Origin of the sequence: Streptomyces olivaceoviridis, from assembly GCF_014650115.1 — a bacterium.
GTDB classification, from domain to species: domain Bacteria; phylum Actinomycetota; class Actinomycetes; order Streptomycetales; family Streptomycetaceae; genus Streptomyces; species Streptomyces olivaceoviridis.
This window is the reverse complement of record NZ_BMUI01000014.1, coordinates 173015-230320: the sequence shown is the minus strand read 5'-3', so window position 1 is coordinate 230320 and position 57306 is coordinate 173015. Positions and strand designations below refer to the sequence as shown.

General features: G+C 70.3%; 52 protein-coding genes, 1 tRNA gene and 2 pseudogenes (1 of these 55 running past the window's edge). 25 read left to right on the top strand and 30 right to left on the bottom strand.

All coding sequences use genetic code 11. The annotated features are described in order from the left end of the window. Positions 1-650: 650 nt before the first annotated feature. Entirely contained in the window at positions 651-956 is a 306-nt protein-coding gene (locus IE273_RS25745; protein ID WP_189817534.1) for a hypothetical protein, read from the bottom strand. 621 nt (positions 957-1577) lie between these two features. On the opposite strand from IE273_RS25745, the gene IE273_RS25740 reads away from it, so the two are divergent. Then, complete coding sequence (locus tag IE273_RS25740) at positions 1578-1904, top strand: hypothetical protein (protein WP_189817533.1); 327 nt, start codon at positions 1578-1580, stop codon at positions 1902-1904. Positions 1905-2695: 791 nt separating this feature from the next. Here the strand turns inward: IE273_RS25740 and IE273_RS25735 are convergent. From IE273_RS25735 to IE273_RS25725, 3 genes are all read right to left on the bottom strand, one after another. Continuing rightward, a complete protein-coding gene (locus IE273_RS25735) occupies positions 2696-3118 on the bottom strand; it encodes a hypothetical protein (protein ID WP_189817532.1) in 423 nt (140 codons plus the stop codon). Between the two features lie 436 nt (positions 3119-3554). Next, positions 3555-3986, bottom strand: a complete 432-nt coding sequence (locus IE273_RS25730; protein ID WP_189817552.1) for a hypothetical protein — start codon at positions 3984-3986, stop codon at positions 3555-3557. Next, positions 3983-4162, bottom strand: coding sequence for a hypothetical protein (locus IE273_RS25725; protein WP_229887516.1), 180 nt, complete (start codon positions 4160-4162; stop codon positions 3983-3985). Before IE273_RS25725 ends, IE273_RS25730 begins: the two co-directional genes overlap by 4 nt. A 258-nt stretch (positions 4163-4420) precedes the next feature. Between IE273_RS25725 and IE273_RS25720 the strand changes: the two genes are divergently transcribed. Continuing rightward, complete coding sequence (locus tag IE273_RS25720; protein WP_189817531.1) at positions 4421-4912, top strand: DUF3761 domain-containing protein; 492 nt, start codon at positions 4421-4423, stop codon at positions 4910-4912. A 186-nt stretch (positions 4913-5098) separates the two neighbouring features. Here IE273_RS25720 and IE273_RS43800 read toward each other — a convergent pair whose 3' ends face one another. Further along, positions 5099-5329 (bottom strand): hypothetical protein, encoded by a 231-nt coding sequence (locus tag IE273_RS43800; protein WP_229887526.1) that lies wholly within the window; start codon positions 5327-5329, stop codon positions 5099-5101. Here IE273_RS43800 and IE273_RS43795 point away from each other — a divergent pair. Next, positions 5231-5722 carry an FG-GAP repeat protein gene (locus IE273_RS43795; RefSeq protein WP_229887525.1) on the top strand — a complete coding sequence of 164 codons (492 nt, stop codon included), beginning with the start codon at positions 5231-5233 and terminating at the stop codon, positions 5720-5722. The genes IE273_RS43800 and IE273_RS43795 overlap by 99 nt on opposite strands. Here the strand turns inward: IE273_RS43795 and IE273_RS25705 are convergent. Further along, the gene (locus IE273_RS25705; protein ID WP_189817530.1) at positions 5607-6161 is read right to left on the bottom strand and encodes a hypothetical protein; all 555 of its coding nucleotides are present in this window, start codon (positions 6159-6161) and stop codon (positions 5607-5609) included. The two genes, IE273_RS43795 and IE273_RS25705, sit on opposite strands and share 116 nt — an antisense overlap. A 386-nt stretch (positions 6162-6547) precedes the next feature. Further along, positions 6548-7660: an MFS transporter gene (locus tag IE273_RS25700; RefSeq protein WP_189817529.1), complete on the bottom strand. Its 1113-nt coding sequence runs from the start codon at positions 7658-7660 to the stop codon at positions 6548-6550. Positions 7661-7832: 172 nt separating this feature from the next. Here IE273_RS25700 and IE273_RS25695 point away from each other — a divergent pair, with 172 nt between their 5' ends. Further along, positions 7833-8720, top strand: coding sequence for a LysR family transcriptional regulator (locus IE273_RS25695; protein WP_229887515.1), 888 nt, complete (start codon positions 7833-7835; stop codon positions 8718-8720). Positions 8721-9812: 1092 nt separating this feature from the next. Here the strand turns inward: IE273_RS25695 and IE273_RS25690 are convergent. Continuing rightward, positions 9813-10451 carry a response regulator gene (locus tag IE273_RS25690; RefSeq protein WP_189817527.1) on the bottom strand — a complete coding sequence of 213 codons (639 nt, stop codon included), beginning with the start codon at positions 10449-10451 and terminating at the stop codon, positions 9813-9815. Beyond that, entirely contained in the window at positions 10448-11674 is a 1227-nt protein-coding gene (locus tag IE273_RS25685) for a sensor histidine kinase (RefSeq protein WP_189817526.1), read from the bottom strand. Before IE273_RS25685 ends, IE273_RS25690 begins: the two co-directional genes overlap by 4 nt. Positions 11675-11847: 173 nt before the next feature. On the opposite strand from IE273_RS25685, the gene IE273_RS25680 reads away from it, so the two are divergent. Both IE273_RS25680 and IE273_RS25675 read left to right on the top strand, forming a co-directional pair. Continuing rightward, positions 11848-12936 (top strand): ABC transporter permease, encoded by a 1089-nt coding sequence (locus IE273_RS25680; protein WP_189817525.1) that lies wholly within the window; start codon positions 11848-11850, stop codon positions 12934-12936. Next, on the top strand, positions 12933-13616 hold the full coding sequence (locus IE273_RS25675) for an ABC transporter ATP-binding protein (protein WP_189817524.1): 684 nt from the start codon (positions 12933-12935) through the stop codon (positions 13614-13616). The genes IE273_RS25680 and IE273_RS25675 overlap by 4 nt, the downstream gene beginning before the upstream one ends. Positions 13617-13864: 248 nt before the next feature. Here the strand turns inward: IE273_RS25675 and IE273_RS25670 are convergent. Further along, a pseudogene (locus IE273_RS25670) lies at positions 13865-14011 on the bottom strand (IS701 family transposase); the annotation flags it as partial. A gap of 1441 nt (positions 14012-15452) precedes the next feature. Here IE273_RS25670 and IE273_RS44740 point away from each other — a divergent pair. The 5 genes and pseudogenes from IE273_RS44740 to IE273_RS25650 form a co-directional block, all read left to right on the top strand. Further along, a pseudogene (locus IE273_RS44740) lies at positions 15453-15602 on the top strand (DUF6233 domain-containing protein); the annotation flags it as partial. Positions 15603-16113: 511 nt separating this feature from the next. Next, entirely contained in the window at positions 16114-16689 is a 576-nt protein-coding gene (locus IE273_RS25665) for a TerD family protein (protein WP_014668916.1), read from the top strand. Between the two features lie 14 nt (positions 16690-16703). Then, positions 16704-16991: a twin-arginine translocase TatA/TatE family subunit gene (locus IE273_RS25660; RefSeq protein ID WP_189817523.1), complete on the top strand. Its 288-nt coding sequence runs from the start codon at positions 16704-16706 to the stop codon at positions 16989-16991. A 518-nt stretch (positions 16992-17509) separates the two neighbouring features. Next, positions 17510-18865 carry a phosphatase PAP2 family protein gene (locus tag IE273_RS25655; RefSeq protein WP_189817522.1) on the top strand — a complete coding sequence of 452 codons (1356 nt, stop codon included), beginning with the start codon at positions 17510-17512 and terminating at the stop codon, positions 18863-18865. Between the two features lie 75 nt (positions 18866-18940). Beyond that, positions 18941-19330: a cupin domain-containing protein gene (locus tag IE273_RS25650; protein ID WP_189817521.1), complete on the top strand. Its 390-nt coding sequence runs from the start codon at positions 18941-18943 to the stop codon at positions 19328-19330. A gap of 14 nt (positions 19331-19344) precedes the next feature. Here the strand turns inward: IE273_RS25650 and IE273_RS25645 are convergent, their stop codons facing one another. Then, positions 19345-21132 (bottom strand): right-handed parallel beta-helix repeat-containing protein, encoded by a 1788-nt coding sequence (locus IE273_RS25645; protein ID WP_189817520.1) that lies wholly within the window; start codon positions 21130-21132, stop codon positions 19345-19347. A gap of 214 nt (positions 21133-21346) precedes the next feature. Here IE273_RS25645 and IE273_RS25640 point away from each other — a divergent pair, with 214 nt between their 5' ends. The 8 genes from IE273_RS25640 (at position 21347) to IE273_RS25605 (ending at position 29386) form a co-directional block, all read left to right on the top strand. Next, positions 21347-22135 (top strand): glycosyl hydrolase family 95 catalytic domain-containing protein, encoded by a 789-nt coding sequence (locus tag IE273_RS25640; protein ID WP_189817519.1) that lies wholly within the window; start codon positions 21347-21349, stop codon positions 22133-22135. Positions 22136-22244: 109 nt separating this feature from the next. Next, the gene (locus tag IE273_RS25635; protein ID WP_189817518.1) at positions 22245-23240 is read left to right on the top strand and encodes a LacI family DNA-binding transcriptional regulator; all 996 of its coding nucleotides are present in this window, start codon (positions 22245-22247) and stop codon (positions 23238-23240) included. A 404-nt stretch (positions 23241-23644) separates the two neighbouring features. After that, positions 23645-24940, top strand: coding sequence for a hypothetical protein (locus IE273_RS25630; protein ID WP_189817517.1), 1296 nt, complete (start codon positions 23645-23647; stop codon positions 24938-24940). A gap of 50 nt (positions 24941-24990) precedes the next feature. After that, positions 24991-26250 carry an extracellular solute-binding protein gene (locus IE273_RS25625; protein ID WP_189817516.1) on the top strand — a complete coding sequence of 420 codons (1260 nt, stop codon included), beginning with the start codon at positions 24991-24993 and terminating at the stop codon, positions 26248-26250. 49 nt (positions 26251-26299) lie between these two features. After that, positions 26300-27361: a carbohydrate ABC transporter permease gene (locus IE273_RS25620; protein WP_229887513.1), complete on the top strand. Its 1062-nt coding sequence runs from the start codon at positions 26300-26302 to the stop codon at positions 27359-27361. A 4-nt stretch (positions 27362-27365) separates the two neighbouring features. Then, the gene (locus IE273_RS25615) at positions 27366-28238 is read left to right on the top strand and encodes a carbohydrate ABC transporter permease (RefSeq protein ID WP_189817515.1); all 873 of its coding nucleotides are present in this window, start codon (positions 27366-27368) and stop codon (positions 28236-28238) included. Positions 28239-28473: 235 nt separating this feature from the next. Further along, on the top strand, positions 28474-29112 hold the full coding sequence (locus IE273_RS25610; protein WP_189817514.1) for an alpha-amylase family protein: 639 nt from the start codon (positions 28474-28476) through the stop codon (positions 29110-29112). Then, on the top strand, positions 29096-29386 hold the full coding sequence (locus IE273_RS25605) for a hypothetical protein (protein ID WP_189817513.1): 291 nt from the start codon (positions 29096-29098) through the stop codon (positions 29384-29386). The genes IE273_RS25610 and IE273_RS25605 overlap by 17 nt, the downstream gene beginning before the upstream one ends. 188 nt (positions 29387-29574) lie before the next feature. Here IE273_RS25605 and IE273_RS25600 read toward each other — a convergent pair whose 3' ends face one another. The 5 genes from IE273_RS25600 to IE273_RS25575 all read right to left on the bottom strand — a co-directional run bounded on the left by IE273_RS25600 (position 29575) and on the right by IE273_RS25575 (position 36230). After that, positions 29575-31863, bottom strand: a complete 2289-nt coding sequence (locus tag IE273_RS25600; RefSeq protein WP_189817512.1) for a lanthionine synthetase LanC family protein — start codon at positions 31861-31863, stop codon at positions 29575-29577. Positions 31864-31876: 13 nt separating this feature from the next. Then, entirely contained in the window at positions 31877-32962 is a 1086-nt protein-coding gene (locus IE273_RS25595) for a phosphotransferase family protein (RefSeq protein WP_189817511.1), read from the bottom strand. 9 nt (positions 32963-32971) lie between these two features. Then, positions 32972-33490: a hypothetical protein gene (locus IE273_RS25590; RefSeq protein WP_189817510.1), complete on the bottom strand. Its 519-nt coding sequence runs from the start codon at positions 33488-33490 to the stop codon at positions 32972-32974. A 326-nt stretch (positions 33491-33816) separates the two neighbouring features. After that, complete coding sequence (locus tag IE273_RS25580) at positions 33817-34782, bottom strand: alpha/beta hydrolase (protein ID WP_189817549.1); 966 nt, start codon at positions 34780-34782, stop codon at positions 33817-33819. 230 nt (positions 34783-35012) lie between these two features. After that, entirely contained in the window at positions 35013-36230 is a 1218-nt protein-coding gene (locus tag IE273_RS25575; RefSeq protein ID WP_189817509.1) for a cytochrome P450, read from the bottom strand. 1054 nt (positions 36231-37284) lie between these two features. On the opposite strand from IE273_RS25575, the gene IE273_RS25570 reads away from it, so the two are divergent. The 3 genes from IE273_RS25570 to IE273_RS25560 are packed head-to-tail and all read left to right on the top strand — an operon-like array spanning position 37285 to position 39964. Continuing rightward, positions 37285-38496, top strand: a complete 1212-nt coding sequence (locus IE273_RS25570) for a cytochrome P450 (protein WP_189817508.1) — start codon at positions 37285-37287, stop codon at positions 38494-38496. A 53-nt stretch (positions 38497-38549) separates the two neighbouring features. After that, positions 38550-38744 (top strand): ferredoxin, encoded by a 195-nt coding sequence (locus IE273_RS25565; RefSeq protein ID WP_189817507.1) that lies wholly within the window; start codon positions 38550-38552, stop codon positions 38742-38744. Further along, entirely contained in the window at positions 38741-39964 is a 1224-nt protein-coding gene (locus IE273_RS25560; protein WP_189817506.1) for an NAD(P)/FAD-dependent oxidoreductase, read from the top strand. Before IE273_RS25565 ends, IE273_RS25560 begins: the two co-directional genes overlap by 4 nt. 295 nt (positions 39965-40259) lie before the next feature. Here the strand turns inward: IE273_RS25560 and IE273_RS25555 are convergent, their stop codons facing one another. Further along, a complete protein-coding gene (locus IE273_RS25555) occupies positions 40260-41153 on the bottom strand; it encodes a trypsin-like serine peptidase (RefSeq protein WP_229887512.1) in 894 nt (297 codons plus the stop codon). Continuing rightward, positions 41150-42643: an alpha/beta fold hydrolase gene (locus IE273_RS25550; protein WP_189817505.1), complete on the bottom strand. Its 1494-nt coding sequence runs from the start codon at positions 42641-42643 to the stop codon at positions 41150-41152. Before IE273_RS25550 ends, IE273_RS25555 begins: the two co-directional genes overlap by 4 nt. Before the next feature lie 1516 nt (positions 42644-44159). Between IE273_RS25550 and IE273_RS25545 the strand changes: the two genes are divergently transcribed. Next, a complete protein-coding gene (locus IE273_RS25545; protein WP_229887511.1) occupies positions 44160-45635 on the top strand; it encodes an APC family permease in 1476 nt (491 codons plus the stop codon). Between the two features lie 252 nt (positions 45636-45887). After that, a tRNA-Asp gene (locus IE273_RS25540) sits at positions 45888-45975 on the top strand. 132 nt (positions 45976-46107) lie between these two features. On the opposite strand, the gene IE273_RS25535 is transcribed toward IE273_RS25540, so the two are convergent. Both IE273_RS25535 and IE273_RS25530 read right to left on the bottom strand, forming a co-directional pair. Further along, positions 46108-46458 (bottom strand): Rossmann-fold NAD(P)-binding domain-containing protein, encoded by a 351-nt coding sequence (locus IE273_RS25535; protein WP_189817504.1) that lies wholly within the window; start codon positions 46456-46458, stop codon positions 46108-46110. 69 nt (positions 46459-46527) lie between these two features. Then, positions 46528-47403 (bottom strand): SDR family oxidoreductase, encoded by an 876-nt coding sequence (locus IE273_RS25530; protein WP_189817503.1) that lies wholly within the window; start codon positions 47401-47403, stop codon positions 46528-46530. A gap of 546 nt (positions 47404-47949) precedes the next feature. Here IE273_RS25530 and IE273_RS25525 point away from each other — a divergent pair. Further along, complete coding sequence (locus tag IE273_RS25525) at positions 47950-49074, top strand: aminomethyl transferase family protein (RefSeq protein WP_189817502.1); 1125 nt, start codon at positions 47950-47952, stop codon at positions 49072-49074. 255 nt (positions 49075-49329) lie between these two features. Here IE273_RS25525 and IE273_RS25520 read toward each other — a convergent pair whose 3' ends face one another. The 10 genes from IE273_RS25520 to IE273_RS25475 form a co-directional block, all read right to left on the bottom strand. Continuing rightward, positions 49330-50571, bottom strand: coding sequence for a beta-ketoacyl-[acyl-carrier-protein] synthase family protein (locus IE273_RS25520; protein WP_189817501.1), 1242 nt, complete (start codon positions 50569-50571; stop codon positions 49330-49332). Then, positions 50568-50813 carry an acyl carrier protein gene (locus IE273_RS25515; RefSeq protein ID WP_189817500.1) on the bottom strand — a complete coding sequence of 82 codons (246 nt, stop codon included), beginning with the start codon at positions 50811-50813 and terminating at the stop codon, positions 50568-50570. The genes IE273_RS25520 and IE273_RS25515 overlap by 4 nt, the downstream gene beginning before the upstream one ends. A 55-nt stretch (positions 50814-50868) precedes the next feature. Next, positions 50869-51879, bottom strand: a complete 1011-nt coding sequence (locus IE273_RS25510; protein WP_189817499.1) for a beta-ketoacyl-ACP synthase III — start codon at positions 51877-51879, stop codon at positions 50869-50871. Beyond that, positions 51876-52832, bottom strand: a complete 957-nt coding sequence (locus IE273_RS25505) for a VlmB-like protein (protein ID WP_189817498.1) — start codon at positions 52830-52832, stop codon at positions 51876-51878. Before IE273_RS25505 ends, IE273_RS25510 begins: the two co-directional genes overlap by 4 nt. Continuing rightward, a complete protein-coding gene (locus tag IE273_RS25500) occupies positions 52832-53371 on the bottom strand; it encodes a flavin reductase family protein (RefSeq protein WP_189817497.1) in 540 nt (179 codons plus the stop codon). Before IE273_RS25500 ends, IE273_RS25505 begins: the two co-directional genes overlap by 1 nt. Then, a complete protein-coding gene (locus IE273_RS25495; protein ID WP_189817546.1) occupies positions 53368-53850 on the bottom strand; it encodes a hypothetical protein in 483 nt (160 codons plus the stop codon). Before IE273_RS25495 ends, IE273_RS25500 begins: the two co-directional genes overlap by 4 nt. Then, on the bottom strand, positions 53850-54356 hold the full coding sequence (locus tag IE273_RS25490; RefSeq protein ID WP_189817496.1) for a type II toxin-antitoxin system RatA family toxin: 507 nt from the start codon (positions 54354-54356) through the stop codon (positions 53850-53852). The genes IE273_RS25495 and IE273_RS25490 overlap by 1 nt, the downstream gene beginning before the upstream one ends. Before the next feature lie 36 nt (positions 54357-54392). After that, on the bottom strand, positions 54393-55643 hold the full coding sequence (locus tag IE273_RS25485; protein ID WP_189817495.1) for an aspartate aminotransferase family protein: 1251 nt from the start codon (positions 55641-55643) through the stop codon (positions 54393-54395). Between the two features lie 20 nt (positions 55644-55663). Continuing rightward, complete coding sequence (locus tag IE273_RS25480; protein ID WP_189817494.1) at positions 55664-56803, bottom strand: acyl-CoA dehydrogenase family protein; 1140 nt, start codon at positions 56801-56803, stop codon at positions 55664-55666. Between the two features lie 68 nt (positions 56804-56871). Beyond that, on the bottom strand, positions 56872-57306 hold the end of the coding sequence (locus IE273_RS25475; protein WP_189817493.1) for an aldehyde dehydrogenase family protein. The gene runs 1107 nt beyond the window's last position; only the last 435 of its 1542 coding nucleotides appear in the window; its start codon lies off the right edge, out of view; the stop codon is at positions 56872-56874.

Here is a 57306-nt window from a genome sequence, read left to right as displayed (position 1 = left end):
CATCACCTCCGCAAAGAGCACCCGCCGCAACAACACCGCCCACCCGCGCTGCCCCCGCGAAACCCTCCTGACGAACCCCCCACCGCCACACCAACCCGGGACAACCACCCCGGACATCAGGGAGCACTCTGGTGGGTGCCGGCCTCGGCGGCGCCGGCATCACCATCAACGTCCGCCGATAACCGCAACGGGCTGACGGCCCGGTACCAAGGTAAGCGGTACCGGGCCGCAGGCCGGCCGACTCCGGGACGGCTGCCAGCTTCAGCCCCTGGCGTGAGCGGCATGTCCACGACGGCTCGTGCTCCACGGCCGGGCGGAACCACCGCCGTGGGGCCGCTGGACGCCGTCCGGGCGGAGGGCTTACAGAAGTCCGAAGTGGGACTCGATACCCACCACCGGAGAGGTACCTGCTCGGTCCACAAGGTGATGGTCTCGCCGACGTCCGGCACACGAACGGGGCCCTCCACGAGCGCCAGGCCGAACGCGGGACCGTTGGGGCGGCGGTACGCGAACCAGATGCTCTGGTCGAAGGGCCCGAGGCGGGTGCCGGGCTCGTCGGCGTCCATTCCGGCGGCGTGGACGGCCGCGATGGGTTCGGGCAGGTCAATGGTCATGGCCGGCGTCGTCTCCCGAGAACCACCCAGAGCGGATCAGAACAGCGCCACGGTGTCGATACCATCCGGGTCCAGCTCGCCCGGCTCATCGGGCAGCTCCAACAGCCGGGCGGGAAGCGGCACGTCCGCGATGGCCAGCGAGCCGGGACAGGACACCAGGGCACTGCCCGGCTCACGGACCCTGCCGGGCGGGTCGTGCCGCCACACGCGGCCCTTGGTGAGGCGCCCGGCGACCGGGCCGGCGGCTATCGGCCGGCCGCAGTCCCGGCACTCGGTGCGTGGCATTTTCACGCCCATCAGCGTGCCGGGCCAGGTACGGTGCGGGAGGCCGTCGGTGGTCATACGCCGACAGCACCAACGGGACGCATACGCCGAACTCGCCCGAGCCGCCTTGTCCTTCCTGTCGAGCACCGGGAACGTGCTGCACCTGGTGTGGTACGTGTACGGGGCCGGCCCCCCATGACGTTCCGGTAGGCCTCAGCATGGCCATGGGGAGGCTGGAGCAAATGTCGCCGACCTGGCGACAGGACATCGAGGGAGCCATCCAGGGTGACGATGTCAGGCGCGCCATGTCCGTGGTCACGCTTGAAGGTCCTGACCATCTCGCAGAGCTGGCCGAACAACTCGGGGACCTAGCCAACTCCGTAGGAGTCTGCTGGGCCAGGGCTGCGGCGTTGGTCCCTCTCTACCCGGAGCCGCACCCGACGAGGACGGAGTGGGAGGTGATGGAGGTGCACAGTCGCCTACGTAACGCCCTCGAAGAGTTCACCCGGGCCGCGCGCGCCCACCTCAACGCCCACTACCAATAGAGCGGCATCACGGAAGTCATCGCCGCCAAAAATGGAGCGGGCGTCGGTGCCCGGTCCCCAGCCGCCGGCGTGGACGACGTGGGGCAGGCGGCCGTCTGCGTTGCGGGTGTCGGTGGGGTCTTGGCCGTTGCTCATGAGGTAGGTGCCGTGGGATATGGAACTGAGTGAGGCCGGGCCCGGAGTCGAGCAGCGGGCGGCGGTGGTGGCCGACGCGGCGTGCGAGCTGGTCGACACGGTCACGCCGAGGACCTGGAGCGCGGGCGCGGTCGAGGACGTGGCCGACGCCCTCGACGTCCTCGCCGAGGCTCTGGCGGCGATCGACCCGGAGGCCGCGCGATTCCTTGCGGTGGTCCCGACCGCCACCGCCGCACTGCGCCGGCGCCTCGCCCCGGCCACCGCCGAGGTGCCCGCGCCGCGCTCCGGACAGCCGCGCCGGCGCGGACTCGGACCCGGCTGGAAGGGCGTACGGGCCACCGGCTGATCCCGCCGGGCGGTCCACCGGGGCCTGTGCGGCGCGGATGCCCTGAGGGGGAGCCTTGGGGCCGGTGGAGAGAGTTCTGCAGGAGGGAAACGCGGGGGGAGTTGGGGTGCCGTTAACGAGCGGCGAACCAGGCGACAAATAGCACGTCAGTAGCTTTCGGATCGAAAGGGAGTATGAACAGCGCGCCCACCACCGACTCCACCAACCGAACGGCCCGCCGAAAGAATCGACGGACCGTCACAAAAGATCGAGGCTAGACGTTGTGGGCATAGTCGTCATCTATACGTGTCTGCCCGCTCGGACAAGCGGCATACACTCCCGTCCGGTCCCCATACCATTTCGAGTACGTGGCGGTGTACCAGCCCCTGGTGCAGTACACCTTGGTGGCGTACCTCTGCGGCCCCGTGCCATCACACCAGCCAGTGAAAGATGTGGTGGTACGGCTGAGGGCGTAGCAATGCCCGTTCCAACCCTGCGCGGATACCGTCCCCGCCGAAGCCGTTCCTGCGGCCCCTCCGAAAGCAAGTGCAAGAGCCGACGCGCCCATCGCGACTTTCTCGCGCCAACCGATCATGTGTCACCCCCTCGATTTCGGGATCACGTCCAGGCAACGCCTGAACGCAAGAATCCTGGCAGCCAGGAGCCACCCTTGTCTTGGTGGGTTTCGGACACATGCGGCAGGCCGTGGAGTTCGGGGCAGGGAAATCGTCACGGGCGAAAGCCAGAGTCATTCCAATGCGTGAGCTGTGCGACATCGAGCGGAGCACCGCCATGGGTCCTGACCTGCGTGGTCAAGGGGCCTCCGGAACGCTCCGCCGACGCCGACAACTTCTCCACGAAGGGGTCTCGCGGAAGTCGGACCCGGTGCCGTCGTCCACCGTGGCTGTGGTGCCGTCCTCCTCCTGGTACTGCGCGAGCGTCTTCTGGAGACGGGCAGCGAGGTCCTGGAGGTGGGGCGTGAGTGCCCGTTCCATGGGCGTCTCCTGCCGGGCGCGCCGGCGGGCGTCGTCTTCGTCCAGCAGCTCCTCCAGCGACTTGGGGTCGGGGTCCAGGCGCACGAGCAGCCACGCCGACGCGCGCCAGTCGCCCGGCCGCCGGCGGATGCGTCGCTCGCTCCGGGTCTCCCCGGTGATCGGGTCGGTCCACGTCCGGAACGTCTCGGAAACGACGGTTCCGCACGGTGCGCAGCAGTGCGGCCCGCTGCCGCATGCCACCGCTCAGCTGGGTGGGGTGGGCCCGCTGGAACCCGTCCAGGCCGAACTCCGCGAACGACTCGTCCGCACGGGCCCGCGCCCGCAGAGCCCCTCACTCAAGCCCCGCCCCGGTCGAGGTCGTGTACGTCGGCCAGGAACCGCCCGAGTCCTGGGACGCGGCCGTGTACCTGTGCGGGCCCACACCCACCGACCCCGCGGAGCCGTCCTGGCGCCCGGCCGCGGTCGCCGCTCTGCGCGCCGCCTGGGAGGACCGGGGGCGGCTGACGGTCTTCCTGCCGGAGCCCACCGCCTGCGGGTCTTACCCCCGTACGGCGACCAGATCGCCTGAGAGGAGGAGGCGATGCGGCGCTCGGACGTGGTGCCGTTCTGGATCCCCCGGGAGATGCACGGGCTCCCCGGGCTGGTGTCCAACGTCAAGTGGGGGGCGTGGTACGACTCAGGTCGGGCGGTATCGGGTGCACCGCCGGAGGCCGAGCGCATGGCGTATCTCCTGCACTTCGCCGAGGAGTTCGGGGTGCCGGTAGAGCGCGCGCTGCCCGGCGCGGCCGAAGCGGCCCTGCGGGCCGTGGGCCGCGGCTCCCACCGCACCGGCGGCGGGCGGGCCGTCCCCCTTGGCGGTGTGACGGTCCGAGCCCTTCCAGCGGTGGTACGCGGCCCGCCCTGCGGGCTGCCGGCTGCTGGACGCGCGCGTGGAGTGGTACGAGCGGGCCGCGGCACCGGGGAACGCGTCGGCCTGGCTGCTGACCGTGACGTGCGAGCCGGGCGACGGGGCCGCCCCGGCCGTGTGCCGCCTGCTGTCGGCTCGTGACGAACCCGGCCAGATCGCCGGCGGCCCCCTGGGCGACGAAGGTGCGGGCGTTCCCGTCATCGCCCCCGTCGCCGTCCGCCTCCTCTGGGCATCTCCCGTAGCGCGAACCCGTCGGCGTCGGCAGTCACCCGGAAGACGGTGCGGGTGGTGAAGGAGCCGTCCAGGGCCTCGATGGCGTCCTTGTCCTCGGGGACGGCGCTGCGGTACCGGTAAGCCGTGTGGTCAACAGTGGTCACACCACGACGCTAAGACCACTGAGGCCACACCAGGACACCTTTCGGCCGACCACGCCGCGAACCCGGAACAGAGCACCTCGGATCGGGAACCGTCGCTGATGATCTGCGGCGCAGCAACGGCCGAGGACGACGCGGTGAAGGACCTGGCACCGTGGCTGGGGGACGTCACGAAGAGATGACGCACGCACACAACCAGCACACCAGGACTCACAACCGACGCTAGCGTCTGTGCCCTTGAGATGTCCTGGGGGGGGACACATGACCAACCCGTACACCACGCCGCAGCCGCCGACCGTCAGAACCGCCCCGAAGTGGGCACGCAAGTGGTACGTGCTGCCCGCGATCGGCCTCGCCTTCTTCCTCGGCATCGGCGCCGGCGCCGGCGCCGGCGACCAGAACACCGGCAGCGATGCGAAGCCGGCAGCCGACAAGGTGCGGCCGACGGCCACGGTCACCGCAACGGCCACCGTCACGGAAACGGCGACGCCGGGACCCGCGCCGACAGTGACCAAGACCAAGACGGTCAAAGTGAAGGTGACCGTCACCGCCCACGCCGCCGCAGCGGGCTCCGGGAACAGCGGCAGTTCGTCAGGCGGTTCATCCGGAGGCGGCAGCTCAAGCTCCTCAGGTGGCTCCATCGGAGCTGGAAACGGTGCCACCGCCCGCTGCAACGACGGCACGTACTCCTACGCCGCACATCACCAGGGCGCCTGCTCGCACCATGGAGGCGTGGACGTCTTCTACAGGTAGTGCGGGTTGTGCTCTCCGACCAGCCAGTGGCAGTGGCTGGGCCGACTGTCCCGCGGGTGGGCAGCGGCCCGGTGGGAGGTGGGGAAGCCAGGCCGCCGGCCCGCCAGACACGGGGTTGCCGGCCATCATCCTGGTTCGCGGCCGCCGTCGGCGTCCGCGGTGAAATGGGAGGTCTTCGTGCGTCACTCAGTCCGTCTCGCCGTGGCAGCGGCCCTGGCGGCTTGTCTGACCGGCGGTCTGGTGGCCGTCTCGGCCGGCCAGGCCGTCGCCGCCGGGTCCAAACTGGCCGACGACTTCAACGGCGACGGATACCGCGACCTGGCCATCGGCATGCCGGGCAAGACGGTCAGCGGGAAACAGAATGCCGGTGCCATTCTCGTCACCTTCGGCTCCGCCCACGGCCTGACCGGCAAGCACGTCTACATCACGCAGAACTCCGCCAACGTCCCTGGCACGCCCGGGTACCAGGACTACTTCGGCAGCAGCCTCGCCAGCGGCGACATGAACCGCGACGGGTACGCCGACCTGCTGGTCGGCAGCGAAGGAGATGGGTCGGGCAATGGCTCGGTGACAGGATCCGCCCAGACCTCGCTGTACAGGGGGTCCTCCACCAGTTCGGTCAGGGCCGGGGTGAAGGCGCGGGCCATCTCGCGCGGCGACAACGGCGTGGAAGGTGTCTCGGGCTGCGTGGTCATCACGAGTTCCGAGCGAGGGCGTGGCGTGCGATGCTCGCGGCGAACAGCGGGGTCTCCCGCCGGTTGTGGTCACCGGAGGCGGCTTGCCGTGCGGCTGCGGCCTGCTCGAAGGTGATGCCGTTCTCCTCGTTGAACTCCATGAACTCCTGGGTGGGGTGACTGGTGACCTGGTTGGTGTAGGTGACGGTGCCGTCGCCGTTGTCCTTGACCGACAGGTCCCAGATCACCTGGACCGACGTCCAGCCGTGCGGGGTGAGCACGTCGGAGGTGGACACCATGTGGCAGTGGTGCTTCTCGGCGATCTCGGCGACGTAGTGCTGGATCACCAGTCCGGTGCCGATCATCTCCACGTTGATGGACATCGGCCGGCCGTCGTCGGTCGTGGTGTAGCCCGCCGCCTTGTGGTCGGGCGGGGCGCAGCGCTGGTACTCCTTGTCCGGCAGGTTCAGCAGCCAGTCGGCGATGTCGATCGCGTCCCAGGGCGCGTCGAGCGGCGCGTGCTCCGTCGAGGTGGACAGGACCAGATCGGTCAGGACCTTCTTCGGATCACTCATTGTTCGCTCCTTCGGTGAGGGCCACGGTTGGAACCGGGCCGGCTTGTGCAGGGGAAGGCCGACCGGACACTGCCGGTTCGACCGCCCTCGGTCATCCGTCGACCGCTTCGCGGCCCAGGACGGGGGCAGGGTGAGGAGGTGGTGCGGGCCGGGCCGTCGCCGCGGGTTCCAGCACCGGGATCACCGGCGCCACGGCGTCGGTTCGGCTTCTTCGGATGCGGCGACCCTAGAACCGGTGGACCGGTGGCGCTTGCCTGTCGGCGCACCGCCGATGTCGCCGCGACGCACTGCGTACGGTGCCTCCCGAGATGAGGTGATGAGCCTGCTGGACAGGGCGGATGTGCCGACGGTCGCACCCGACCTCGAGAGGACTGTCGAACGCTTCGCTACGCTCTGGCTGCGAGCGTGGCACCGAGCGCGGCCAGGGCCGCGGCGACCAGGGTGGTCAGGGTCCAGCCGATATGGGCGAACAGCAGCGCTCCCGCCGCGGAACCGACGGACCCGGCTGCGAAGTAGGTCGTCATGTAGAGGGTGTTGAGACGAGCGCGCGCTTCGGGACGCTGCCTGAGGGCGTGCGTTTGATTGGCGACGTTGCTCACACGTGCGCCGGAGTCCAGCAGCAGTGCCCCGAGGATGAGCGCGCCGGCCGACAGCCCCCACAGACCGGCGACGAGGAGACCAAGGGCCATCACACCAGCGGCTGCCACGGCGAGGCCCCGCTGCGCCCCGCGGTCGAGGAACCGGCCGGTGGCCAGCACCGTGGCGGTGCCCACGACGCCCACCAGTCCCAGCAGGCCCGCACCGGTCGTCGACCAGCCGTGCGTCGGGCCGGTCACGTACAGCGTGACCGCCGTCCAGAAGAGGTTGAACGCGGCGAAGCCGGCAGCGGCGGTGAGCGCCGCCCGCCGCAGACCACGCTCGCTGCGCAGGAGCGGAAGAAGCGACCTCAGAAGGGCCCGGTAGCCCAGCGCGTGACGCAAGGGCGGCTCCGGCAACCGGCGCAGAGCAAGGTGCACGACCAGCGTCGCGAGCGCCGACAGCGCGTACACCGGACGCCAGCCGAGGAGGCCGTCGAGTGCCCCGGCGATGACGCGGGCGCCCACGATGCCACCGAAGAGGCCGGCCGTGATGCGCGCCGTGGTGCGCCCCACCGCCTCTCGCGGCACCAGCGACACGGCCGCCGGCATCAGGATCTGTGCCAGCACACTCGTTGCTCCCAGCAGCACCGATGCCGCTGCGAACACCGGGTAGCCCGTCGCGGACGCGGCCAGAGCCAGGGCGATCAGCCTGCCCGCGTTCAGCCAGCGCATCAGCCGGTGCAGCCCGGCCCTTTCCAGCACGGGCACGACCAGGAGCAGCCCCGCGGCGTAACCCACCATGGTGATCATCGGCAGCAGTCCGGCGAGTGCGTCGGAGACCGCGAACGAGGCGGCCAGCGGTCGCAGCAGCGGCTGCAGGTAGTAGATGTTGGCGACGCTCACGCCGGCCGCGATCGACATCCATGCCACATGTCTGCTGCTGAGTCCGGCCCGGTCAGAGGTGTCCGCGGCCTTCGGACCAACCCTGTCGAGGCGCTTCGACGCCTGTCTCACATCCGCCATGCCTCCAGAGTGAAGATACGTAGCATCGAGGTCAAAGACCAGTTTTCGATGCTAGTAATAAATGAGGTGAATGATCGTGGAATTGAGAACCCTGCGGTTCTTCGTCGCCGTGGCCGAGGAGCAGAGCTTCACCCGCGCCGCCGACCGGCTGTCCGTCGCACAGCCCGCCGTAAGTCACCAGATCCGCTCCCTGGAGAAGGAGCTCGGGGAAGCGCTCTTCGAACGCAATCCACGCAGCGTCCGCCTGACCGAGGCCGGCCGGGTGCTGCTCCCCCTGGCCAGCCAGACCCTCGCCGATGCCGACAGGGTGACCGCGGAGTTCGCCTCCCGCACCGCGCTGGTCACCGGCACGCTCCTCCTGGGCACCGTGGACGGGGTCCAGCACACCCGTCTGCCCGCGCTCCTGGGAGCCTTCCACCGCCGGTACCCGGGCGTCGCCGTGCAGCTCGTCGAGGGGCGCAGCGCCGGGCTCATCTCGCGCGTCGAGAACGGCGAGCTGGATGCCGCCGTGGTGGCCCTGCCGGAGCATCCCCTGCCCCAGGGCATGCGCAGTGTGGTCATGCTCGAAGACGAGATCATGGCCGTCGTCCCGGCGGACTCCCCTCTGGCAGGTCGTACGAGCATTCCCATCGAGCTGCTGTCAGGGAAGACCCTGATCAGTTACGGCCAGGACAGCGGACTGCGGCCATGGCTGCAATCCGCGTTCGATGCCGCCGGCATCGACTTCGCCACCCGGTACGCGACCAACGACGCGGCCCTCCACGTCGCCCTGGTGGAGGCCGGCATCGGCGTCTCCCTGACGGTGGGCACCGACCGGGCTCTCGCCGGCAACCCCCGCGTCAGTGCCGTCCCCATCAGGCCCTCCCTCACTTACCGCAAGGCACTGATCTGGCGGGGCGCACCGCGGCCCACCCGGCCGTTGCGGGCCCTCCTGGCCCTTGGTCCCGCAGCTCCATGACTCCGTACCCCCTCGACACAGTCGGTGCCGACCCGGCAGGGCACACAGGTGAAGCGCCGCCTACGGCCGGCCCGAAGCCGCCGTACGGAAGTCGCCAACTCGACCGGGCCGCACACACGTCGGCCCTCGTTACCGGGCACGGTGCCCGTCGCGCACCGACCAGGTATTCGTCCGACGTCAAGACCGGCCCAGCCGCCGATACACCGGAAGCAGCACGAGCTGTTGGCCCTCGGCATCCATCCGCTCAGCCGTCCACTCCGCCTCCTCCCCGGCCGGCGAGGAACAGACGCAGCTCATCCGAGATGTTCAACCACCTGAACCGCGGGCACGCGGTCCGCTCGATCGGGATCACGACCCACCCCGGCCAAAGATCGCGGGCAGTTCTTGATCTTCATAGCGGCTCCCGCGGGAGACACTCCCGACGATCGGCAGCGGCTCCGGTCGATCGGGGGGAGATGCGATCGTCGGAGCGCACAAAGGGCCGCTCAGGATCCGACCGCGGTGGCGCGCGAGCAGACCAGGCGCAGCGGCTGGTGGCTGGCCGGCCCGAGGACCCCGAGTCGGTCGCGGAGCATTCCTGGCGCACTGCCCTCATCGCGTCGATCATCGCCCGGCTCGACGAGGGCGCCGAGGCGGGCGCCGGGCATGGTCCCGGTACTCACCGAGCCGGCGACGCAACTTGTCCCGCGCCCCCTCCTCGCGGTGCCACCGGCCGTGCTGCACCGGTCAGCCGCCGGTGTCGAGCGACAGGTGGAAGCGGCCGGAGCCGCGCATACGCGCCCGGGTCGGTCATGAGGCCCGGCGCAAGGGCACGACAGCGGCCGGCCCGATGGACGCGGGTCCGAACCTGTCGCGGGTCCGGTCCATGGCCTGCTCGGCGACCAGGCGGGACTCGCGGGCGTCGTCGAGGCTGATCTGCTCGGCGACCTGGTCGGCGTCGATGCCGGTCCTCGCCTTTCAGCGCGATCCCGTTCAGGCGGGCGCGTTGCGAGGTGCGCCGGAGGATGAGCGTGCGAGCGGCTGTCCGCAATGGCTGAGACCCGATGGTGCCACATGCGTCACGGGCGGCTCAGGGTGCCGTATGCACCCGGCTCAACGCCGGATGAGGCCGAGGTCGGTGGCTGCGGCGACGGCGGCGGTGCGGGAGTCGACGTCGAGTTTGGCGTAGATGCGGGCCAGGTGGGACTTGACCGTTCCCTCGGTCAGGTGGAGACGTGCGCCGATGGCCTGGTTGGACAAGCCGTCGGCGACCAGGGTGAGAACTTCGGTCTCGCGCCGGGTCAGGGCGGTGCCGGGGGCGCGCAGCCGGTTCATCAGCCGGTCGGCGACGGTGGGCGCCAGTGTGGTGCGTCCGGCGGCCGCGGTGCGTACGGCGGCGGCCAGGTCCTCGGGCGGGGCGTCTTTGAGGAGGTAGCCGGTGGCACCGGCTTCGATGGCGGGCAGAGTGTCGGCATCGGAGTCGTAGGTGGTGACGATCAGCACACGGGGGGCTCCGGGCCGGGCAGTGATCCGGGCGGTGGCCTCGGCGCCGCCCATGCCCTTGCCGAACCGCAGGTCCATCAGGACGACGTCGATGTCGCCTTCGGCGGCGCGGGTGACGGCGTTCTCGGCGGTGGCGGCTTCGGCCACGACGACGAGGCCGGGCTCGGTTTCCAGCACGGCGCGCAGTCCGGCCCGCACGACCGGGTGGTCGTCGGCCAGGAGTAGGCGGATGAGTGCGTCGTCGGTCACGGGCGGGCCTCGGGCTCGGTGTCGGATTGCGGGGTGAGGGGCAGTTGGACGGCCAGGGCGGTGCCGTGGCCGGGGACGGGGACGGGTTCGATGGCGAGAGTGCCGCCGAGGGCCCGGGTGCGGGCGCGCATGGCGGCCAGCCCGAAGCCGCCGGCCTCGGGGTCGGGGGCGGGCAGGACGGCGGGGTCGAAGCCGCGGCCGTCGTCGACGACGTCGAGGGCCACGCGGTCACCGAGGTAGCTGAGAGTGACGTCGGCGGTGGTGGCCTCGGCGTGCTGGACGGTGTTGGCCAGGGCGGACTGGGCGATACGCAGCAGGGCGACCTCGTACGCGGTGGCGAGCGGGGTGGGGTCGCCCGTGAGGTGGAAGCGTGCGGTGATCCGGTGCCGGGCGGAGGTGGTGGTGCACAGGCGTTCCAGGGCTGCGGCCAGGGTGGTGCCTTCCAGGGTGGGCGGGGTGAGAGCGGCGACGAAGCGGCGGGCCTCGGCGAGGTTGTCGACGGCGGCCTGCCGGGCCTGGTCGACGTAGCGGGCCGCGTTCTCCGGGGTGTGGGGCAGCGCTCGTTCGGCGGCGCGCAGCAGGAGCTGGACGCTGGTCAGGCCCTGGGCGAGGGTGTCGTGGATCTCGCGGGCCAGGCGGTCGCGTTCGGCCAGTACGCCGGCGGTGTGCTGGGCCGCGGCCAGGTCGGCGCGGGTGACGGTGAGTTCCTCGATCAGTCGACGCCGGTGTTCGCTCTCCCGGTACAGGGCCTGGTACCCCCACACCACGGCGACGGCCACGGCGGCGCCGAGGGCGGGGCCGATGGCCATGGCGGGGCTGAAGGAGTGCTGGTGGGCGGCGAAGCCCGCGATGGCGACGGCGGCGGTGGCGGCCACGGTTGCCAGTGCGGCGCGGCCGGGCAGCAGGTGGAGTTGGAGGAAGTAGAGCGGGAAGGCCACCCACACGGCATCGGGGGACAAGGCGAGCAGCACCAGCCAGCAGGCGCCCACCGCGGCCAGCCACAAGGCGGCGGCCCGCCGCGAGCGGCGTACGCGCGGCAGCGTGGGCCCCGCCGCGTACACCAGGCCGCATGTCGCCGCCGTGGCAATGACCCATCCGGCGTGGGGCCGGTCGTCGGCCACGGCCCGGCCGGCGGCCAGGGCGAGCAGGCCGATGACCAGCAGGTGCAGGCACCGGGCCAGGGTCCGGGTGGTCGGCGTCAGGGCAGGGGCGGCAGAGTTCACAGTGCGTCCCAGGTTACGAAAGCTGACGCCGGAGGAGCCTCCATCAAAAGTTGGAACCCGTGTGCCGTCTTTCAGCCCGCCAAGTGCCCTCCTGCGCCGGACGCGCGCACAGGGGGCCTGCGGAGAGGGTGGGGTCATACCGCTTCCGCCGCTGGAAAGGACAGGCCAGGGCCGTGTTCGTCGCCTGGAGAGACCTGAAGTTCGCCAAGGGGCGCTTCGCCCTGATGGGGGCTGTCATCGTGCTGATCACCCTGTTGGTCGGGCTGCTGTCCGGGCTGACGGCCGGACTGGGCCGGCAGAACGTCTCCGCGATCACGTCCCTGCCTGCCGACAAGATCGCCTTTCAGGCTCCCAGCGGCAGGCAGGAGCTGTCGTACTCCAACTCCACCGTCACCGAGCAGCAGTGGAGGAAGTGGTCCGAGGCGCCCGGTGTCGAAAGCGCCGAACCTCTGGGTATCACCACGACCAAGGCCACCGCGGGAGACAAGAGCACCGGGGTCTCGGCCTTCGGCGTCGAGCCCGGCTCCCGCCTCGCCCCGGACAGCGACAGGATCACCGGCAGCGCGGTGGTGCTGTCCACCACGGCCGCCGACGATCTCGGCGTCAAGGCGGGTGACTCCTTCACCCTGGCGGGCCGGCAGCTGAAGGTGGCCGCCGTCCGGGGCGACGCCCACTTCAGCCACACCCCGGTGATCTGGACCCGTCTGGACACCTGGCAGAAGACCGCGCCGCCCACCAGCACTGACGACGGCCCGACCGCGACCGTCATCGCTCTGAGCACCACCTCCCAGGCCGATGTGGCCGCCACCGACCACCAGGCCGGCACCAAGACGGTCTCCACCGACGACTCACTGTCCGCGATCGGCTCCTACACCTCCGAGAACGGCTCCCTGCAGCTGATGCGCGGCTTCCTGTTCGCCATCTCCGCCCTCGTCATCGGAGCCTTCTTCACCGTCTGGACCATCCAGCGCAGCGGTGACGTCGCCGTCCTGAAGGCCCTGGGCGCTTCCACCGCCAATCTGCTCAAGGACGCCCTCGGCCAGGCCGTCGTCCTGCTCGTCGGCGGCACCCTGATCGGCACCGGCATCGCCGCCTCCGTCGGCGCGCTCGTATCCGGCTCCGCCGTGCCGTTCCTCCTCACCCCCGCCACCGTCCTGATCCCGGCCGTCGTGATCATCCTCCTCGGCGCGCTCGGCGCCGCCCTGTCCATCCGCCGCATCACCTCCGTCGACCCGCTGACCGCCCTGGGGAGCGTCCGATGAGCCTGAACCTGACCGACATCACCCTCACCTACCCCGACGGCGACACCCGCCTGACCGCTCTCGACCAGGTCAGCCTGGAGGTTCCCCAGGGCAGCCTGACCGCCGTGGTGGGCCCCTCCGGCTCCGGCAAGTCCAGCCTCCTCGCGGTCGCCGCCACCCTGATCACCCCCGACACCGGCACCGTCACCATCGACGGCCAGCGCACCACCGGTCTCACCCGCGGCGAACTGACGGAACTGCGCCGCCACAAGATCGGCATCGTCTTCCAGCAGCCCAACCTGCTGCCCTCCCTCACCGCCGCCGAACAACTCCAGGTCATGGCCCAGCTCGACGGCCGCAAACCCGGCACCGCCCGCACCCGCGCGATGGAACTTCTCGACGCCGTCGGCCTCGCCGACCAGGCCGGCCGCCGCCCCCACCAGCTCTCCGGCGGCCAGCGCCAGCGCGTCAACATCGCCCGTGCCCTGATGAACGACCCCACCGTCCTCCTGGTCGACGAACCCACCAGCGCCCTCGACCACGAACGCGGCGCCGCCGTCCTCGGCCTCATCACCCGCCTCACCCACCAGCAGGCCACCGCCACCGTCCTGGTCACCCACGACCGCACCCACCTCACCGCCGTCGACCAGATCGCCGAAGTCCAGGACGGACGCCTGCGCCTCCCGGCCATGAACCGGTAAGGGATCGGCTTGGACGAGCCACGTGACCAAGCGAGCTCCGCGTGCGACGAGCACCGAATCAACAGACACGCCCGAGTGCTGCAACGGTGTTTGTGGTGACTGGTGGCCAGGTCAGGGGCTGTGTCCGCGTCGTTCGTAGTGGCTGGTGGTGCGGGCTTGGTGTCGTCGCCGTCTGCGCCAGGTGGACCAGTGCGGGATGTGCTCGGCGGGTGTGGGGCGGCGGTCGGTGAGGCGGGTGACCAGCCGCCTGATCTCGGCGAGGGTGAGGTGGATGAGCCGGGAGGATCCGTTGCTGCTCTGCCCGCATCCGGCTCTCGGGCTCGCAGGACGATCAGGCAGACGTGGGCGGCCATGGCGAGGGTCATGTGGCGGTGCCATCCGGGATAGCGGCGCAGGGTGTCCTGTGTTCCCACGGGCGCGGGACCGGGTGACGCCGCAGCGGCCCCGGCCGCCTCGTCCTGGGCGCCCCGTCGGGGGCCGCGCGGCTGGGTCAGCCAGGCGACGGCCGCACCGGCGAGAGCCACGGGCCGTTCGACCACCCCGGTGACGCCGAGCACCCCGGCGCCGGTGTAGACCGCCATCCGGCGGTCGCGTGGAGAGACCAGTCCGATCCAGTCCAGCATGCTGTCGGCAACCCTGATCACCCGCTCGGCTCCGGGCAGGCGGCGCAGCCCCGAACCGAGGGCCCGCAAACAGCTGAGGGGTTTCCCCGTGCAGCAGGGCATATGCCGGGGAACGGGACTCGGGACCGCCCCGGTGCCGGCGCCGCCCGCAACCTGACGGCGGTGGGACCGGTGCTGCGCGGTCCGTACCGGATCCGCGCAGGCGCGCCACACTGGCTGCCCCTTCCAAGGCGTCGCTGGGTTGCCGGCCTCTCGACTCCGTACGAGCGTGACCAGGCCGTGGCCAAGGTGATGGCGGCCAGGTAGCGGCTGGGCCTCTTCTCGTGGCGGAGACGATGCCGCGCGCACCCGGTGGAGTCCTCTCGGCGGAGTCCTCCCGGCCCCGGTCCGGTCCGGGCTCCTGCGGGTGGTGCGCCTGCTGGTCGTCCGGGTGCACCGCGTCGGCATCGTCCTGTGCGGCGTAACAGTCCGTGCGGGCGCGGGAGGCGTCGGCCGCCTTGGTGACGCGTCTTGGAGGTGGCACGGCCGCTCTGCCGTGAGATCGAGGGCTTCCACGTCCGTACGGGACTCCTTCAAGGCCCGCAACGCCGTCAGGTCGATCGCCTCCCGGCGTCCGGCCTCCGGGTCCCGTCGTCGTGCTCGGGGTCGGCGGCCAGTGGTGCGAGCAGGTTCTCGGCCATCGCCGCCTGCTGGTGCGCGACGACGTCTTACGCTCTGCCCCGCACGGTCTTACGCTCTGCCCCGCACGACGGCAGCGAGCATCCATGCCGTGATCCAGGTTCCCGATGAGTCGATCAAGCCGGAGCGGTCCGCTGAGGGAGCGGTCCGCTGAGGAGGAGTACGCGAAGCCCGCCGGTCTGACCGGTGGGGGGTACGACGCCCAGAGGCGCCGCTGGCGCGAGGGGTCCGAGACAGTGCAGGCCGCACTCACGGGACACGCCGAAGCAACCGAGAGCAACCGAGAGCAACCGATATGAGCTGGAGCAGGCCGTGAAGAAGGCCGTGCGGCGCGCTCAAGCATGCCGCCGTACGGGCCGATCAAGCGGCGGAACTTGTCCCCGCCACCTCCTCGCGGTGCCACCAGCCGTGCTGCACCGGCCGGCCGCCGGATTCGAGCGACAGGTGGAAGCGGCCGGCGTCGGTCACGCGCGGCGGATCCCTCACGACTGCCCCGGCTCGCGGACGATCGCGCCATTCGCCCCGGCTCGCCCGGCTGGTAGCGCACGGAGCCCGGCTGCTGTGCCGACGGCCGCGCCGATCTGCTGCACCGTCGGCGCTCGGCCGTGGCCGGCCCGCCAAGCGCGAGCAGGCCCTCGACGCGCTGCGAAGCCAGGCGCCGCCGTGCGCGCACTGCCGAACGGACATGGCCCTCGGCATCGGGGACCGACGCGCAGAGCCCCGGCCGGCGTGCCGGCCGGGGCTGAACCCGCAAAGGGGTGTGATCGTGAAGGGCGGTCGCCTACGCGGCGAAAGGCAATGCGAGGCTTCAGCCGAACGATCGTCCTCGCATGCGATGGATGAGGCCCGGGGACACTGTTCCCTTCACCATCACGCCCCTCTCAACCACACCCGTCCGGCGAACATTCCCGCGTTCGTGCCGCCCGCCCTGCCGACCGCGGTCCAGCGTTCTTCCCAGGTGCGTGTGGCGGAGCCGGGCCCGGCCGTCGTCGACGTCGCGGCCTGTGACGATCAGCGTGTTCGCCGTCCAGAGGCTGCTCCCCGGGCGGTAGCCGACCCCGGACCTCACACCTGTCCGGCTTCCGCTGCCGTGGACGTCGGGGCCGTACATCGCAGGGACTCCCGACCGCCCCCACTCCTTCTACAGTCCTGTAGATTCATTCTGGAACGTCATCGTCTCACCGAGGAGGAGAGCAGTGGGAGTTTCCCTGTCCAAGGGTGGCAATGTCTCGCTCAGCAAGGAGGCGCCGGGCCTGACCGCCGTCCTGGTCGGACTGGGCTGGGACGTGCGGACCACCACCGGTGCCGACTACGACCTGGACGCCTCGGCGCTGCTGCTCGACGCATCCGGCAAGGTGCTCTCGGACCGGCACTTCGTCTTCTACAACAACCTCACCAGCCCGGACGGGTCGGTCGAGCACACCGGCGACAACCTCACGGGTGAGGGCGAGGGCGACGACGAGACCGTCAAGGTGAACCTCGCCGCCGTACCCGCCGAGGTCGACAAGATCGTCTTCCCCGTTTCCATCCACGACGCCGAGAGCCGCGGCCAGAGCTTCGGCCAGGTCCGCAACGCCTTCATCCGCATCGTCAACCAGGCCGGTGGCGCGGAGATCGCCCGCTATGACCTCTCCGAGGACGCCTCCACCGAGACGGCGATGGTCTTCGGCGAGCTGTACCGGCACGGTGCCGAGTGGAAGTTCCGTGCCGTCGGGCAGGGATACGCCTCCGGGCTCGCCGGCATCGCCGCCGATTTCGGCGTCAACGTCTGACGGGCGGCCCCTCCATGTTCGGACTGAGCGAACTCGCGGTCATCCTGATCGTCGTCATTGCCGTCCTGGCCGTCAAGAAGCTGCCCGAACTGGCCCGTTCCGCGGGCAAGTCGGCACGCATCCTCAAGGCCGAGGCCAAGGCGATGAACGACGGACAGCCGACGGCGCAACCGCGCGTGATCCCAGGGGAGACCGTCACCCCCCAAGCCAAGACCGCCACCTTCCAAGCCACCTCCGCAGTCCCCGACGCGGACCACCAGTCGGCCGCACCGCCCGACGACGGGACGCAGCAGCGGCGTTGATGCGACGGGCAGGCGGTCGGCACCTGACGGGTGACCGCCTGCCCGTCCTCGCGCACCCGCGCGGGGAGATGCCGACGGCGGTCCGGCGCGTCCGTGAATACCTTGACCGGCGCGCGTCCGTGAAGAACTGCCCGCCGCGACCACACGAAGGATGGCGTCCCAGGCGAGCGGGCCGACGGCCGGCGCCGGCGAGCGCGCCCGTCGCAGGGACCACCCGGACGCCGACCCCGGGACCGAGGCCGCTGCCGCTGCCGCTGCCGCTGCCGTCACGATAGTCCACGCCCCAAATGGGCATGCTTCAATGCAAGTTACTCCCCACGGATCCGTTTCACGCCATTACTGCGCGCAACAGGGCCGAGGCGCGCCATAAACATTTCCCCGCTGCTCCGATAGCATGTTCGAACTCGCGCCGACCGACCCTCCGCCCGACACCAGAATGCATGCCACTCAGCGCGAAAATTGACCCTGCTTAACTACCCAACACATCGGCCAGACAGTTGACATCTAGAACATCGCGGGTGTTTTCGCGAATAAAGGGGAGAACGACACCGGCCGCGTGGCGCGAACCACGCGCGATACTTTGGGCCACGGCTGGTGTGGCGACACTCGGTTTCCTGATCATCCTGGAGATCGTCGCGCGTCGCTGCGCCGGCATACCGGGGCCGTTGACCGAACAGGCGAAAGAGACGGTGTTCGCCCCCAAGCCGGGGCCGCTGTACGCCGGTCTGGCCCTGATGATGGTGGTGCTCACCTGGCGGCAACGGTTCGTCGCGGCGGGTGCCGCGATCGGCATCGACGTCGTCTTCGTACTGGTGCGATGGGCGGTCGACGCCAAGGCGGCCGACGGCCATTCCTTCGGCAACGGCGCGTTGTGGGTGATGCTGGGCTACGCGGTCATCGCCGTCACGCGCCGCAGCGGCCGGGAACGTTTCCTGCTGCTCAAGGGCGTCGGGCTGGGCCTGCTGCTGGCGGCCGGCCGAAAGACGGGTGACATCTGGCTGATCATCACTGCGAAGACCCGCCCGACCGTGCTCGACCAGTACGTGGCGACCGCCGATCAAGCGCTGGGCAATCCCTCGTGGCTGCTGGGCCGGATACTCCAGGCCACCGACCCCATCGGCACGCGTCTTCTCGGCCTGGTCTACGCGCAGCTCGCCGTGGCCGCGGTCGTCGTCGCGCTGTACCAGCTGCGCAACGTCGGGGTCGAAGGCCGCTTCCCGCGCCACCATCTGGTGCGCACCTTCCTGGTGATCGGCCTCCTCGGGCCGGGCATCTACATGCTCTTCCCGGTGGTCGGACCGGTCTTCGCCTACAGCCCGGGCGCCTCCGGCACCGGCGGCGTGCAGTGGGCGGTGGCCAACCTGTGGCCGCACACGCCGCCGCCCGTCACCGCCCCGCACCCGATGACCTACGACGGGATCACCCCGCGCAACTGCATGCCCAGCCTGCACACGGCGTGGGCCACCGCGATCTTCATCCACACCCGCAAGGGCCCACGGATCCTGCGGTACGCGGGCACGTTCTGGCTGATCGCCACGCTCGGCGCGACGCTGGGCTTCGGCTACCACTACGGCACGGATCTCATCGCCGGCGTGGTGTTCGCGCTCACGATCGAGGTAGCCCTGCGCTCGATCGACCGCGGCTGGGACCGGTCAGGCGTCCAGCTTGTCGCTTACGGGACAACGGTCTTCGCCGCGCTCTTGGTGTCCTACCGCTATCTGCCGACACAGATGGCCGGACATCCTTGGCTGTTCGGACCACTTCTCATTCTGGCGATGGCGTCGGTGATCCACCGTTACGTACGCATCACCGGACTCTGGGAACCGAAGGCCGCTCCGGCACCACGGCCGGAACCGCGACCCGAGCTGGTCTGACGTTTCGATTCAGGGTCCCGGTGACGGTCCAGCGCCTGACCGCGAGTACACGAGCGACTGCTAGCGTTCGCCCACGTGAAGGACAGCGTGTACGTGGGCAACGCGGGCAAGGACGCGGGATTGGACCGAGGGTGGCTCCTCGGGCACTTCAAGGACGTTGACGACCCGCGCCACAGCGAGGCCGTAGAGATCAAGTGGGGCGTCCACCCCCGTGCCGATGCGCGATCGCAGTGGGTGAGGGGCGAGGAACGCACGGCTCTCCTGGTTCTCATCAGCGGACGCTTCCGCGTCGAACTGCCCGGCCGCAGCGTCCTTCTGGAAGAGCAGGGTGACTACGTCGTGTGGGGGCGCGGAGTCGACCACTCATGGTTCGCGGAGGAGGAGTCGGTGGTCCTGACTGTTCGATGGCCGTCCGTGCCCGGCTACGCGGCGGCTGAGAAGGATCAGGCGCACCGGCGGACCTGACACGTGGGCGAGGGTCACGGCCGCTCGTCGAGCCGGTGAACCTGGGTCCGGCCGGGTGGGGGGAGCGTGCCCGACGTTCCTTCCACGACCACGTCCGAGCAGCCTTCGGCGGCCACCAGGACGGACTCGGTGAGGGCCCCGGCGCCGGTGCCCGTCAGGTGGTTGCCGGTGACGGCCAGCCCGCGGACGGAGCGGGCGCGCACGATCGGGGCGTCGGCGTCCTCGAAGACGTTGCCGCTGATCGTCACGTTGCGGTGCACGGGGTGAGCGGGGTCGAGGACGGTGTTGGTCGGTGCGATGAGGACCGCGGGAGTGGAGGGACGCAGGAAGGTGTTGTCCCGGATGGTGAGGTCGGCGACCGGCCCCGACTCGTACCACTCCTCGGCGTCGGCGGAGACGTAGACGCCGGCCATGGTCACGCCGTCGAAGAGGTTGCCTTCGATGACGACCGGCCGCCGGGTGGTCACCAGGACCCCGCGGGTGGGCACGTTGACGAAGTGGTTGCCGACGATGTGGACCGACGCCGTGGCGGTGACGTTCTCGGCGACCCAGTGCTCCGGTGTGACGGTGGGGGGCAACGGGCGGTCCAGGGTCACGGTCATGATGCGCCGGTCGTGCGCGTCGTCCCGGTCGTGGGGGCCGTCGACGGCGGTCAGGCGCGCGGTGAAGCCGGCCGCGGTGTCGAGGGTGGCACGAGCGGTGAACTCGATCGTGTCACCGGGCCGGAACGCGGGGAAGCCGGCCGTCTCCGGGTGCCGGTAGGCCAGTGTCACGACGTCGTCCGCCACCCGGCCGGCCACCACGAGGTACGTGCCGTGGATGTTGACCGGGTCGTCGTGCGGCCCGTCGAAGACGCAGTCGGCGATCCGTACATGACCGGCCATCGACGACAGGTTGATGAAGTCGGCGAACCCGGCCGAGGTGCGGCCGGTGGCCGGGTCGGCGCGGAAACGGACATCGCGTACGGTCAGGTCCCTGCTCAGCTGTCCGACGAGGCCGAAACCGTGGAGGTAGTGCGCCGAGACGTCGCGGATCTCCACCCGTTCGCCGCCGCTCACGAACGCGCCCGGATGGTCACGGACGGTCGTGCGCATCTGGTAGACGAGCCCGACGTCACCGGGGGCGTCGGCGAAGCGGTAGGACAGGCGCAGGCGGTGGCCGGGGAGTCGGCGGACGGCGGCCACCTCGTCGAACAGGGGGTTGCGGTCCCGCCAGGTGCGCCGGGCCACCGGATCGTGCACCTGCGTGTACTCCATCGCGTTCGTGCCGGTCCAGTACGGCTCGCCGTCGGCGGGGGCGGGCTCGCCGAGCCAGGTGACGGTCGTGCCGTCGATCCGGAAGCGGGTGTCCGCGGGCAGGGTCAGCTCCCGCCAGGCGGTGACGCCGTCCGTGCCGGCGTCGGCCACCGTGGCGTCGACGACCCGGGGCGAGACGTAGTCGAAGGAGAACCCCTCGAAGCGGACGTCGGTCGAGTCGATCGCCGCGAACGCGGTCTGCGCGCCGTGCAGCACCAGGGCGGCGCCCCTGCCGTCGATCACCAGGTCGTGGGCGTTCTCCACGAGGAGTGCGATGGTCTTGGACAGGTGACGCCGATCGGCGCCCACCGTGTTGGAGACGTACAGATCGCGGCGCTCGGCCCGCTCCGGATACAAGTGGTACCGGCCGGGCGGGAACCGTACGGTCACCGGCGCCGTCACGGCGCGGGCCGCGCGCAGGGCCTCGGTGACCGCCGCGGCGCTGTCGCGGGTACCGCTCGGGTCCGCGCCGAACGCGGTGACATCGACCATGGTGCGAGGCGCCACGCTTGCTCCTTGTTCGGGGTGCCGGGCCCACGTCCTCCCGGACGGCCGGTGGAGTTGACGTTGCCCTAATGTCCGGTCAAAGTCTTGGCGCGTCAGTGTAGCCAGTCCGTATCCACACCACAGGAGGCGTCGTGCCGGCCTGCTCCCACGGCCCCGCGCAGACCCCGCACCGGCTCTCCTTCGCCCGGCCGGCCGGTCACTGGCGGCGGTCGATGTGAGTTCCGCGATCGACATCGGCGCGCGCGAGGTGTTCACCTGGGCCACCGCTCTGGCGGAGCTGGCAGGACAGCCGGACGACGCCGTGGCCGGGGCCGCGCGGGCCGCGCTGGGCCGGCTGCCGGGGCCGGAGACCGACGAGGACGGGACGGTACGGAAATGGCGGGGCCCGCACGTCATGGCGGAGCCGGCCCACCGGCACCTGTCACCGCTCTACGAGGCGTTTCCCGGGACCGGCGTACGGCCGGAGCACTCGGCCGCGGTGGCCCGGACACTCGACGTTCGCGGTGACGACTCCACGGGCTGGTCGCTCGCGTGGAAGCCGGCGCTGCGCACCCGGCTGCGCCATACCGAGCGGCTGCCCGCCCTGATCGATCTGGCGCTGCGCGAGGTGGATCCGGCGGCGGAGGGTGAGCACGGCGGTCTCTACCCCAATCGCCTGTCGGCCCATCCGCCGTTCCAGATCGACGGTAACTTCGGGTTCACGGCGGCGATCGCGGAGTGTGTGGTGCAGAGCCACGCCGGCACGGTCGACCTGTTGCCGGCGCTGCCGTCCGACTGGCCCGCCGGACGGATGCGGGGGCTGGTGGCACGGCCCGGTGCCGTGGTGGACCTGGCCTGGGACGACGAGCGGCGGCTGGTCGAGGCGCGGTTGCGCCGGCGCTCCGACCGGGTGGGTACCGTGCGGGTGTCGCTGGGCGAGGCGTCGGTGGAGGTGGATCTGGCCCGGGGTCCGTGGACCCTGCGTCCCGGCGCGGGTGGGGGGTTGCCGGCCGTGGCGGGCTGAGCGAAGCCCCCCGGCCCGGCTCCGGCGGGTGCGGGCACCGGTCGGGACCTGGCGTGATCCCGGTACACTCGCAGCACGCCAGGCGGCGCCGTTCACCGCAGAGGGAGTCATGGCCAAGGTCGGGATCAGCGACGTCGCGGCGCGAGCGGGCGTCAGCGAGGCCACAGTCAGTCGCGTCATCAACCGCCGCGGGGTCGTCGCGATGGCGACACGGCGCCAGGTGGAGGAAGCGATCCGCGAGCTGGGCTACGAGCGCGGCGGGCAGAGTCAGCTGGTCGTGGTGCTCACTCCCGGGCTGGCCCAGCCGTTCTTCGGCCAGCTGTGCGAGCTGATCGAGTCGGCGCTCGCGTCGCAGGGTTTCCGGGCCATAGTGGCCTCGACCACCGTGGGCGGGCTCCAGGAGATCGACTTCATCTCCTCGACGATGGACCTGGGCATCGCCGGTGCGGTCTTCGCGTCCGCCAGCAACACCCTGATCGGTGCCGACCCGACGGTCTACCAGTTGCTCGCGGAGCGCAAGATCCCCTTCGTGCTGGTGAACGGCGCGATCGACGGTCACCCCTCGCCCAGTTTCTCGACCAACGACACCGTCGCGGCGGAGCTGGCGGTCGACCACCTGTGGGGGCTCGGTCACCGCGACATCGGCTTGATCGTCGGGCCGGTGGGGAACCGGCCGAGCGAGCGCCGGCTGGCCGGGTTCGTCCAGTCGATGACCGTTCGCGGTGTCGCCGATCCGCAGCGGCTGGCCGTCCGACAGGTCTACAGCGTCGAGGGCGGCATGTCCGCCGCCGGGACGCTGCTCGACCTGGGGGTTACGGCGATCGTCGCGGCCAGCGACTACATGGCTCTCGGCGCGATCCGGGCCGCCCGGCGCCGGGGGATGTCGATCCCGGAGGACCTGTCGGTGGTCGGCTACGACGACTCGCAGGTCATGGACTTCGTCGATCCGCCGTTGACGACGGTGCGTCAGCCCGTCGAGCGGCTCGCGCAGTCGGTGTCGACGGCCATGGTGCACTTGGTGAACCGCAAGCTGGTCCCCTCGGGCGAGTTGCTGTTCGACCCGCAGTTGATCGTGCGCGGCTCCACCGCGCCGCCGCGCTCCTGAGGCGTCCCGAAACCCGCAGCCACCTGCGCGCCGACTCGGCATTCATCAGCGCCACCCTTTGACGGATGATTGACGTAACCGTCATAAACACGTCATCGGCTGGCCGCTCCTCTCCGCACACTTGCTCCACGTCGGCCTGAGACGAGCCGAACGGCTCCCTTCATCGGTACTGTGGCGCGCTTTCGGACACACTTCGGACGTCCGTGGCACACCTCGCCCCACGACTGCCTGCGATGATGGGCGCACACGTATCGCTGAACAGGTTTGAAACATCGATGCATTGACGTGAAGTTGACGTGCGTGTAACACTCCCTTTCATGGCGCAGGGACCACTATTTCCGCAGCCCTCCACACGTCTCAGCGGCCCAGAGCTGCAAAACACCACGCTTCACATGAGATCCAGCATGACGGATCTTGTCGAATCTTTCACTTGGGCGTCATGGCGGGCCCGAGAGTGGGTGCAGACCGGACGGCGCGCGGACTTCCTGCCGAGCTACTGGGCGGGCCTCACGGACCGGCCGATGTTCTACTCACGGGATCTGGCCCACCAGATGCTCGGCGGCCACCTCCTCGGCCTCGATGCCGAGAACCTGGCGATGCTCCGGCACTTCGCCGCCTCCGCCACCGAGCGGCGCGGCTGGTACCCGCTGTGGGCGTTCCTGTTCGACGGCACTCCCGCGGCCATCGACTACCACGACGACGACGACTTCGTCCGCGAGATCCCCGCGCCGTTCGAGCTGGCGGAGAAGGCCGTCGAGCAGTACCGCTGGACGCGTGACGAGCGGTTCCTGCGGACGGCGGAGATCTCCGCGTTCATCCGCACCACCCTGACCTCGTTCGTGCGGGCCCACGACCCGCTGGGGACCGGAGTCGCCGGTGAGCGCGGCAGCGGCCGGATCTTCGAGGGCACGGCCACGTACAACGAGGTGGAACACCCGCCGCACCTGCTGGTGGCGGCCGACGGCATCGCCAGCCAGTGGGCGGCCCACGCCGCGCTCGCGGGTGTCGCGGCCGGTACCTCGCTGGACCCGGGGTTCGCACGCTGGAACGCCGAACGGGCGGCGGCTCTGGAAACCGAGTTCAACGAGGGCTGGTGGCTGACGGAACACGACCACTACACGGCGGGCTTCACCCAGGAAGGGCCGGTCAGCGGATTCGGGCTGGAGAGCACGTGGTTCCCGGCGGTCAAGGGCCTCATGCGGCCCGACGACCGGGCGACCGCCCACCTGGACTTCCTCGGCGCCTGCCTGGAGAAGAGCCCGCCGCACAACATCGAAGCCTTCACCTACCTGCCCGAGGCGTATCTGCGGTACGGACGTGACGAGGAAGCCCTGCGGTGGATCCGTTTCCTGGCGGAATCCCGCGCGGACTACCCGGAGGTGCCGTTCACTCATGTCGCCCACATCGCGACCGGTCTGACCGGCCTGGACGTGGGACCGCGCGAGGGCGAGGTACGCACCCGTTCACACATCCCGGCGGACGCCTGGCTGGAGGTCGACCACATCGCCGCCGGCACCTCGACCATCGGTGTCCGCCACGAGGGACGCGAGGCGAGCGAACTGTGGGTGACCGCCGGCAGCGCCGTCACCTGGACCAGCACCTGGCCGGACGGCCGCACCACCCGGGTCGACGTCCCCGTCGGCGGGCGGGTGCGGGTCACCGCCGACGGCGACACCACCGCAGCTCCTCGACAGGAATGAACCGCAACACCTCCCCGACGGCATCGGACCGCAACGACAAGGACCTTCCCGTGTTGAGAACCGCAGTGACAGCCGCCATAGTCGTCGGCTGCCTCGCCTCCCTCTCCGCGTGCAGCAACGAGAGCGGGGCCACCCCCGGAGACAGCGGCGGCGATTCCGCGTCCATCTCGTTCGCCTATTGGGGCAGCAACGAGGAGAACGCGACGATCAAGAGCATGGTCGCCGCCTTCGAGCGGGCCCACCCCGACATCCACGTCGAAGCCAACTGGATCCAGAGCGACTACGAGCAGAAGCTCCAGACGTCCATCGCCGGCGGTGACGCCCCCACCGTTGCCGCGATCTCCAACACCTCGCTGCCGAGCTTCTTCACCGTCTTCAAACCGGTCAGCGTCGACAAGAACGCGTACTACTCGCCGGCCGTAGCCAAGGCGGGCAACGTCGACGGCACCGACTACGCCGTGCCGTTCGTGGCCAAGAGCAAGGTCATGGCCGTCGACAAGACCAGCTTCACCAAGGCCGGCCTCCCGGTGCCGTCGGGCACGAAGCCGCTGAGCACCCAGGACTTCGTCGCCGCCGCGAGGAAGATGACCAGCGGCTCCGGCTCGTCCAAGGTCTACGGCTCCGCGCCTTTGTGGTACGACGGATGGCTGTTGGCCGACGGGGGCTCCTACTACAACGCCGACGGCACGAAGTGCACGATGGGCGACGCGGCGGGAATCCGGGCCGCGAAGACCGTGGTCGACTCGGTCAAGTCCAACGGCTTCGCGCCGACCTCGATCGCCGCCCAGGGCCAGGACATGTTCCAGTGGCTGGCACAGGGCAAGGTGGCGACACTGCCCGACTTCGGCCCCTGGAACATCGCGAAGTTCGCCGCGCTGGACTCCGCCCGCTTCGCCCTCGTCCCCATGCCCGGCCGCGGTGAGCCCATGGAGGTCGACGGCCTCGGCATCGCCAAGAGCGCGAGCGCGGCACAGGTCGAATCCGCCGAGACGTTCACGAAGTTCATGAGCACCGACCCGGCCGCCCAGAACCTGCTGGCGTCCGAGAAGTCCGCGCTGGGCGTGCCCGTGGTCGACGGCTCGCTCGCCGCCTTCAAGTCCGCCGCGCCCAAGGCCAATCTCCAGGCGTTCGTCGACGCCGTCGAGCACGCGGTCACCACGCCGTACGTGAAGAACAAGGTCCAGATCGAGAGCACCTTCTCGACCGCCCTGAACTCCCGCACCGCGATCGGGACCGGCCACGAGGACCCGGCGACCGTGCTGCCGCAGCTTCAGGACAAGTGCCAGAAGATGCTCGACGCGACCAAGTAACCCCTAGGCGGACGGCCGCGAGCGGCACCGAGAAGGACCGATTCTCAACATGTCAGAGATAGTGAAGGGCCTGGAGAGCCTCCTCGCAGGGTTCCACCTGGACGTGGCGCTCCAGCCCATCGTCGCCTTCGTCATCATGATGGCCGTCGTCTTCGGGCTGCTCGGGGCCGCCATGTGGCTCGCGGTGAGACGAAGGTGGATCGGTCGCGCGACCGCGGCGTTCTGGCTCTTCGTCTCCCCCTGGATCGTCGGCTTCCTGCTGTTCACGGGCGGTCCGATGGTCTACTCCCTGGTGCTGTCGTTCACCCACTGGGATCTGCTGAGCCCGGCGAGGTTCGCCGGGCTCGCCAACTACCGGCAGGCGCTGCACGACCCGGACGTCGGACAGGCCGTCAAGGTCACTCTGCTGTACGCGGTGCTCAGCGTCCCGGCGCAGACGGTGCTGTCGCTCGCGGTGGCGCTGCTGATGAACGTGAAGGTCAGCGGCATCCATGTGTTCCGCACCATCTGGTACCTGCCCTCCCTCGTGAGCGGGGTCGCGCAGACCGTGCTGTTCATCTGGGTGTTCAACCCCGAACACGGCCTGGTCAACGGGGTGCTCCGGCTGCTGGGTGTCGAAGGCCCGAAGTGGCTCTTCGACCCGGACTGGGCGCTGCCGGCGGTCGTCATCATGAGCCTGTGGACCGTCGGCGGCAACATGATCATCTACCTGGCAGGGCTCCAGGACATACCGTCCGAGCTCTACGAGGCGGCGGCACTCGACGGCGCCGGCCGCCTCCGCGTCCTGTGGAACATCACCATTCCGCAGATCAGCCCGGTCATCTTCTTCAACGTGGTGACAGGACTGATCTACGCGATGCAGACCTTCACCCAGGGCTACGTCATCACCCAGAACGGCGGCGGCCCCTCCAACTCCCTGCTGTTCTACGTCGTGTACCTGTACCAGAACGCGTTCAAGTTCTTCCAGATGGGCTATGCCTCGGCCCTCGCCTGGATCCTCTTCCTCATGATCATGGTGCTCACGGCGGTCGTGTTCCGGGGCAGCAGTTTCTGGGTCTACTACGAATCCCAGCGTCCCCAGGAAGGGAGGCGGCGTGTCCGCGCCAAGTAAGACGATGCCTCGCGCACGGACCGGGAGGACCGCACCCGACCGGCGATCGCGGCACGAGGGGACACCGGCCGCGCGCTACACCGCGCTCGCCGTCCTCGTCGTGGGCTCGGTCGTGTTCGTCTACCCCTTCCTCTGGATGATCGCGACGGCGCTGCGCACACCGGAAGGTGTCTCCAGCGGGGGAATCGCGCTGTGGCCCGTCCAGTGGCGGTGGTCGAACTTCTCCAGCGGCCTCGACTCGTTCCCGTTCTGGCGGTACTTCCGCAACTCGCTGCTCAGCACTCTGGTGCCGGTGGTGGCGGTCGTCTACTCGTCGTCGCTGGTGGGCTTCGCGTTCGCGCGGATCCGGGCCCGCGGTTCCCACGTGCTGTTCGGGATCGTGCTGGCGACTCTTCTGCTGCCGCAGGAGGTGACGATCGTTCCGCAGTTCATCCTGTTCAAGAACCTCGACATGATGAACACGTTGTGGCCGATCATCGTGCCCACCTTCTTCGGGTCGGCCTTCTTCATCTTCCTGTTCCGCCAGTTCTACCTGCGGCTGCCGGAATCGCTGACGGACGCGGCCATCCTCGACGGCGCCGGGTGGTTCCGCATCTGGTGGTCGGTCTACCTTCCGCTGTCGCGCCCGGTGCTGATCGCGACCGCGGTCCTCCAGTTCATGTCGTACTGGAACAACTTCTTCCAGGCCGCGATCTACATCACCGACGACAAATGGAAGACGCTGCCGCTGGCGCTCGCCGGATTCCAGTCGGTGAACGGCACCAACACCCCGCTGCTCATGGCCACGACCGTCGTCGTGACGCTGCCGTGCGTACTGATCTTCTTCCTCGCGCAACGCCACATCATCGGCGGAATCTCCTTCTCCGGGAACAAATGACGGACACTCGTTGCCCGGCGCCGGCGTCCTTCCGGGTGCCCGGACGGGGCGACGCCCCGCCGCAGGAACCCGTGCTCCTGGTCGCGACCGCGGCGGCACGCGGGCTCCGGCTCACGGCGACCGCCACCGCTCGGGCGGCCGAGGGGGACGACGGGGTGTGGGAGGTCTCGTTCCGCGCCGGCGGTGCCGCGCTGGAGCTGACCGTCCTGATGCCGGCGGCGGACGCGGTCACCTGGTGGCGTCGGGCAGCACCGTGCCCCGCGCCACGATCCCGCCGTCCCGGGCGGACCCGGCCGACACCACGGCGCTCGCCGGCATCCCCCTCGGCGCCCTGCTGCTGCGCCAGGACCGGACCGGTCTCGTCCAGGCGCTCGACGCGGGCAGCCACCACACCTCCGTGCGGGCCGGACCGGTCGAGGACAGCGCGGATTTCGCGGTCATGGTGACCGTGGAGGACGCCCGGCCCGGCGAGGGGACCCGGCTGCGGCTCGACGTCTCCGGCCGCCCTGTCGCCGAGGCCGTACCGGACACCGGGCGCCGGCTTCAACGGGACAGCGGGCCGGCGGTGGCACCCGGCGTGGAGGACGCGGTGCTGTGCACCTGGTACGTCGCCCACCAGGACGTCACGGCCGCGGCGGTACGGGCCCAGGCCGACCGTGCCGCCGCGCTCGGCTTCGGCGTGGTCATCGTGGACGACGGCGGGCAGACCACGTCCCTGGCCCGCGGCCACGGCTCGTGCGGCGACTGGGCAGCGGCTGCGGAGAGGTTCCCCGAGCCGGCCGGCGTGATCGCCGATCTCCACGCAGTTCGGCACCGCGGTCCTCGACCCGCGGGACGACGCCGCACGTCGCCGCCTCGTGGAGCACAGCCGTGACCTCGTGGTGACGACGGGCGCGGACGGCGTCAAGCTCGGCTTCCTCGAACGGTTCGCCACGCCGGTGCCGGACGATCCGTCACCCCACTCCCCCGTGGCGGCGACCGTGCGGTTGCTCGCGGAGACCACGGACGCCGTCAGGGAAGCCGGCCGCCGGCCGCTGATCGAGTTCCGGGAGCCGTACGTGCACGCCGTCGTCGACCTGCGCATGGCCCGGCCCGGCACGCCGATCCACAGCGAGACCTCGTCCGGCTCGACGACGCGTTGCCGATGAGGGTTCGGCCGGAGATCCGGGACGCGCGTGGCCGTCGAACCCACCGGTCGCTCGCGGAGCCGGAGTCCGGGCCGTCTCTCCTCCCGGTGCCGTCCGGCGCTCTGGCCCGCCTCGGCCGCCCGGACCTCGACCCGGGCCCGGAACGGTGACGGCGGGTGCTCCCCGCCCGCGGAACGCGTCCGACCCCGCTATCCCACGATGAGCGACGAGTGGGTTCCCCTTGGTTCGCGAAGACGCAGAAAAGTGTGGCCGAGCCCGGACGTGCCCACCATGAGGGAAGGATTCGGCCCCCCGCAGGTGATACCTGACTGCCACTTGTCCTCTTCCCGAGCCACACGGCATGCCGCATCCAAGGCGGCGACTTTGTATCTCTCCGTGGAGAACGTCAGTCCGCCGGCCCACAGGGCGGCTATGAGCCCTGACAGCCCGTGGCAGAGACTGACGTCATACTTCTCGTCCGCGAGCGAGACGCGCAATGCGGCACGTGTGGTCTCCAGAGCCCCGTGGACTCGACGGCGATACTGCTGTGCGAAGTCCGGGTCCAGACAGCTCGCTTGGATCCGGGCCATGGCCATGCCTGGCGCTCCATGACACCAGGCCACCATGCAGGACGGATCTTCCCGTTCCTGATCCGAGATCTCGGGTCGCAGATCCGGCCAGTTGCGCGATCTTTCGTCAAAGAGCACGTCTTCCGACCGCAGCAACTGCCGAGCTACTTCGGCGGACTCGGGATCTCCGCGCCTGGCGTGCAGCTCAAGGAGAGCCAGGGCAAGACCCGATGCACCATGGGACAAACCGGTCATAGTCGGTGAGCCGGCTGATCGCGCCAACGTATCCATGACGCGGTCGCGCAGCTTCATCCCCATATGCACGGCGCGCTCGGTGATGTCCGTTCGTCCCGACAGCTCGCCCAGGTGCAGGAGGCCGACCACGGTGCCGCCCCGCCCGATCATCAGATCATCTGAAAGCGGATCACCTTCGGTCAGTTCATAGACCATGGGGAGCAGTCGATCGATGTTTCGACTTACCCCGCAGCCCGTTACACGTGCCACACGCGCCGCGGCAAGCAAAACACCCGCGGCGCCCGAATACAAACCTTCTCCCCAGTTGCCGTCCAGTTCCAGGCGCTGTCTCGTCTGCCGTACAGCACACTCCACCGCCCCGAGAGCCGTTTTCCCGAAACCGCGGGAGCCGGTCACCGTCGACAGCTCCGCAAGAAATACGGCGACTCCACTGGCTCCGCCGTACAGATCCGGGCCCAGCGCTTCGACTGTCGGATCAGTGGCCTGCGACTGGCCGGGCCGTGCGAAGGTGGCACGGCCCAGCCAGTTGCAGGCCGTCCCTGGAGCGTCCCAATACGCGCGGTCCTGCACGTCTTGGCCGATGCGCAAGGCAGCGGAGAGCAACAATGACTCCGTGTCCTCGTGGGAGCATGGCCTGGGCAGTCCGCGCATGGACCCATGGTCGTCACGGTCGTCACAGCAGGAGCCTTGTCGGGCATTTCCCTCTGCCCTGGGCAGCGAGTACGACTCGGGAACCGATCCGGACAGGTAGGGCTTGCAGGGATCGATCCCTCGGCGACGGAAAGCGGAGACGATTGCCGATTGTCGGGAGTTCGTGCGAGTTTCCGAGTCGGTCAGGTAGGAATGGCACAGGGCCTCGGCCACGGTCAGGCATCGATCCTGACCGAAGCTGAGACCGGTAGCGGGATCTTCCGCCACCGACAGACCAGGAAGCAGCTGCTTGGTGAACATGGGCACGCTGTCCCGGAGCCCTGGAGAAACCTCCTCGTAGACTCGCCGCACAGCATGCCGCGCTCGATGGAAGGCCGACTTGTCCATATAGAGCACACCGGCGTCGGCTCGCCCATAAGACCGCCGACTGCTGAGTACTTTCACTTGGAATGACACGTCTTCCGCACCCAGAAACCGGAAGCATGAGCCGAGGAAGCCGGGTGCCGCTTGCGGTGTCAAGTGCCAGTACACACGTACGCGCACACCTTCTTCATCGGTCTCGCACTCGTGCTCACTGTCACGCGTCGCTAAAACATACCCCGGCGAGAGGTTCTGCCAGGCGGCCGGCACACGGACCCGACAGGGTTCACCTGCCATGGGCCTGGCCATACGGCGATATCCTTGGATCTGGGCCCATGGGGCGAAGAAGTCGACGCCATGACGTCGTACTGCCGCCCCCTTCTCCTCGACAGGCGACCCCAGTTTCCATCCTCCCTCCCATGTGCTGTCAGCCGGGATGGAGGCGCAGAGATCCGTCTGGAACTGCCGCTCTGCGAACGCATCGGTGCGACCGAGTACCGGACTGGGTCGCACATAGCAATGCCTGTAGAGGAATTCAGCGACGACAGAGGGATACGAGCCGCCCGATGATGACCTGGTCGCGTAGGTGACGCCAGAGATCGACAACGATTCGGTGCCGTGTATGGTGACAGCGTCGGCGATCCATACCAGGTCGGGATGCATCGACACCTCCACCTCATACAAGGGCCAGCAGATCGGCCGCGGCGCGATCGGGAGCGGCGAGTATGTTGGCACTCACCTGCATGAGCAGCACGCTCGCAGCGGACAGTTCCGCCGCCTTGCTGGTCATCTCCAGGGCGGTCTGCACCATACGGGCGGCGGCGAATTGCGCGATGTGGGGCGCTGTTGCCCGCGCCCAGCGAGCGGAGCGGTGACTGCTCTCCAGGTATCCCGTCCATATGGCTCGTACGGCCGCTTGATACATAGCCAAAGGCGTTGATCCCGGCATCCCGTTCTCACTTGCCTTTCGCACGGATGACCCCACCCACAGCAGGAGTACTTCCTGTACGGCACACGCCAGATCCCAGCGAGCGTCTCCCGGGCGCACCAGTTCCCAGTCGATCAGGTGCAGGCACGGGCTGCGGTCACTTGGCTCCTCTATGAGAACGTTGTCCGCTCGGATGTCTCCGTGGATGACGGAGTCTGTGCGCCACTCGCCCGAGAGGTTGCCGATACCTTCAGATATCGGCGGTGACGATTGCAGAATGTGCAATGCGGAGAGATCGGCAGGAGAAGCGGTAGCCAAAGCGCTCGGGTCGGGCCTGACCGCTCGAAATACCCATGGCACGCCCGCGCCACCGCCTTGAACGGTGTGGGGAGTGAGTTTCGTGTGCACCTCCCCCAAGCACTGGCCTAGTCGCCGGAACGCAGGAACGGGGAGAAGGGGAACCGGGAAGGATGTCGAGTACTGATCCAGCGTCTGGCATCGAGGCAGCAGCCGGGTTGCGAGCAGGGGTACCTCTCCGTCGTAAAGCAGCAGTTCCGGCAGGCCGAGACTGATTCCGGTGTCAGAGCCGCCGTACGCTCCGTAGAAGGCCGCCTCGTCGTGCACGCCTACGGCGCCATCCCCGGTTCGGTTCGGTTGCTTGACGTAAACGCCTTCTCCGTCCAGGCGAGTCACACGGAACCCCTGGTTCCTTCGTGAGACTGCCGCGACTGTCAGGTCTCCCACCACCACGTCATACGGAGAAACCACACCATGCTTGATGAGGAAGGGGACTATCTCATCGATCCCAACTGGCTGACCACTGCGGCTGGACATGCTCAGCGGTTACCGCGGCGGGCAGAAGATATTGCGTGTTTCACAGGGTCCCTCAAGTGTCCTGATGGGCCGACACCAGACGGTCCCGGAATCCCGTAGTGCAGTGACATCACCGCGGTTGGTGAGGGCAGTGGTCAGCCGCAGCGCCGATTCGAAGTAGCGGTCCCGGATTCCCCCGCTTATGTACTGGGCCTCCGCCGAGATCTCGGCCGTGTTGACGAGTCGCACCTGCGCTGTGCTCTCCAGCCAGATCAGTTGAGGGCTGGTGTCGTCGGCGTCGTCCACGGGCGCCACCATCACGATGGCGTCTGCGGGTACCTCGCAGTAGGTCGTCAAGGACAGGTCGAGGTAGATGCGAGCCTTGCCGTTCTGCGTCTTCCCCAGGAAGCCCACGACAGTGGTTACATGCTTGCCCAGCGCACCCGCTTGCTCCAGGCGTTCGATCAGCGGGTGCGGGTAGGGGGCTCCCCCGGGGCTCCGGCTGCTCTCGGAATGACCACTGGCATCTGAAGGCAGGTGCTCGGACATGTCTGCCTCCTCCTGTAGCGGGGGAAGGAAAAGAGGAGTTCGCCGCCTGTCCGCCGGTACCCGTAAGGGGTGGTGGGAGGGGCGTGTGCGCGTTCCTCACAGCCAGTGTGCGGCGCTGCGCCGACTATCACAACTCGAAGCGGTTGGCAGCGCAACTCGCCGAGCAGGGCGGCGGGCGGGCCACACGCCGGCCCCGGTCCGGTCCCGCAGCCGGCGCCGGGCCGTCACACCGGAGCAGTCCACCGTCTCCGCAAAAACATCACGCCAGGCGACGCGATGGCCGGCCGTACTCGCCACGGATCCGCGGAGACGGTGGATCTGTCAGCTCACCGGTTGAGGATGCGGCGTAGCCAGCGGACGCGGGCCTCGCGGGCGTCGCGTGCGACGGCGGTGTCGGGTGCGATCTGGTCGGAGCCGTGGAATCCGCCCGACCAGACGTGGAGTTCGGCGTCGCCCCCGGCTTGCCAGATGCGGGAGGCGTAGGTGATGTCCTCGTCGCGGTAGGTCTCGGCGGCACCGGCGTCGATGTAGGCCGGTGGCAGGCCGGACAGGTCGCTGGCGCGGGCGGGTGCCGCGTACGGCGGGACCCGGTCGGTGCCTCGGGCCTCGCCGAGCAGCGACGTCCAGCCGGCCTCGTTGGCGCGCCGGTCCCATACGCCGTGGCCGGCCATCTGCCGGGCGGAGGGGGTGTTGTTGCGGTCGTCGAGCATGGGGCACATGGCCAGTTGGCCGGCGAGGCGTGGTCCGCCCCGGTCGCGCGCCATGAGCGCGACGGCCGCGGTCAGCCCGCCGCCCGCGCTGCCGCCCGCCACCACGATCCGCTCCGGGTCACCGCCGATCTCCGCGGCGTGTCGTGCCACCCACACCAGGCCCGCGTAGCAGTCCTCGACGCCCGCCGGGTACGGGTGCTCGGGGGCCAGACGGTAGTCGGCGGAGACCACGACGAGCCCGAGGGGTGCGGCCCACTCGCGCAGGATGCCGGGCATGCCGGTGCGGCTGGTCCCGCTGATCATGCCGCCGCCGTGTAAGTGGTAGACGACGGGTGCGGCGTCGGACAGCCCCGCCGGGCGGGCGATCAGCAGCGGGACGTCGGGCGCCCCGTCGGGTCCCGGCACCGTACGCTCCACCACCTCGAAGCTCCCGCCGTCGCGCAGTTCCTCCAGTGTGGGATCGGGGGCGGTCTCGGCGAGGTACGCGCGCCACCGCGGCACGTCCGCGGGCGACGACGGCTCGACGCCGCGCAGGTCGCCCAGCCCCTCCAGGACGGTTGCCGCTTCCGGGTCGAACGGCACGGGAGCGGGCCGGTCTTCCTGGTGCGCCGGAGCGGCTGGGCCGGTGGTCCGTGGGGGAGTCGCGGGGGTCTGCCGCGGGTGGTCGGCCGGTATGGGGCAGGTGTTCATGGGTTCTTTCCGTGCGGGTGTGGGCTGTGCGTCGGTACGTGCCGGGTGCGCGGGCGGCGGAGCCGGGCGGGGGCGAGGAGCAGGTAGGTGGCGGGGGCGCGCAGGCGGCGGGTAGGTCCAGGTCACCAGGTGACGGGCAGTTCGTGTACGCCGTAGGCGATCATGTCGTGTTTGAAGCGGATGTCCTCGTCCGGGAGGGTGGTGCGCAGTCCGGGGAAGCGGCGCAACAGGGCCGGGTAGGCGAGTTGGAGTTCCTTGCGGGCCAGGTTCTGCCCCAGGCACTGGTGGACGCCGTAGCCGAACGCGAGGTGTCCGCGTACGTCCGGCCTGTCGATGTCGAACCGGTCGGGGTCGTGGAAGACGGTCGCGTCGCGGTTGCCGGAGGCGTTCGGCACGATGACGCCCTCGCCCGCGCGTATGAGCCGGCCCGCGATCTCGACGTCTTCCGTGGCGACCCGGGAGAGCCCGTTCTGGGTGATGGACAGGTAGCGCAGCAGTTCCTCGACGGCCGACGCCACCCGGGCGGGGTCGTCGCTGTCCCGGACGACGGCGAGCTGGTCGGGGTTGCGCAGCAGCACCAGTGTTCCGAGGGCGAGCTGGTTGGTGGTGGTCTCGTGCCCCGCGACCAGCAGCGTTATCGCGGTTTCGACGAGGAGCGCGGGAGTGATTTCGCCGGTGCGCAGGCGTGTGACGACCAGGGAACTGAGGAGGTCGTCGCCCGGATCGGCGTCCTTGCGCCGGATCAGGCCGCCGAGGAACTCGGCGAGTTCGTCGCGGGCGGCGGTGAACTCCTGCACGGTGCTCTCCCGGGAGATCATCGTGCCGGCCACGCGCTGGAAGAGGGCGTGGTCCTGCCGGGGGACGCCGAGCAGTTCGCTGATGACCAGGGAGGGCATGGGCAGCGCGAAGGCTTCGACCAGGTCGGTCGGCGGCCCGGCGGCCTGCATCCGGTCCAGCAGGTCGTCGATGATCTGCTCCACCCGCGGAGTCATCGCGGTGATCTGTTTGACCGTGAAGCGCCCGATGAGCATGCGGCGTTGACGCGCGTGCTCCGGATCGTCCTGCATGCTCAGGGCCCGCACCTCCTCGCGGCCCTGGGCCGCGAAGCCCTCGGTCGGTGCGGGAAATCCGGGTTTGCGCGGGTCGGCACTGAAGCGCGGGTCGGCCAGCACGGCGCGCTGGTCCTCGTAACGGGTGACGAGCCAGGGTGTCTGTCCGTCCCAGATCCGTACCCGGATGAGCGGGGCCCGCGCGCGCAGGGCGGCGTAGTACGGCGGTGGGTCGAAAGGGCAGCCGGGAGCGCGGTCCAGGGGAAAGTCGGGAGTGGTGGTCTGCGGCACCGGTGTTTCTCCTCGTGATCGGAGTGTGCTGGGGGAAGCGGCCGACTGCGGTGGCCGACGCCGGTCCCGTGGGGACTCGTGATGGACCGCAGCGGGCGGGCAGGCAGGATCACCTCCGGCAGCCGAAGCCGACCGGGGCAGGCCCGCACGCGGAACAACAGGTTCGAAGGCTGAGAGACGCCCCTCAGGGCACCGCACGGCGTGCCAGTCCGGTCGTGTTCCGTGAGGTGACCCGATACCGCGCGGCGCGGCTGACCCGGTACGGAGGGGGAGCGGCTTCCACGAGAGGACCGATGGCCACGGGAGGACCGACAGCCATGAGAGGACCGACGGCCACACTCACGGTCCGGAACGAGGGTGACGGCACCCACGGAAGCGGCCCCGCGCCAAGACGCGCGGTACAGCGCGCTCACCGCACTCGGTGAACACGCACCCGGAGAACGCCGCCTTCGAAGCGGCTACAGTCTGTCAACCTCGATGAACACGCAGGCATGGTAGCACCGCCCCGCACGGCACCCGTCCGTATCCGGCCATGACGGCCCAGGTCAGCGCGGGTTTCTCGACAGGTTGCCGCACCGGCCCTGCCGTCGCGCCCCTCGTGCCGGCCGCGCTTCCGCCCTGTCTCGTCGGCGGGACGGGCGTCGCGTTCCGGGGTATGTGCGGACCTACGCACGCGCTCACACGTATCGCCGCCAGGTCGCCACACATGCTTGCAAGCCGCCGAGTCGTCCCGTACCCGAAAGGCGACAATCAGCCGTTCCGGTGACCCGGCATCCTCGGGCCGCGCATCCGTCCTGACCGGCGCGGGCACGCCCTGCACATACCCTCGGCCCCCAGGTGACGGACCACTCCGCTGACAAAAAACATGCGACGTACACACATCTGCTCTTCCGGGAAAGGCGTCCACGTCGTAGCGTGCGTCTCGGTTCGCTCCCGGCACGGCAGGCAGGCGCCGGAAGCCGAGCACCGCGCGTCCGCCTTCCCCTCCCCCACTCCCACCCACCTCGCGCCGACGCCCTGACGCCCCGACGCCGAACCGTCCGAAGGATCAGGTATGCCACAGTCTTCCCCCACCGCCCTGTCCTGGCCCGCGGAGCGCACCGCGGGCTGCCCGTTCGACCCGCCGCCCGCCGTGACCGGTCTGCTGACCACCGTCCCCGTCCAGCGCGTCGCGCTGTGGGACGGGACCGCCTGGCTGGTCACCCGGCACGCCGACCAGGTCGCCCTGTTGCGGGACAGCCGCGTCAGCGCCGACACCAGCCACCCCGGTTACCCCGCCCTCAGCGCCGGCAGCCGGGCGATGCGCGCCCACAGCCGGTCGTTCATCGCCATGGACGATCCCGAACACGCCGACCGCCGCCGCGTCTACACGGCCGATTTCACCGTCAAGCGCACGCGCGGGCTCGCCCCGCGCGTCCAGAGCCTCATCGATGATCTGCTCGACGCCATGGAGCGCAAGGGCCCGCCCGCCGACCTCGTCGCCGACTTCGCCCTGCCCCTGCCGTCCCTGGTCATCTGCGAACTGCTCGGCGTGCCCTACACCGACCACGACTTCTTCCAGCGGGCCAGCGCCGTCATCATCGACACCCGAAGCACCCCCGAGGAAGCCCTGGAGGCGTCCCGCCGGCTCATCGACTACCTCGGCGACCTCATCGAGCACAAGGTGGACCACCCCGGCGACGACCTGCTCAGCCGGGTGGCGGCCGAGCAGTTCGCCACCGGACTCAGCACCCGGGAGCAGTGCGCCGACGAGGCCCGTCTGCTGCTGATCGCCGGGCACGAGACCACCGCCAACATGATCGCCCTGGGCACCTGCGCCTTCCTCCAGCACCCCGAGCAGCTCGCCGCCGTACGCGACGGCTCCCCCGAGCGGGTCGAGGGCGCCGTCGAGGAGATGCTCCGGTACCTCACCGTCGCCCACATGGGACGCCGCCGGGTGGCCCTGGAGGACATCGAGATCGGCGGCGTACGCATCGCGGCGGGCGACGGGATCATCTTCGCCAACGACGCCGCCAACCGTGATCCGGAGGTCTTCGAGCATCCGGAGCGGCTGGACATCGACCGGTCGGCCCGGCGGCACATGGCCTTCGGCTCCGGTCCCCACCAGTGCCTCGGCCAGAACCTCGCCCGGGTGGAGCTGCAACTGGCCTACCCGGCGCTCTTCCGCCGCTTCCCCGGCCTGCGCCTCGACCGCCCCCTGGACGAGATCCCGTTCCGGACGGCGATGGCGGTCTACGGCGTCCACGAACTCCCGGTGTCCTGGTGACACCGGTCCCCCAGCACCCCGAACGGCACACGACACACAGGAGCACGAGCACCATGCACATCACCGTCAACGAAGAGAAGTGCTGCGGCGCCGGCCAGTGCGTCCTCCTCGCCCCGGACGTCTTCGACCAGCGCGACGAGGACGGCATCGTCGTGCTCCTCACCCCGCGGGTGCCCGCCGGTCAGGAGGCCGCCGTGCACGAGGCCGTGGCGGTCTGTCCCGCCGCGGCCATCGAGGTCCGGGCGTGACCACCTCGTCCGGCGTGGTCGTCGTCGGCGCCTCGGCGGCGGGCCTCGCCGCCGCCGAGGGCCTGCGGCGGTCCGGGTACGACGGGCCCGTGACCCTGGTCGGTGACGAGCCGCACCCGCCGTACGACCGGCCGCCGCTGTCCAAGCAGCTGCTGGCCGGCGAGTGGCCGCCGGAGAGGCTGTCGCTGCGCTCCGCGCGGGACTACACCGACCTGGACCTGCGTCTGCGGCTCGGCGTCCCGGCCGCGTCGCTGCGTACCTCCGCCCACCTGCTGCACCTGGCGGACGGCAGCCGTCTGCCGTACGACACGCTCGTCGTCGCCACCGGCGTCCGGGCCCGGATGCCGGACGGCTCGGCGGCCGGCGCCGGAACGCACGTACTGCGCACCCTGGAGGACGCCCTCGCGCTCCGGGAGGAGCTGAGCGGACACCCCCGCCTGGTGATCGTCGGGGGTGGTTTCGTCGGCGTCGAGGCCGCCGCCGTGGCCCGCGCGCTCGACTGCGAGGTGACGCTCGTGACCGGCGGGGACGCGCCCCTCACCGACGTCCTCGGCGAGACCGTCGCCCAGGTGCTGGCCGAGGTGCACCGCGAGCACGGCGTACGCCTCGTCACCGGGTCACGGGCGGTCGAGGTGCTGCGCGAGCGGGGCCGGACCGTCGGCGTCCGTCTCGCCACCGGCCGGGTGGTCCCCGCCGACGCGGTGCTGGCGGGGGTCGGCGCCCGCCCGAACACCGAGTGGCTCGCCGGCAGCGGTGTTCCCGTCGGTGACGGTGTCGACTGCGACGTGTGCCTGTACGCCGGGGACGACGTGTGGGCCGCCGGGGACGTGGCGTCCTGGCCGGACGCGGTCTCCGGGGAGCGGCTGCGCGTCGAACACCGCACCAACGCCACCGAGCAGGGCCAGGCCGTCGCCCGGAACATCCTCGCCGGCCGGGCCTCGGCGACGGCCTTCCGTACCGTGCCCTACTTCTGGTCGGACCAGTACGGCCTCCGGATCCAGGTGTACGGGCGTACGCGCGGTGCCGACGCCGTCCACGTCGTCGACGGCAGCACGCGGCAGCGGAGGTTCACCGCCGTGTACGTCCGCGACGGGCATGTCGTCGGTGCCCTGGGCATCGGCATGTTCCGCCCGCTGCGCGCCCTGCGGGAGCTGGTGGCCGCCCACGCGCCCTGGCCCGCCGCGCACGCGGAAGCGGCCGTCCTCGACCGGCGGGGATGACGACGCGGCCGAGGTGACGCGTCGGGCGGGTCACCCCGCGTGCCGGGCAGCGTCGCGGAGGGGCTCCGTGATCGCCCGAGTGTCTGGTCGGGTGCTGGTCCGAGGCGTTCTCGGGGGCGGTGGGCGGTGGCCGACGTGAGCGGGTCGGGGCCTCGTCCCGGTATCCGGTCGGCCCTCGCCCGGGACGCCCACCGTCTCCCGTGACCCGGACGCCGCCCCCGCACGTTTCACGGTCCGACCCGGTGCCGCCCCGCGCCGCCGGCACACCCCGGGGCGGACGGTGGTGGCGCCGCGGTCAGCCGGCGTTCGCGGTCCGCCGGGAATCCGGGCGCGGCAGAAGGCATCCGGCGCGGTTCAGGTCCAGCTGGTTCCCCGGGGCCGTGCAGCCGGGCAGCCAGTACGTCGGTGTGGCGTACCCGATTCCCCGGTGTACGGAGATCGAGCCGTCCCGCGCCATCTCACAGGGGTTGTCCAGGGTGCACCGCCCTCCGTCGTGGTTGCTCGTGTTGTTGATGGCCACGATCTTCCCGTCGGCCAGAACCGGCGAGCCGGAGGTGCCGTGTCCGGTGTCGCAGTCCGGTGTGTACCGTACGACGTCCTCGGTGACGTTGGCCGTCTCCAGCACCCGGTAGGCGAACTGGTCGATGCGGCAGGAGAACTCCTGCTTCAGGCTCCCGGACACGACGCGGATCGCGGTGTCGCGCGCGGGGCGCCGGTCGGAGACCGTCAGCGGGGTGACACCGTGATCCCGCTTGAGTGCCCGGTACGTGTCGTCGATCTGGTACAGGGCGATGTCCGTACCGGTGAGCGTGACGTAGAGGGCCTTGGTCGCGTGCACCTGCGCGGCGGTGTCCCCCGCGCGGTCACGCAGGTTGAACAAGCGGTGGGACGGCTGGTCCACCAGAACCTCGCCCGGAACCGGCCGGGCTCCTTCGTAGCAGTGCCCGTTGGTCAGGACCAGTGCCCGGTCGTCGTCCGCGGAGTCCGGCATCCGGATGAGGGAACCGGAACATCCGGCGACGTCGGCCGTCCCGGTGAAGTCGGCCGTGGCCGGGGGCGTCGGGGCGGCAGACGCGCTGGGCGTCAGCAGCGCCAGGCCGAGCAGGGCCGTGCCGCCGAGGAGGGCTGTGGTCTTGGAGAAGCGCATGACGTGTCGTTCCTTCGTGAGGGAGGCGAGGCTCTGGGTCACTTCACTCCTGGGCAGCTGCCGCTGGTGGTCTTGCCGGTACGGAAGAACTCGACCACGCGGGCACCGCACGGCAGGTTCTTCAGGGAGGCGTGCACGTCGTCGCGCACGGTCAGGAAGGTGCCGCCTGCCGCCTTGTGTGCTTGCTCCGCCCACGCGTAGGGGGTGATGGCCTCATCCAGATGCCCGGAGATCTGCAGCGGGCTGTTCCCTCGGACCACGGGCGGCGGCGGGGTGTGCACCGGCCAGTCGGCACACCACGGAGAGATGTAGGTGCCGCCGACGGCCGGGTGAGCGGCGCGGCGGGCCTGAGCGGCGGACCACAGGTGCGCGAAGTCCGTCGGGGTGGGGTCGACGTTGCAGAGCATGGCGTTGTATTGCAGGGCGTTCAGGCCATTGAGCGGATCGCCGAGACCGTACGGGCGCCGGACGGTGGCGGCGCGGGAGCCGGCGGAGCCGGGGGTGCCTCCGTCGATCACGGTGACCAGGTCGTTCGCCGCCGTCACCCACCCGTCACGGCTGCTGCTGAAGAGACCCGCCGCCCAGTCGCCGTCCAGGCGCAGATCGCCAAAGACGCGAGGGGCGCGGTCCAGTTCCTCGCGCAGGGCGATGAGTCTGGCCTCGACCGCGGCCTTGTCGGTGCCCAGGTGGTAGTCGTAGTCGTGCTCGGCCAGCCAGCGGCAGAAGTCCTTGAAACCGCGCTCCCCCAGGGCCTCGATGGTGCCGTCCATGGCGGAGTGGTCGAACACCGGCGGCATCGACGAGTCCAGCCACATCCGGTTGACCCGCTCGTCGAAGAGGGAGCGGTAGGCGAGACCGGTCGCGGTGTCGAACGACTCTCCGAAGAAGTCGATCTTCTGGGCGGCGAGCGCGTTCCGCAGGGTGTCGATGTCGCGGGCGATGTTCGCCGGGGTGAGCTGGCGCACGAAGTCGGGATCGATCGCGGTGCAGCGTTTGTTGAACTCCGCCTGGCCGTCGAACGCGGCTTTGGCCCGCTCCTTCGGGCTCGCGTTCACCGGCGGTTCCGGTCCCGTACCGGCTTCGCACGAGATCTTCTGGCTGTAGCCGGTGCCGCGCGCGTCCATGGCGATGAGGTCGTGATCGGAGTTGAGGGTGCCCAGCCCCGAGCCGAGAAGGCCGTACAGCGCCGACGCGTTCGCCGTTCCGGGCCCGCCGGCACCGAACACCAGCGGTTCCTCCGGGTGTTGCCCGGTCGCCCTGGTCCGGCTCACCGCGACGGTGATCGTGCGGCCCTGCGGCTTGGTGTAGTCGAGCGGGACGGTCAGCTCCGCGCACTCGGTGCGCTGGTCTCCCGGGACGGGCCAGTCCTTGGCGACCGATGCGCACCGACGCCAGTCCAGGGCCTGCGCACGTGCCGGAGCGGCGGACGCGGTGGGCGTCAGCAGTCCGGTCAGTGCGACGGCCGAGGCAGCCAGCGCGCCGCCGCGCAGTGCTCGCCGCGCGACCGCCGGTGCGGCAGTGATGGGGGACATGAGGGTGACGACCTCCTGGTTGTGAGTACGTCGTGCCATGGGCACGTACGAGCAGGGCCACTCTCCCGACACCGGGTCGCGGCCGGTGGACGGACCGTCTTCCGCCGGCGCGCGACTGGGTATCCGTCGTGTATCACCGTCCGCGTTCCGGCGCCGTCGGCCTTCCGGGCTCGTCGTGCGCGCGGGCGGTGGCCGGTCCTGTGCGCGGGGCCGCCTTCCCCTCGGGTGCGCCTGTCCGCATGGCCGCCCCGGCGTACCCGCCGGGTACTCACGCGCGGGGCTCCTTCGTCCGCCGCGGCCGACGGCCCGCTCATCCGGGACCCGGGGAGGCTCACTGGCCGTTCCCGGTGCCGGGGCACGGGGGCGGCGCGGGCCCTCTCCTGCCCGTGGCCGACGTCGGGCCGGGCGGATGCCCACCGCACCATGAGGGCCCGGAGGTGTCTTCGCGGCGAGGCGGCCGGGGGTACCGGCCCGGTCCGGCCTCGTGCCGGTCATGGCGCGGGGCCGGCGGAACGAGCGGTACGCGACCTGCGTGTGTGACCCCGCTGTACGGTTGCTCACGCGGACGTGACGTGTGAGCGGTCCTGGACGCCGCCCACCCGCCGCCGGGGCGTCTCGGCGCTGACGGTTTCGCGGTCCCCGGGCTGTGTCGCGGCTGCTGCCATGTTCCTTACCGGCACACGTGCCAGGTGGCGCGGTGGTCCCGCTCCGCTGCCGGCAGGGCGCCTCGGCCGGCGGCGCCTGCCGTCCTCATCGATGCCGGTGTCCGGCACGGCGGCCGCCTCCCCATGCCGTCGGGCCCGCCCCTGCTCCGGGGGCCGGTGTGTTCCCGGTGTGCGGGCGGTGTCCGCACGGCGGGCCGACGGTTCGTGCCGGACCCGGACGGTTCTCGCGGGGATGCGCCGGGTCGCCGGGGCCCCGGACTCCTGCCTCGGACACCAGGGGACGGACAACCGGGAGCAGGGCCGGTGCGCCCCGGCGAGTCGGGCCACCGTGAGCCGCCACGGCGGCGCTCGTCGCGTGGTCGTCGTACGCCGCGACCTGCACCGGGTCGCGCGCGCCGCGGAGGGGCGCCGTTCGCATCAGCCGAACGTCAGACACACGTGCCAGACTGACGGAACGTATCGATACACGGGTGGTCGCCCGCTTTTTCCACGTGGTTCCTTGCCCCCTTGCTGTGCCCTTCGTCTGGTAGCTGTCCCGTTCGACGAGCACCGGAGGTCAACCCGGAATGCGTTCTTTCGATGCCACCCGCGATACGTGTCGACGTCCGGCACCTGCCGTCGAGGGCCGGCGCACACACAGGTGTCTGGTCGTACCGCGGCCGGTGCGCGAGCCCTCGGGCCGGCGGACGAGGTCCCCGTACGACGGGTGCCTCCAGGAGCGCGAGCGCCCCGGCCGCCAGGCACCGTAACGCCGACTTCACCGGCGTTCGCGGGACACCCCGCTGACGTGATCCCCACCGACAGCCGCCTGCCGGCTACCGCCCGATCCCTTCCGTCCCCAGGAGACCCTCATGGTCAGTTCGCCCCCCGATCCGCGGAGCGGCGCGTTCGCGCGCACGCTCACCACACCGAAGATCGTGTTCATCGTCATCGCCGCGGCTGCCCCCCTGGCCGCCATGGTCTTCACCGTGCCCCTCTCCTTCGCCCTGGGCGTCGGGCCGGGAGTCCCGGCCATGTTCGCCTTCGCCGGGCTCACCCTGCTGTGCTTCACCTCCGGCTACGCCGCGATCAGCCGGGAGATCACCGGCAGCGGCGGGTTCTACAGTCAGATCGCGCACGGTCTGGGCCGCCGTCCCGCGGCCGGGGCGGGCCTCATCGCGGTGATCTCCTACAACGCCGTCGCGGTCGGTGTCCTGGGGGCCTTCGCCTACTTCACCCAGGCGGTGGCCGCCTCCCACGGACTGCGTCTGCACTGGGCGGTGTGGGCCGTGGCGGCTCTGGTGTTCGTCGGCACCCTGGGCTACCGGGACGCCGAACTGAGCGCGCGGGTGCTGGCCGTGTTCATGGTGTGTGAGATCGCCCTCCTGGTCGCCCTGGACGTGGCGGTGCTGGTCCGGCATGGCTTCTCCGCCCTGCCTACGGCGTCCTTCACCCCGCACGCGACGCTCACCACCGGCATCGGGGTGTCCGTGATGTTCGCCTTCGCCTCCTTCATCGGCTTCGAATCAGCGGGCCTGTACGGGGAGGAGGCCAGGAACCCGGGCCGGAGCGTCCCGCGCGCGACGGTCATCGCCGTGGTGGTGGTCGCCGCCTTCTACGCCTTCACCAGCTGGGTGACCGTCGGTGCCGTGGGAGCGTCGCGGGTGCAGCAAGTGTCCTCGCACCACTTGGCGGACCTGTACTTCGGACTCGGCGACAGCTACCTCGGCTCGCTGGCCACACCGGTCATGCAACTGCTGTTGTGCACCAGTCTGCTGGCCGGTTGCCTGGCCCTGCACAATGCGGCGAACCGGTACATGTACGCCCTGGGCGGTGACGCGATCCTGCCCGGGTGGCTGCACCGGGTGCACCCGCGGCACGGGTCCGTGCACCGGGCGAGCCTGGTGCAGACCGCCATCAGCTCCGCGGTCGTCCTCGTCTACGCCGTGGCCGGCTTCGATCCGTACGCGAACATGTCGACGAGCATGGTGGGCCTGGGCACGCTGGGCGTCATCGTCCTCCAGGCGATGACGTCGGTCGCCGTGCTCGCGTACTTCCGGCGCCGGCCGCGGCACTGGTGGAACACCGCCCTCGCTCCGGCGCTGGGGTCCGTCGGGCTGGTCGTCGCGTGCGTCCTCGTCGTACGGAACTTCGGTGTGCTGACCGGCACGGCGAATCGTGTGGTCACCTCGCTGCCCTGGGTCCTGGCAGCGGCTTGGGCCATCGGGTTCGTCCAGGCCTGGCGCATGCGCGCGGTGCGGCCCGATCGCTACCTGGGGCTCGGCCGAGCGGCCGAGGACCTGACCGCCGGACCGGACAGGGCCAGGTCGCGAGCCGCTTCGCTGTGACAGGGGCCAGGGACGTCGGCTTCCCGCGTTCCCGCCCCGGGACGGGCTCCCTCCCGTCCGGGGGCAGGCCGTGTCAGCAGGCCTGCGGGGGCTCCGGATTCCCCTCCTCCTGACCAGCGTTCGCGAGCCCCCGTGAGTCCCTTCGCGGGGGCGTGAACGCCGGCGTCAGAGGCATGTCAGATCAACGTCAGAGGCGTCTGGCAGTATTTTCAACGACAGAGCGACGGCGGCTCAACCGCCGGAGCACTTGAAGGAGAGGTCCCCGTAGCGGCCTATCGGGGTCCGGGTATCCACCCGGTCGGGTCTTTGGCCCACGCAGGTTCGAATCCTGCCCTCTCCGCTCACTTCCTCGCCGCTCCCGGCGACAGGTGCCGTCGAGCGCGGGTGCCCGATCCCGCATTCCTCGACCACACGGGTTGGTCCGTGCGGTCCTGCGTGGCCACGGCGACGGTCGGCTCGATGGTTTCCTGCGTCAGAGCGTCGATGAAACGCCGTTGGGCATTCCCTGGCCGATCCGCTGGTGTTCGTCGACGAAACCGCGCATCTCCCGCTCGTACGCCGCGAACGCCTCGGTGTGCCGGCCGTCGGCCGCGGCCGGTTCACCGGCGAGGACACAGGCACCGATCAGTGCCTGGGAGGTGCCCCGGACGCCATCGGCAGCTGCCATCCTGCGCAGCGGCCTGGGCACCTCCCAGCCCGTCCCGGCGAAGTGCTCCGCCACGACGCGCCTGTGCTCGGCCACGTCGTGGCGGTCGTACGCCGGCGGTCCGCATGCGAAGTACAGGGCGACCCGGACCTCGGTGTCGTCCCGGGCGCTGAACATGCCGACCGCCCGGTCGGGGGCACTGTAGAGCCGGCCGGTGAACTCGTCACCGACGCGGGGTGACGGCGCCTATGCGGCGCGCTGTTGTGGCAACGGCCGGGGGCCGGCGACGGATTCCATCACCGTGAGGGCCGTCTGCCTCCAGTCCTCGAACGTCTCGCACTTCCGGGCGATGGCGACGTTGCGTTCGGAGCTCTCGCCTGCCAGCACGTGGACGGGGGTGAGCGGGTCGAGCGCGGCGCGCACCACGACGTCGGCGACGTCGGCGGGCGACGTCAGCAGGTCGTCCTGGCAGACCGCACGCATGTACCGCTCGTTCCATTCCTGGTCCGTGGCGTACGGGCCGTGCGGATCGATCTTCTCCTGCCAGCGTTTGGTGAAGATCTCGGTCCGGGTGTAGCCCGGCTCCACGCAGACCGCCCGGATACCCAGGGAGGCCGTCTCGAAGGCCAGGGACTCGGTCAGCACGGACATGGCATGCTTACTGGCCGCGTAGAACCCTCCGTACGGGGTGCCGGGGAGCCGGCCGGCCATGGACCCCACGTTGACCACGACACCGCTTCCGCGGCCGCGCATCCCTGGCAGGACCGCGCGCACGGTGCGTAACAAGCCCCAGAAGTTGGTGTCCATCACTTCCTGGGCCAGTTCCATCGGCACCGTCTCCACCGGGCCGGCGTGGGCCACGCCCGCGTTGTTCACCAGGATGTCCACGGCGCCGTGGCGATTCTCGACGGTCTCCACCGCGGCGCTCACGGATGCCTGGTCACTGACGTCCAGCGCCAGCGTGTGCAGCGACAGGTTCTCCGCCCGGGCGGCGCGCAGCAGTTCCTCCGCCCTGCCGGTGTCCCGCATGGACGCGTAGACGGTCAATCCCTCCCGAGCGAACGCCAGCGCGGTGTGCCGACCGATGCCACTGCTGCACCCTGTAATCAACGCTACGGACATCGCTGCCTCCTTGGTGTCTTGTAGCCGAGGTCTTGCAGGGGCCCCGCTCACGGACGCGGTCAACGCACGGCGGCCGGAGCGGCGGCCACGTTGTCGACGAGGTTCTCCAGTCACGGCCCGTGCTTCATGTCCATGACAACCTTCCCTGAAAAACTCGCCGCAACCGTGATCCCCAATACCCGATGATCTTGCGAGTGATTTCGAGCAGTGCGACGAACGGGGCGAACACTGCCTTGATCGAGGCACATCCGGAACCCAATTCCAGGTCTCCCTGAGGAATTCGATGACCTGCTTCGGAGGCGTACCGCTCCCGCCTTCTTCCCTTCCCGCCGGCCTGTTCCCGGGCGCGCGAGAAGGGCAACCCGCACCGGATCGCCGCGGGCGCTTCCCCGTCATTGTGCCGCCCTCCCCTGACGAAGCGCTGTCGAAGGGCTGACGAGGCGCCTGTTCCCGGTGAGCGAAGGGCCGACTTTCCTACTCGCGAGTTATTCGGGTGGCTAGACTCGCGGCGATACGTCAACTGCACCTGTTTGCAACGGAGTTACCGTGGCTCTGCCCCCCGAAGGACTGCACAGCACCCCGTTCTCCCCGCGATTCGCCGACCGCGTCGAGAAGTGGATCGACATCTACGGCCATGCCGTCCCCCTGTTCATCAGCGATCCCGTCGAGGAGTACGAGGCCATCCGCACCGCGGTCGCCGCCCTGGACTACTCGATGCTCTACAAGTGGTACGTCGAGGGTGAGGACGCCGTCGCCACCGTCGACGCGGTCTTCTCGCGAAGTGTCCGCGATCTCGACGCGGGGCGTATCGCCTACGGGGTGATCGTGGACGCCGACGGCATGATGATCGACGACGTGACAGTCGCCGTCCTCGGGCCCGGCCTGGTGGTCGTCACCGGTGGCAATCCCGTGAGCCGGCAGTCGCTGGAGGCGCACGCACCCTCGGGGACCACGGTGACCGAACGCCGCGACGACTTCGCCGTGCTGGCCCTTCAGGGGCCGCGCAGCCGGGACGTACTTCAGCGCCTCACCCACATCGACGTCTCCAACTCCGCCTTCCCCTACTACACCTTCGTCCAGGACGTCCCCGTCGCGGGTATCACGGCACTGGTGAGCCGGATCGGGTTCACCGCCGAGCTCGGCTACGAGATCGAGGTGCCGCGCGAGCGGGCGCTCGATCTCTGGGACGCGGTCCTCGACGCGGGAGCCGGCCTCGGGGTGAAGGCCGCCGGCGCCGCCGCGCTGCTCACGTGCCGCACCGAGGCCGGGATGATCATGGGTGAGCTGGAGTACGACGAGACCGTCACCCCGTTCGAGTGCCGGATGTCCTGGGCGCTCGACTTCGACAAGGGTCCGTTCCAGGGCCGGGACGCGCTGCTCGCCAAGAAGGGCACCGCACAGGGGCGGGTCGTCAGTGTCGTCGTGGACGCCACGCCCGAGACCGCCGAGGGCGCCCGGCTGGAGATGGACGGACGGGACGTCGGCCATGTGACGATGGCCGTGCCCTCCCCCGTGCTCGCCGGCGCCACGCTGGGGCTCGCCCGGGTGCACCGTGACGCCGTGAAGTCGGGTACCGCCCTGACCGCGGTCGCCTCCGACGGTTCGAGGGCCGACGCCACCGTACGGCCCACGCCCGTGTATGACCCGGAGCGCGCTCGGGCGCGGGGCTGAGCAGGCAGACGCACCAGCCGGGCGGCGAGCGGTACGTCCGTCCCGGCACCTGCGCACCGGGGGGTTTTGGAGTCCCCTGAGCCCGGTGTCCAGGCCGGTGCGCCCCACCGCCGCGGTGACCGCGGCGGTGGGGCGCACCGGAAGCCCGGAGCACGCCGGCCGCGGTCGCGGGACCACGGGGGCGCGCCCCGGGCTTCGGGTTTCCGGGCGCCGTACGCCTGCCGCCGTCGAGGCACCGCAGCAGGCGCGTCGGGGTCATGGTGTCGTGAACACCAGTACCGCGTTCTGGCCGCCGAAGGCGAAAGAGTTGCTCAGCGCGGCCTTCATCCGCAGGTGGCGCGGGGCTTTCGACACCACGTCGACGGACACCTCCGGGTCGAGGCTGTCCAGGTTGGCCGTGGGCGGAACGACGCCGTTCTCCAGGGCCAGTACGGTGTAGGCGGCCTCGACCGCCCCGGCCGCTCCCAGGCTGTGACCGGTGACGCCCTTGGTCGAGGTCACCGCGGGGCGCTGTCCGAAGACCCGCTCCACCACCTTGGCTTCGATGACGTCGTTGAGCGCCGTCGACGTGCCGTGGGCGTTGACGTGGTCGATGTCGTCCGGCGTCAGGCTCGCGTCGGCCAGCGCGGCCCGGATCGCCCGCTCCGCGCCGGCGCCCTGGGGGTCCGGCGCGGTCGCGTGGTGCGCGTCCGCGGAGGCGCCGTACCCGGCGAGGCGCGCGCGGACGCGCGCACCGCGTGCCCGGGCGTGGTCCGGTCTCTCCAGTACGAGGATGGCCGCGGCCTCCGCGAGGACGAATCCGTCCCTGCCCGCGTCGAAGGGCCGGGAGGCGGCCTCGGGCGCGTCGTTGCGCCGGGAGAGCGCGCCCATCCGGGCGAACGCCGAGACGATGGCCGGTGACAGGCTCGACTCGGTGCCGCCCGCGATCACCACGTCACACGCTCCGGAGCGCAGCAGGTCGCGGGCGACGCCGAGCGCTGTCGCGCCGGAAGCGCAGGCCGTGGCGGTGACGAGGTTGGGGCCGAGCGCGCCGAACTCCATGGCCACGTAACCCGAGACCATGTTGGCCGCCGCCATCGGGACCAGCATGGGCGAGACCGTCTGGGCGCCGTCCACGACCAGGTTGCGTACCTGCTCCTCGAAGGTGGCGGTGCCGCCCAGGGCGTTGCCGATGACGACGCCCACCCGCGGTCCGTCCCAGTCGCCGGGGGTCAGACCGGCGTCGGCCAGCGCCTCCTTGGCCGCGACCAGGGCCAGTTGCGTGTAGCGGTCGAGTCGCCACGCCTTGCGCTTGCCCAGCTCGCGGGCGGCGTCGAAACCAGGTACCCGGCACGAGATGTCGGTGAGCAGTCCGGCGAAGGCCGGATCGGTGGCGGCGGTCGCCTCTCCGGCGGTGACCCGCTGCCAGTTCTCCCGCACGCCCAGGCCCGCGGGTGTCACGAGACCGATTCCGGTCACCGCCACTTCCGGGCCGCCGGCAGCAGGCCGGTCACTCATCGAGGATCCCCCGCCAGTTTCGCGTCGATCAGACGGACCACGTCCTGGACCGTGTTGTCCGGGCCGATCTCGTCCTCGGACACCTTCACCTGGAACTGCTGCTCCACGGCGAGGCCGAACTCGACGAGGGCGAGCGAGTCGAGGTCGAGATCGCGCATCCTGCTGTCGTCTTGGACTTCGTCGGCCTCGACCCCGAACCTTTCTACGAGCAGCTCGACGATGCCGGCGGTCTGAGAATCCATGGGAATGCCTCCTTGGTCTTGGGGGAATGTCAGGTGCGGTCGGACGCCCGGTGCGTCACTGCGGGACCACGTCCGGCCAGTGCAGGACCGTGGAACCCCAGGACAGGCCACCGCCGAACGCTGTGAGGAGCACCTTCTCGCCCGTGCGCAGGTCCGCGTCGGCGAGGGCGAGGGGGATCGAGGCGGCAACGGTGTTGCCCACCCGGTCGATGTTGCTGGCGATCTTGTGCGGGGGCAGGCCCAGGCTGTCGGCCAGCGCCGCGAGGATCCGGGCGTTCGCCTGGTGCGCCACGACCCGGTCGACGTCGTCGGCCGTCCACCCCGCCCGCGCGAGCACCGACCGGCTCGACTCGGTCATGCGCGTCACGGCCTGCTTGAACACCGGCTTGCCCTGCATGGTGAAGTAGTGGTCGCGTTCGGCGGCCGGGACGCCGCTCGCCCGCTGCCTGGACCCTCCGGCCGGGACGGTGATCAGCTGGGAGAGGCTGCCGTCGCTGCCCAGGTCGAACGGTCCGAGCGCCCCGGGTTCCCCGGGTTCTCCTTGGCGCAGCAGGACGGCGCCCGCCCCGTCCCCGAAGATCGCCCTCGTCGTACGGTCCGTGGGATCGAGGATGGTGGAGAAGGTGTCGGCCCCGATCACCAGCACCCGTTCGGCGATGCCGGTACTGATGAGCCCCGCCCCGGTGGCCAGTGCGTAGACGAAGCCGGCGCACACCGCGCCCACGTCGAAGGCCGGAACGCCGGCCAGCCCCAGGGCGTCGGCGACCTCCGGCGCGGTCGCCGGGCACGGCATGTCCGGTGTGCTGGTGGCCAGCACCACCGCGTCGGCCTCGTCGCACTGCGCGGACTTCAACGCCCTGCGCCCGGCCTCGGCCGCCAGCACGGAGGTGGAGGAGCCCGGTTCGATGACGTGACGCCGACGGATGCCGGTGCGCCGCACGATCCATTCGTCGGAGGTGTCCAGAACGAGCGAGAGATCGTCGTTGGTGACGACCTTGGGCGGCACACAGGTGCCCAGTCCCGCCAGCACGGCGGTCGTTCCCCCACGGAGCCCGTGCCCGGTCATCCGAGCGCCTCCTCCAGCCCCATGTAGTGCAGGCGCTTGGCCTTCATGTCGTCCGACCACTCCTCGGCGGTCTGCTGCCGCTCCTCGGGCGTGGTGTCGAGCAGCCGGCGACCGGGCCAGACCTCGTAGTCACCGACGAGCTCCGGGTACAGGCGCAGGCCCTCCTGGAAGTGGACCTCCCGCTCGTAGACCATCTCGTGGGTCGGCAGTTCCTCCCACATCTCCATGCCCCGGCGGATCATCGCCACGACCCGGTCCCGGTCCTCGGGGTGCTCCAGCAGGTACTGCCGGGCGATGGAGGCACCCACCGTCAGGTGCCGGATCTCGTCGATGCCCGCGCCCTTGTCGATCTCGGCGGCGGCCGGGTCGATGGGCCGCCACTTGCGCTCGCTCAGTTCGGCGGCCGGGGCCAGCGCGCCCTCCAGGATGATCGTCATCATGACGACTCCGCCGATGAAGTCGCGTTCGTCACGCATCACTTCGAGACAGCGGCGCTCCAGCGGGTCGATCACCGTCCGGTGGTAGGGGTCGGCGAACTCCTCGACGGCCTCGGCCAGGCGCTCCCGCGGAACGCCGAGAGCGAGCAGGTGGTTGCGGAAGACCATGGAGTGACGGCACTCGTCCACCAGCTGCGTGGTGTAGAACTCCATCGACGGGATGTCGGGTGCGTTCGCCACGAGGAAGGACAGCACACGGGTGGCCTTCTCCTCGGCGATCGACCGGAAGGCGTACTCCTTGGTGATCGCCTCGAAGAACGGGCCCTTAAGCATGTGCTGACCCACCACCAGGTCCGGGCTGTGCCCGTCCGGCCGGCCGCGCAGGGTGCCCTGCGGCACCGCTTGCAGCCAGTAGCGCAAGTCGCAGTCCTGCGCGGTGAGCTCCAGGTCCATGGCCCCTTCGAGCAGGCCGGGCGCCTTGTCCCAGTCCGCTTCCGGAGGGATCTGTGTCGTCATCAGTGCTCACTCTCTTCGGTAGGGATGGAACCGGGGTGCAGCCGTCCGGCGAAGTACAGGAGAGGGGCGGTGGCGGTCTGCTCCTGCGACACGGAGCGGACTTCGGCCAGCACGATCTCGTGGTCGCCCGCCGCGATGTACTGCTCGGCCCGGCAGCACAGCCAGCTCACCGTGCCGGCCAGGCGCGGCACGCCGTCCTCGTCCGGTTGCCAGGGGATCCCGGAGAACTGCTCGACGCCTCTGCCCCGCTTCCGGCTGGCGAAGTGCCGGGCCACGGCGGTCTGGCGGCTGGAGAGCACGTTGACCCCCAGCGTGCCGGTCTGCCTGATCACCGTGAGCAGGTGGCTGTCGCGGTGCAGGGCCACCGCGATCAGCGGCGGCTGCCGGGAGATGAAGGTGAACGTGCTCGCCGTGCTGCCGTGCACCTCGTCCCCGCGGCCGGCGGTGAGGACCGACACCCCGGTGGCGACCCGGCCGGCGGCCGACCACACCGAGTCGTGGAAGGTGCTGTCCGGGCGGGTGCTCGTCGTGGTGATCACGATGTCACGGGGCGCTGGGCGCGGACGGGCCCGGCGCTGTCCGCGGTGACCTCGCTGCGCAGGGCGTCGAAGCCGGGGTGCAGCTCGGGTTCGAAGGGCAGGCCGAAGGGCTTGAGGAAGTTGCCGAACAGCGCCCGGTCACCGAAGAGGTGGATGGGCAGGGCCAGGAGGGACCAGACCGGCCCGCCGAGCAGCCACCACAGCAGGGCCACCGCGGACTGGGTGACCAGGCTGTGCATCGTGTTGTACAGCACGTAGTAGTGCTTGGGGATGCGCTTGGTGCTGCTGCGCCGGTACGCGATGGCGCCGGGGATGTAACCGATCAGGTCGATGTACAGGAAGAGCGCGGCGAAGTCCCACCACTCGATCTTCGACAGGTGCGTGAAGAGCAGGTAGAAGCTCGCGATCAGGCCGACCAGGTACTCCGCCCGCAGCAGGCGGTTGGTGGTCTTGGTGTCGAAGTGGTTGAGCGCGTCCATCATCGCCCTCCAGTAGGCGGCCGGTTCGACGTGTGAGCGGTTTCGTCCAGGTCGTGGAGGGCCTCCTCGCCCTCGCGGATGGTGATGCCGCCGAAGAGGCCCTCAAGGACACTGAAGATCGCCCGCTTGATCACGCGCTCGGCGATCGGGTCCATGATCCCCACGAGGCTTTCGATGCCGAAGTCGTAGGTGACCTCGAAGTACACCTCGGTCCCTTCGGGTACGCGGGCCAACTGCCAGTGCCCGCGGAAATCCTCGAAGTCGCCGTCCGTCTGGTGGAACTCGATGGACAACGCCTGGGGGTCGAGCGTCTCCTGTTCGGTCCATCGCATCAGGCCGCGCCGGAAGTTGACCTCCCAGTCGCTGTGGCGCGGGCTCCCGGGTTTGGTCTCGACGTCATGCACGTCCTTGGCCAGGCTGGGGAACCGGGTGAAGTCGGAGATCTGGTCGAAGGCCGTCGTCGGGTCGACGCTCGGGATGTCGGCCCGCAGGTGGATGGTGCGCACGTCTGGCTAGCTCCTTGTTCGGTGCGGTCCTTCGGATCAGTTCAGGACGGCCCGCGCCGCGTACCGGAAGGCGTCGAGCAGGAAGTCGACGTCGGCGTCGGTGAGGACGGCGGGCGGGGTCAGGCGCATGACGGTCGAGGAGTTGAGCGAGTGGTTGCCGAGCACGCCGGCACCGATGAGCTCCAGCAGCAGGTCGCCTGCCAGCCCCGGCACGGTGAACTCGATCCCTATCAGCAGGCCGCGGCCCCTGACCTCGCGCACCCGGTCGCCCAGTTCCCGTACGGCGATGTCCCTGAGCTGGGGGATCAGCAGGTCACCGAGGGCAGCGGCTCGCTCGACGAGGCCGTCTTCCTTGATGGCGGCGATGGCGCCTTGCGCGGCGGCCATGGCGAGGGGGTGGCAGGAGAACGTGGAGGTGTGGATGAAGGGGTCCTTGTCGAAGGGACCGAAGGCCTCCGGGGTCGCCACCAGCGCCGATACCGGGACGACTCCGCCGCTCAGCCCCTTGCCCACCAGCAGGACGTCGGGGACGACGCCCTCCCGGTCCGCTGCCCACCAGTGACCCACCCGGCCCAGGCCGGTCTGGATCTCGTCCAGGACGAAGAACGCGCCGTGCCGGCGGCACGCCTGCTCCACCGCCCGCAGATAGCCGTCGGGGGGGATGATGACACCGGCCTCGCCCTGTACCGGTTCGACGATGACGCAGGCTTCACCCGGGTGCTGGGCGAGCACCCGGTCGAGCGCCTCGGCGTCGCCGTAGGGGACGTGCGAGACGTCGGGCAACAGCGGCCGGAAGGGGTTCTGGAAGGTCTCCTTCGCCGTGACGCTGAGCGCACCGAGGGTCTTGCCGTGGTACCCGGACTCCATGGAGACCAGGTGGCGCTTCCCGTGCGCGCGTCCCAGCTTGATCGCGGCCTCGACCGCTTCGGCGCCTCCGCAGGCGAAGTGCACCTTCTGGAGGCCGGCGGGCACCACCGACACCAGCGCCTCGGCTGCCCGCGCCGCCTGGGGTTCCAGCAGCAGCCGGGTGGCGATGGGGTTGGCGTTCAGCTGGCGGGTGACCTCGGTGATCACACGGGGATGGCGGGCGCCCATGAGGAAGACGCCGTAGCCACCGCAGTTGAGGATCTTGCGGCCGGCGGCGGTGCGCAGCCATGCTCCGGAGGAGTACTCCTCCACGTCCCCGCCGAACATCTCCCCCAGTGACGCCCGCCCCTTGCTCAGGTAGCGGCGGTAGCTGGAGATGATCGCCTGCTGGTCGTCGGCGGTCCGGGACACCGTGCTCATGGGTTCCTCCTTGACTCGGCTCATGCCACGATCAGCGGTCGGCCGGCGTAGTAGTCGAGCAGCCCGTCCGTCATGCTGGTGCGGGACGGCGGGTGGAAGGCGATGGCGTGCGCCGCGGTGGCCAGGTAGGACACGTCCGCGGACGACACGTAGGCCATGCCGCCGAGGAGTTCCACGGCCTCGTTGACCGAGGCCGAGAGCAGGTCCTGCACGGTGAAGCGGGTCGTCAGGGCGGCGGCCAGGCAGTCGTTGCCGAGGTCCTCGTCCATGACGCGCCTGGCGAGGCCCTCGGTCAGTGCCGCGGCGGACTCCACCCGCGTCACCAGGTTGGCGCGGTCGGTGGCGCTGCCACGTCCGCGCTCCAGCACACGGCCGACCAGCGTGCTGACCATGCCGGTGTAGGCCGCGCACACGATCATCTGGAACCAGACCAGTCCCACTTCCTGCAACTCGCTGAGTTCGTCCGCGAGTTCCGCGGGCGGTTGCAGGATCTGGCTGTCGGTCACGAACACATCGGTCAGCCGGACCTCGTTGCTCTCCGCCGCCGCCAGGGCGAAGTTCTTCCAGAAGGGGTGGACGCTGATGCCGGGCGTGTCCGCCGGGAGCAGCAGGAAGCCCATGGCCGTGGAGCCGTCGGACTGCGGGACGCCGACGCTCGCGGTGAGCAGGCCCATGGACTTCGACAGGCTGCACGGCTTCTTCGATCCGTTCAGCAGGTATCCGCCCTCGACGGGGGTCGCCGTCATCGTCGGGTCGAGGATTCCCTGGCTGGTACGTCCTTCGGCGAAACCGGACGCGACGAGGATCCGCTCCTCCGCCACTCGCTTGAGCAGCAGGTCGTCCAGAGCGGAGCCCTTGGCGAAGGTGTCGGCGATGGCGAAGAGGGTGCCGATGGAGAAGTGGTGCATCGCCGTGGCCACGGCCAGGGACGGCGCAAGCGAGCCGAGCACGCGCACCACCCGCGTCGCTTCCAGCGGGCTGGCGTCGAGCCCGCCGTACTCCCGGGGCACCAGCAGGTTGGAGCCGCCGTGGCTGCGGAACAGCTCGACGGCCGGGCCGCCCTCCGTCTCCAGCTCGGACAGCTGGTGGCGCGCCAGTTCGGCACGCAGACCTGGCAGCAGCCGGTCACAGGTGTCGTAGTCGACTTGCATGAAACGCATGTTGGTCCTCGGTTCTCACTCGCTGGGACGGCTCTCGCCGGATTGGTCTTCGGTGCGCGGCGGCCGTGTCACGGGCCGGTCAGCGCCGCGTAGGCGCCGAACACCGCCTCACGGGGCCGCACGCCACCGGCGATCGACACGCCTTGCAGATGGGTGGTGCGCAACATCGGATAGTTGGCTTCCCCGAACGCTCCGCCCGTCTTGCCTGTGCCACCGTGCGTCGGCATGAAGGGGAGGAACCCGATGTGGGAATCGTTGATCTTCAGCAGGCCGGCGTTGGAGACGCGCGCGACGTACTCGTCGATCACCCGCTGATCGGCCGACCACAGGGAGTTGCGCAGTCCGTAGGCGTTGCTGTTGACGTAGTCGATCATGAGGTCGAGCAGGCGCTCGTCCGGAACGGACTCGGGCACCACGACGGGAATGAGGGGGAAGAAGGTCTCCTCACGGACCGCCTCGATCTCCCTGCACGCGTCCAGACCGTCGATGCGCAGCACCGTCGG

Coding starts and splice junctions, on each gene's coding strand:
- IE273_RS25695 (WP_229887515.1), top strand. CDS start 7,833: ATGATCGTGGAATTGAGAACCCTGCGGTTCTTCGTCGCCGTGGCCGAG.
- IE273_RS25705 (WP_189817530.1), bottom strand. CDS start 6,161: ATGAGTGATCCGAAGAAGGTCCTGACCGATCTGGTCCTGTCCACCTCG.
- IE273_RS25520 (WP_189817501.1), bottom strand. CDS start 50,571: ATGAGTGACCGGCCTGCTGCCGGCGGCCCGGAAGTGGCGGTGACCGGA.
- IE273_RS25700 (WP_189817529.1), bottom strand. CDS start 7,660: ATGTCGATCGCGGCCGGCGTGAGCGTCGCCAACATCTACTACCTGCAG.
- IE273_RS25635 (WP_189817518.1), top strand. CDS start 22,245: ATGGCCAAGGTCGGGATCAGCGACGTCGCGGCGCGAGCGGGCGTCAGC.
- IE273_RS25485 (WP_189817495.1), bottom strand. CDS start 55,643: ATGAGCACGGTGTCCCGGACCGCCGACGACCAGCAGGCGATCATCTCC.
- IE273_RS25720 (WP_189817531.1), top strand. CDS start 4,421: ATGACCAACCCGTACACCACGCCGCAGCCGCCGACCGTCAGAACCGCC.
- IE273_RS25515 (WP_189817500.1), bottom strand. CDS start 50,813: ATGGATTCTCAGACCGCCGGCATCGTCGAGCTGCTCGTAGAAAGGTTC.
- IE273_RS25530 (WP_189817503.1), bottom strand. CDS start 47,403: ATGTCCGTAGCGTTGATTACAGGGTGCAGCAGTGGCATCGGTCGGCAC.
- IE273_RS25620 (WP_229887513.1), top strand. CDS start 26,300: ATGTCAGAGATAGTGAAGGGCCTGGAGAGCCTCCTCGCAGGGTTCCAC.
- IE273_RS25615 (WP_189817515.1), top strand. CDS start 27,366: ATGCCTCGCGCACGGACCGGGAGGACCGCACCCGACCGGCGATCGCGG.
- IE273_RS25505 (WP_189817498.1), bottom strand. CDS start 52,832: ATGACGACACAGATCCCTCCGGAAGCGGACTGGGACAAGGCGCCCGGC.
- IE273_RS25660 (WP_189817523.1), top strand. CDS start 16,704: ATGTTCGGACTGAGCGAACTCGCGGTCATCCTGATCGTCGTCATTGCC.
- IE273_RS25745 (WP_189817534.1), bottom strand. CDS start 956: ATGACCACCGACGGCCTCCCGCACCGTACCTGGCCCGGCACGCTGATG.
- IE273_RS25535 (WP_189817504.1), bottom strand. CDS start 46,458: ATGTTCAGCGCCCGGGACGACACCGAGGTCCGGGTCGCCCTGTACTTC.
- IE273_RS25740 (WP_189817533.1), top strand. CDS start 1,578: ATGGAACTGAGTGAGGCCGGGCCCGGAGTCGAGCAGCGGGCGGCGGTG.
- IE273_RS25730 (WP_189817552.1), bottom strand. CDS start 3,986: ATGACGGGAACGCCCGCACCTTCGTCGCCCAGGGGGCCGCCGGCGATC.
- IE273_RS25630 (WP_189817517.1), top strand. CDS start 23,645: ATGACGGATCTTGTCGAATCTTTCACTTGGGCGTCATGGCGGGCCCGA.
- IE273_RS25480 (WP_189817494.1), bottom strand. CDS start 56,803: ATGCGTTTCATGCAAGTCGACTACGACACCTGTGACCGGCTGCTGCCA.
- IE273_RS25590 (WP_189817510.1), bottom strand. CDS start 33,490: ATGTCCGAGCACCTGCCTTCAGATGCCAGTGGTCATTCCGAGAGCAGC.
- IE273_RS25570 (WP_189817508.1), top strand. CDS start 37,285: ATGCCACAGTCTTCCCCCACCGCCCTGTCCTGGCCCGCGGAGCGCACC.
- IE273_RS25600 (WP_189817512.1), bottom strand. CDS start 31,863: ATGCATCCCGACCTGGTATGGATCGCCGACGCTGTCACCATACACGGC.
- IE273_RS25550 (WP_189817505.1), bottom strand. CDS start 42,643: ATGTCCCCCATCACTGCCGCACCGGCGGTCGCGCGGCGAGCACTGCGC.
- IE273_RS25565 (WP_189817507.1), top strand. CDS start 38,550: ATGCACATCACCGTCAACGAAGAGAAGTGCTGCGGCGCCGGCCAGTGC.
- IE273_RS25595 (WP_189817511.1), bottom strand. CDS start 32,962: ATGTCCAGCCGCAGTGGTCAGCCAGTTGGGATCGATGAGATAGTCCCC.
- IE273_RS25510 (WP_189817499.1), bottom strand. CDS start 51,879: ATGACCGGGCACGGGCTCCGTGGGGGAACGACCGCCGTGCTGGCGGGA.
- IE273_RS25675 (WP_189817524.1), top strand. CDS start 12,933: ATGAGCCTGAACCTGACCGACATCACCCTCACCTACCCCGACGGCGAC.
- IE273_RS25495 (WP_189817546.1), bottom strand. CDS start 53,850: ATGGACGCGCTCAACCACTTCGACACCAAGACCACCAACCGCCTGCTG.
- IE273_RS25545 (WP_229887511.1), top strand. CDS start 44,160: ATGGTCAGTTCGCCCCCCGATCCGCGGAGCGGCGCGTTCGCGCGCACG.